49 protein-coding genes, 3 tRNA genes and 1 riboswitch (1 of these 53 running past the window's edge) are annotated in these 57,441 nt (G+C 65.4%); of the genes, 22 read left to right on the top strand and 30 right to left on the bottom strand.

What is annotated here, in order from left to right:
- The 3 genes from QYH69_RS16100 to QYH69_RS16090 form a co-directional block, all read right to left on the bottom strand.
- Positions 1-1,472, bottom strand: the 5' portion of a protein-coding gene (locus QYH69_RS16100) for an FAD-dependent monooxygenase (RefSeq protein ID WP_308832851.1). Its footprint begins 451 nt before the window's first position; 1,472 of the gene's 1,923 nt are visible here — the first part of the coding sequence; it begins with the start codon at positions 1,470-1,472; the stop codon falls past the left edge of the window.
- Between the two features lie 178 nt (positions 1,473-1,650).
- Positions 1,651-2,832, bottom strand: a complete 1,182-nt coding sequence (locus QYH69_RS16095; protein ID WP_308832850.1) for a cation diffusion facilitator family transporter — start codon at positions 2,830-2,832, stop codon at positions 1,651-1,653.
- Positions 2,829-3,188 (bottom strand): metalloregulator ArsR/SmtB family transcription factor, encoded by a 360-nt coding sequence (locus QYH69_RS16090; protein ID WP_308832849.1) that lies wholly within the window; start codon positions 3,186-3,188, stop codon positions 2,829-2,831. The genes QYH69_RS16095 and QYH69_RS16090 overlap by 4 nt, the downstream gene beginning before the upstream one ends.
- A gap of 206 nt (positions 3,189-3,394) precedes the next feature.
- On the opposite strand from QYH69_RS16090, the gene QYH69_RS16085 reads away from it, so the two are divergent.
- From QYH69_RS16085 to QYH69_RS16075, 3 genes are all read left to right on the top strand, one after another.
- Positions 3,395-5,242, top strand: coding sequence for a tetratricopeptide repeat protein (locus QYH69_RS16085; protein ID WP_308832848.1), 1,848 nt, complete (start codon positions 3,395-3,397; stop codon positions 5,240-5,242).
- A 290-nt stretch (positions 5,243-5,532) separates the two neighbouring features.
- Positions 5,533-6,099, top strand: a complete 567-nt coding sequence (locus tag QYH69_RS16080) for a GNAT family N-acetyltransferase (protein ID WP_308832847.1) — start codon at positions 5,533-5,535, stop codon at positions 6,097-6,099.
- A 181-nt stretch (positions 6,100-6,280) separates the two neighbouring features.
- Positions 6,281-7,573 (top strand): hypothetical protein, encoded by a 1,293-nt coding sequence (locus tag QYH69_RS16075; protein ID WP_308832846.1) that lies wholly within the window; start codon positions 6,281-6,283, stop codon positions 7,571-7,573.
- A gap of 143 nt (positions 7,574-7,716) precedes the next feature.
- On the opposite strand, the gene QYH69_RS16070 is transcribed toward QYH69_RS16075, so the two are convergent.
- The 3 genes from QYH69_RS16070 to QYH69_RS16060 form a co-directional block, all read right to left on the bottom strand.
- Complete coding sequence (locus QYH69_RS16070; protein ID WP_374992428.1) at positions 7,717-8,418, bottom strand: DUF2968 domain-containing protein; 702 nt, start codon at positions 8,416-8,418, stop codon at positions 7,717-7,719.
- Between the two features lie 285 nt (positions 8,419-8,703).
- Positions 8,704-10,320: a gamma-glutamyl-gamma-aminobutyrate hydrolase family protein gene (locus QYH69_RS16065; RefSeq protein WP_308832844.1), complete on the bottom strand. Its 1,617-nt coding sequence runs from the start codon at positions 10,318-10,320 to the stop codon at positions 8,704-8,706.
- Between the two features lie 183 nt (positions 10,321-10,503).
- The gene (locus QYH69_RS16060) at positions 10,504-12,261 is read right to left on the bottom strand and encodes a cation:proton antiporter (protein ID WP_308832843.1); all 1,758 of its coding nucleotides are present in this window, start codon (positions 12,259-12,261) and stop codon (positions 10,504-10,506) included.
- A gap of 169 nt (positions 12,262-12,430) precedes the next feature.
- On the opposite strand from QYH69_RS16060, the gene QYH69_RS16055 reads away from it, so the two are divergent.
- From QYH69_RS16055 to guaD, 7 genes are all read left to right on the top strand, one after another.
- The gene (locus QYH69_RS16055; protein ID WP_308832842.1) at positions 12,431-13,807 is read left to right on the top strand and encodes an amidase; all 1,377 of its coding nucleotides are present in this window, start codon (positions 12,431-12,433) and stop codon (positions 13,805-13,807) included.
- A 260-nt stretch (positions 13,808-14,067) separates the two neighbouring features.
- Positions 14,068-14,574 carry a disulfide bond formation protein B gene (locus QYH69_RS16050; protein ID WP_308832841.1) on the top strand — a complete coding sequence of 169 codons (507 nt, stop codon included), beginning with the start codon at positions 14,068-14,070 and terminating at the stop codon, positions 14,572-14,574.
- 367 nt (positions 14,575-14,941) lie between these two features.
- The gene (gene xdhA, locus QYH69_RS16045; protein ID WP_308832840.1) at positions 14,942-16,477 is read left to right on the top strand and encodes a xanthine dehydrogenase small subunit; all 1,536 of its coding nucleotides are present in this window, start codon (positions 14,942-14,944) and stop codon (positions 16,475-16,477) included.
- Positions 16,478-18,925 (top strand): xanthine dehydrogenase molybdopterin binding subunit, encoded by a 2,448-nt coding sequence (gene xdhB, locus QYH69_RS16040; RefSeq protein WP_308832839.1) that lies wholly within the window; start codon positions 16,478-16,480, stop codon positions 18,923-18,925.
- A 209-nt stretch (positions 18,926-19,134) separates the two neighbouring features.
- Positions 19,135-20,148 (top strand): xanthine dehydrogenase accessory protein XdhC, encoded by a 1,014-nt coding sequence (gene xdhC, locus QYH69_RS16035; protein WP_308832838.1) that lies wholly within the window; start codon positions 19,135-19,137, stop codon positions 20,146-20,148.
- Between the two features lie 84 nt (positions 20,149-20,232).
- Entirely contained in the window at positions 20,233-21,282 is a 1,050-nt protein-coding gene (locus QYH69_RS16030) for an adenosine deaminase (RefSeq protein ID WP_308832837.1), read from the top strand.
- A gap of 50 nt (positions 21,283-21,332) precedes the next feature.
- Complete coding sequence (guaD, locus tag QYH69_RS16025; RefSeq protein WP_308832836.1) at positions 21,333-22,670, top strand: guanine deaminase; 1,338 nt, start codon at positions 21,333-21,335, stop codon at positions 22,668-22,670.
- Between the two features lie 24 nt (positions 22,671-22,694).
- On the opposite strand, the gene QYH69_RS16020 is transcribed toward guaD, so the two are convergent.
- Positions 22,695-23,945, bottom strand: a complete 1,251-nt coding sequence (locus tag QYH69_RS16020; protein ID WP_308832835.1) for an NAD(P)/FAD-dependent oxidoreductase — start codon at positions 23,943-23,945, stop codon at positions 22,695-22,697.
- Between the two features lie 130 nt (positions 23,946-24,075).
- Between QYH69_RS16020 and QYH69_RS16015 the strand changes: the two genes are divergently transcribed.
- The gene (locus tag QYH69_RS16015; protein WP_308832834.1) at positions 24,076-24,822 is read left to right on the top strand and encodes a class I SAM-dependent methyltransferase; all 747 of its coding nucleotides are present in this window, start codon (positions 24,076-24,078) and stop codon (positions 24,820-24,822) included.
- Between the two features lie 123 nt (positions 24,823-24,945).
- On the opposite strand, the gene QYH69_RS16010 is transcribed toward QYH69_RS16015, so the two are convergent.
- From QYH69_RS16010 to QYH69_RS15920, 19 genes are all read right to left on the bottom strand, one after another.
- Positions 24,946-25,413, bottom strand: coding sequence for an excinuclease ABC subunit A (locus tag QYH69_RS16010; RefSeq protein ID WP_308832833.1), 468 nt, complete (start codon positions 25,411-25,413; stop codon positions 24,946-24,948).
- Between the two features lie 20 nt (positions 25,414-25,433).
- Positions 25,434-25,862 (bottom strand): signal peptidase, encoded by a 429-nt coding sequence (locus QYH69_RS16005; protein WP_308832832.1) that lies wholly within the window; start codon positions 25,860-25,862, stop codon positions 25,434-25,436.
- A gap of 51 nt (positions 25,863-25,913) precedes the next feature.
- Positions 25,914-27,212, bottom strand: coding sequence for a beta-ketoacyl synthase N-terminal-like domain-containing protein (locus tag QYH69_RS16000; RefSeq protein ID WP_308832831.1), 1,299 nt, complete (start codon positions 27,210-27,212; stop codon positions 25,914-25,916).
- Complete coding sequence (locus QYH69_RS15995; RefSeq protein WP_308832830.1) at positions 27,209-28,435, bottom strand: beta-ketoacyl-ACP synthase; 1,227 nt, start codon at positions 28,433-28,435, stop codon at positions 27,209-27,211. The genes QYH69_RS16000 and QYH69_RS15995 overlap by 4 nt, the downstream gene beginning before the upstream one ends.
- On the bottom strand, positions 28,435-29,160 hold the full coding sequence (locus tag QYH69_RS15990) for a 3-ketoacyl-ACP reductase FabG2 (protein ID WP_308832829.1): 726 nt from the start codon (positions 29,158-29,160) through the stop codon (positions 28,435-28,437). Before QYH69_RS15990 ends, QYH69_RS15995 begins: the two co-directional genes overlap by 1 nt.
- Positions 29,157-29,717: a hotdog family protein gene (locus QYH69_RS15985; RefSeq protein WP_308832828.1), complete on the bottom strand. Its 561-nt coding sequence runs from the start codon at positions 29,715-29,717 to the stop codon at positions 29,157-29,159. The genes QYH69_RS15990 and QYH69_RS15985 overlap by 4 nt, the downstream gene beginning before the upstream one ends.
- A gap of 29 nt (positions 29,718-29,746) precedes the next feature.
- A complete protein-coding gene (locus tag QYH69_RS15980; RefSeq protein ID WP_308832827.1) occupies positions 29,747-30,964 on the bottom strand; it encodes a beta-ketoacyl-[acyl-carrier-protein] synthase family protein in 1,218 nt (405 codons plus the stop codon).
- Complete coding sequence (locus QYH69_RS15975; RefSeq protein ID WP_308832826.1) at positions 30,961-33,492, bottom strand: MMPL family transporter; 2,532 nt, start codon at positions 33,490-33,492, stop codon at positions 30,961-30,963. Before QYH69_RS15975 ends, QYH69_RS15980 begins: the two co-directional genes overlap by 4 nt.
- Positions 33,492-34,271, bottom strand: coding sequence for an outer membrane lipoprotein carrier protein LolA (locus QYH69_RS15970; RefSeq protein ID WP_308832825.1), 780 nt, complete (start codon positions 34,269-34,271; stop codon positions 33,492-33,494). The genes QYH69_RS15975 and QYH69_RS15970 overlap by 1 nt, the downstream gene beginning before the upstream one ends.
- Entirely contained in the window at positions 34,259-34,705 is a 447-nt protein-coding gene (locus QYH69_RS15965) for an acyl-CoA thioesterase (protein WP_374992424.1), read from the bottom strand. The genes QYH69_RS15970 and QYH69_RS15965 overlap by 13 nt, the downstream gene beginning before the upstream one ends.
- Positions 34,683-36,329 (bottom strand): aromatic amino acid ammonia-lyase, encoded by a 1,647-nt coding sequence (locus QYH69_RS15960; protein ID WP_308832824.1) that lies wholly within the window; start codon positions 36,327-36,329, stop codon positions 34,683-34,685. Before QYH69_RS15960 ends, QYH69_RS15965 begins: the two co-directional genes overlap by 23 nt.
- Positions 36,316-38,208 carry a glycosyltransferase gene (locus QYH69_RS15955; protein WP_308832823.1) on the bottom strand — a complete coding sequence of 631 codons (1,893 nt, stop codon included), beginning with the start codon at positions 38,206-38,208 and terminating at the stop codon, positions 36,316-36,318. Before QYH69_RS15955 ends, QYH69_RS15960 begins: the two co-directional genes overlap by 14 nt.
- Complete coding sequence (locus QYH69_RS15950; protein ID WP_308832822.1) at positions 38,205-39,968, bottom strand: AMP-binding protein; 1,764 nt, start codon at positions 39,966-39,968, stop codon at positions 38,205-38,207. The genes QYH69_RS15955 and QYH69_RS15950 overlap by 4 nt, the downstream gene beginning before the upstream one ends.
- The gene (locus tag QYH69_RS15945) at positions 39,965-40,621 is read right to left on the bottom strand and encodes a hypothetical protein (RefSeq protein ID WP_308832821.1); all 657 of its coding nucleotides are present in this window, start codon (positions 40,619-40,621) and stop codon (positions 39,965-39,967) included. Before QYH69_RS15945 ends, QYH69_RS15950 begins: the two co-directional genes overlap by 4 nt.
- Positions 40,621-40,872 (bottom strand): acyl carrier protein, encoded by a 252-nt coding sequence (locus tag QYH69_RS15940; RefSeq protein ID WP_308832820.1) that lies wholly within the window; start codon positions 40,870-40,872, stop codon positions 40,621-40,623. Before QYH69_RS15940 ends, QYH69_RS15945 begins: the two co-directional genes overlap by 1 nt.
- A gap of 3 nt (positions 40,873-40,875) precedes the next feature.
- Positions 40,876-41,175: a phosphopantetheine-binding protein gene (locus QYH69_RS15935; protein WP_075157853.1), complete on the bottom strand. Its 300-nt coding sequence runs from the start codon at positions 41,173-41,175 to the stop codon at positions 40,876-40,878.
- On the bottom strand, positions 41,156-41,944 hold the full coding sequence (locus QYH69_RS15930; RefSeq protein ID WP_308832819.1) for a 1-acyl-sn-glycerol-3-phosphate acyltransferase: 789 nt from the start codon (positions 41,942-41,944) through the stop codon (positions 41,156-41,158). The genes QYH69_RS15935 and QYH69_RS15930 overlap by 20 nt, the downstream gene beginning before the upstream one ends.
- Positions 41,928-42,629, bottom strand: coding sequence for a beta-ketoacyl synthase chain length factor (locus QYH69_RS15925; RefSeq protein ID WP_308832882.1), 702 nt, complete (start codon positions 42,627-42,629; stop codon positions 41,928-41,930). The genes QYH69_RS15930 and QYH69_RS15925 overlap by 17 nt, the downstream gene beginning before the upstream one ends.
- Positions 42,630-42,869: 240 nt before the next feature.
- Positions 42,870-43,139, bottom strand: coding sequence for a hypothetical protein (locus QYH69_RS15920; RefSeq protein ID WP_308832818.1), 270 nt, complete (start codon positions 43,137-43,139; stop codon positions 42,870-42,872).
- A gap of 66 nt (positions 43,140-43,205) precedes the next feature.
- Positions 43,206-43,393: riboswitch (yybP-ykoY riboswitch) on the top strand.
- Positions 43,394-43,448: 55 nt separating this feature from the next.
- On the opposite strand from QYH69_RS15920, the gene QYH69_RS15915 reads away from it, so the two are divergent.
- On the top strand, positions 43,449-44,021 hold the full coding sequence (locus QYH69_RS15915) for a TMEM165/GDT1 family protein (RefSeq protein ID WP_308832817.1): 573 nt from the start codon (positions 43,449-43,451) through the stop codon (positions 44,019-44,021).
- 112 nt (positions 44,022-44,133) lie between these two features.
- Here the strand turns inward: QYH69_RS15915 and QYH69_RS15910 are convergent, their stop codons facing one another.
- A complete protein-coding gene (locus tag QYH69_RS15910; RefSeq protein WP_308832816.1) occupies positions 44,134-44,865 on the bottom strand; it encodes a DUF4136 domain-containing protein in 732 nt (243 codons plus the stop codon).
- Positions 44,866-45,179: 314 nt separating this feature from the next.
- On the opposite strand from QYH69_RS15910, the gene pepN reads away from it, so the two are divergent.
- The 7 genes from pepN (at position 45,180) to QYH69_RS15875 (ending at position 52,243) form a co-directional block, all read left to right on the top strand.
- Positions 45,180-47,897 carry an aminopeptidase N gene (gene pepN, locus QYH69_RS15905; protein WP_308832815.1) on the top strand — a complete coding sequence of 906 codons (2,718 nt, stop codon included), beginning with the start codon at positions 45,180-45,182 and terminating at the stop codon, positions 47,895-47,897.
- A gap of 170 nt (positions 47,898-48,067) precedes the next feature.
- Positions 48,068-48,349, top strand: coding sequence for a type II toxin-antitoxin system RelE/ParE family toxin (locus tag QYH69_RS15900; RefSeq protein ID WP_308832814.1), 282 nt, complete (start codon positions 48,068-48,070; stop codon positions 48,347-48,349).
- 15 nt (positions 48,350-48,364) lie between these two features.
- Positions 48,365-48,829, top strand: a complete 465-nt coding sequence (locus QYH69_RS15895; RefSeq protein WP_308832813.1) for a HigA family addiction module antitoxin — start codon at positions 48,365-48,367, stop codon at positions 48,827-48,829.
- A gap of 199 nt (positions 48,830-49,028) precedes the next feature.
- Positions 49,029-50,045, top strand: coding sequence for a class 1 fructose-bisphosphatase (locus QYH69_RS15890; RefSeq protein WP_308832812.1), 1,017 nt, complete (start codon positions 49,029-49,031; stop codon positions 50,043-50,045).
- 54 nt (positions 50,046-50,099) lie between these two features.
- Positions 50,100-50,175, top strand: a tRNA-Thr gene (locus QYH69_RS15885).
- Positions 50,176-51,353: 1,178 nt separating this feature from the next.
- Positions 51,354-51,503 carry a hypothetical protein gene (locus tag QYH69_RS15880; RefSeq protein ID WP_198039152.1) on the top strand — a complete coding sequence of 50 codons (150 nt, stop codon included), beginning with the start codon at positions 51,354-51,356 and terminating at the stop codon, positions 51,501-51,503.
- A gap of 158 nt (positions 51,504-51,661) precedes the next feature.
- Positions 51,662-52,243, top strand: a complete 582-nt coding sequence (locus QYH69_RS15875) for a chorismate mutase (protein ID WP_308832811.1) — start codon at positions 51,662-51,664, stop codon at positions 52,241-52,243.
- Here the strand turns inward: QYH69_RS15875 and QYH69_RS15870 are convergent.
- A complete protein-coding gene (locus tag QYH69_RS15870) occupies positions 52,240-53,505 on the bottom strand; it encodes an exonuclease domain-containing protein (RefSeq protein WP_308832810.1) in 1,266 nt (421 codons plus the stop codon). The two genes, QYH69_RS15875 and QYH69_RS15870, sit on opposite strands and share 4 nt — an antisense overlap.
- A gap of 335 nt (positions 53,506-53,840) precedes the next feature.
- A complete protein-coding gene (locus tag QYH69_RS15865; RefSeq protein ID WP_075158921.1) occupies positions 53,841-54,044 on the bottom strand; it encodes a cold-shock protein in 204 nt (67 codons plus the stop codon).
- A gap of 1,133 nt (positions 54,045-55,177) precedes the next feature.
- Between QYH69_RS15865 and QYH69_RS15855 the strand changes: the two genes are divergently transcribed.
- Positions 55,178-56,323, top strand: coding sequence for a porin (locus tag QYH69_RS15855; RefSeq protein ID WP_308832808.1), 1,146 nt, complete (start codon positions 55,178-55,180; stop codon positions 56,321-56,323).
- A gap of 123 nt (positions 56,324-56,446) precedes the next feature.
- On the opposite strand, the gene greB is transcribed toward QYH69_RS15855, so the two are convergent.
- Complete coding sequence (greB, locus tag QYH69_RS15850) at positions 56,447-57,019, bottom strand: transcription elongation factor GreB (protein WP_308832807.1); 573 nt, start codon at positions 57,017-57,019, stop codon at positions 56,447-56,449.
- 168 nt (positions 57,020-57,187) lie between these two features.
- Between greB and QYH69_RS15845 the strand changes: the two genes are divergently transcribed.
- Positions 57,188-57,264 (top strand) — tRNA-Arg (locus tag QYH69_RS15845).
- A 104-nt stretch (positions 57,265-57,368) separates the two neighbouring features.
- Positions 57,369-57,441: transfer RNA gene (locus QYH69_RS15840), tRNA-Arg, on the top strand.

Raw genomic sequence — 57,441 nt, 5'->3', positions numbered from 1 at the left:
CGCTCGCCGGCACGCGGTCCGCCGTCGAGCACACGTTCGAGCGTCAACGGACTGCGCCGGTACTGGATCGCAAGCTCGCTGATCTGCAAGCGCGCCGCGTCGCGCAATGGGCCGAGCGACGCGAGCACCGGCATCACGCGGTCGCGCAGCAGCTTCAGCGGCCCACGATCGGCCTCGGCCATATGCGTCATGAAGCTCGATTGCCGAAGCACTTCGCGCTCGATCGGATGACGCTCGAGGTGATACGTATCGAGCAGGCGCTCCGGCGCGCCGCCGCTCAGTACGCGCGCAATCTTCCAGCCCAGGTTGAACGCTTCCTGCATGCCGGTATTCATGCCCTGCGCGCCCGCCGGGCTATGCACGTGCGCCGAGTCGCCGGCCAGAAACACGCGGCCGACGCGAAGCTGCTCGACCATGCGGCTATTCACATGGAAGTAGCCGGACCACCTGAGATCGGTTAGCGCAAGCGGGTGATGAAGGCGCGTCGCCGCGAGCGTCCGGCATGCATCGAGTGTCGGCGCGGGCGCGGCGTGTTGCGCGTACCGTCCTGCCGGCGAACCGGATGAATCGAGCCGCGCATGCGGATGGTGCGGATCGCCGGACTGCGGTGGCGTGTGCGATTCCGTCGGTGCCGCGCCGTGCTCGGACGCATGCGACGCGGCGCCGTGCGCGGCGGCTGCTTCAAGGGACGCTGCCTGAGTTGACCCTGCCTGAGTTGACGACGCATGCGCGTCGGTCGATGCATGCGCGGTGTCCGCGGCGGCCGCGCCGTCGAGCGCGGGATGATCGGCAATCAACCGGTAGCGGCCCTTTCCCATCGGAAAAAGCGCGGCCAGCCCGTCGCCCGACGCGAAGATATGGAACTCGTCGTCGGGCCAGTCGGTATCGGCCATCAGGTCGGCAAGCAGGAAGGTCTGCTCGAACGTCCTGCCCGCGAAGTTCATCGCGAGCCGGTGGCGGATGCCGCTGTGCGCGCCGTCGGCAGCGATCATGTATGACGGATGCAGCGTCTCCGTGTGGCCGTTCGAGCGTTGCAGCGTCGCATTGATGCCGGCCGCGCCCTGCGAGAACATCGCAAGTTCGACGCCGCGTTCGATCTCGACGCCCAGCGTTGCGAGATGCGCGGTCAGGAGACGCTCGGTCACGGACTGATCGAGAAACAGCATGTACGGATAACGCGTTTGCAGCGGATCGAAATCGAGCCGTGCAAGCCGTTGCCCGTTCGAATACAGATTCGCCGCTCGCGCGCGATGACCGAGGTCGAGAAACGGCTCGATCAGCCGATGCTGTTCGAGCAGTTCGAGCGTGCGCGCCTGAATGCCGATCGCGCGCGAATGCGGATCGGGACGCGCGGCCTTGTCGATCAAACGTACCGGAATGCGCGCGCGGGCAAGGCTCATCGCCGCAGCGAGGCCCGTGGGACCCGCGCCGACGATCAGCACCGGTGGCATGTCGAACCAGGCAGCGGCCATGCAGACCTCCGGAAATCAGCATGCCGCCTAGTGTACGCCGCCGTCTTCACGCGCGACGCGTCGCTAGCGCGCAGTGCGCCGACGGTTGATCGGGACGCGAGGCACGCGTCGAGGCGAAGCCGATGTCGGGTGGCGCATGCTGCAATGCACATGTGCGCAAGCGCCATGCGACCGTGCGTCAAGCCTTTGCGCCCGGCGGATGATCGAGCGTACAACGGTGTTCGGTCGTGCCCATGTCGACCTGCAGCGTCGCGTGATGCATCTGAAAGTCGTCGCGCAGCACCGCGACGATGCCGTCGACGGCCCGGTCGCCCGGATGTCCGGCCGGCATCACGAGATGCGCGGATAGCGCATTGCCGGTGGTCGAAAGCGCCCATACGTGCAGGTCGTGCACATCGGTCACACCGGGCTGGGCGGCCAGATAGTCGCGAATGCGCTGCAGATCGACGCCGGGCGGCACCGCGTTCATCGCAAGCGACAACGAATCGCGCAGCAACCCCCACGTGCCATACACGATCACGAGGACGACGACGATGCTCATCACCGGGTCGAGCCACCTCCAGCCGGTTCCGAGAATGATGAGACCGCTAATGGCGACGGCCGCCGACACCGCCGCATCCGCAACCATGTGCATGAAGGCGCCGCGGATGTTCAGGTCTTCCTTCTGGCCGCGCATGAAGAGCCATGCGGAAAAACCATTGACGATCATCCCGACGGTCGCGACGACGAACACATCGAATCCTGCGACGGGCGCCGGATTGAACAGGCGCTCGATCGCCTCCGCGACGATCACGCCGCACGCGAACAGCAGCAGGCCCGCGTTCGCGAGCGACGCGAGGATCGACGAGCTGCCGAGGCCGAACGTATAGCGCGCGGACGGGCGGCGTTTCGCAAGCTGGATCGCGCCCCAGGCGAGCAGCAGGCCGAGCACGTCCGAAAGATTGTGGCCGGCGTCGGCGAGCAGCGCCGTCGAATGCGCAAGCACGCCGTAGATCGCCTGCACGACGACGATGGTCACGTTCAGCGCGACCGCGAGCGCGAACGCGCGGCCGTGGCCTTCGACCGGGGCGTGGTGATGGTGGCCGTGGCTATGGGAGCCGTGACCGTGGCTATGGGAGCCGCCGCCGTGGCTGTGCGAGCCGTGCGATGCGTGGCCATCGGTGCGGGAATCGCTATGGACCGGGTGGTCGTGCGAATGGCCGTCATGCGAATGGGCGTGCCCTTGGGCGGCGTCGCCGCTCGCGGCATGCTCATGCGACGTGTGATCGCATGTCCCGTCGCGGCGATGCGCGCCGCGCGCGGAGTCTTCGGGACGGTTCAGCGCCGCATCGGGCTGCCGGGAACTGGGGGCGTATTTCATTGCTCGTCCCGTGAAAGATCGGAGATCGGTTCCGCCACGTGCTCGAGCATGTCGGCGAGCATACCGCTGATATGGCGGTCCGCGGCAACGTAGAACACCTGTTTGCCCATCCGTTCGGCACGCACGACGCGCGCCGCGCGCAACAGCCGCAGATGATGGCTGACGAGCGACTGCGATAGCCCCAGCGATTCAGCGATCACCCCGACCGGGCGCGGCTCGTTTGCGCACGCGAGCACGATGCGAAGCCGCGTCGGATCGCCGAGCAGACGGAACAGGTCGGCAACCGGCACCACGCGCTCATCGGAAGAAAGCGGCGAATCGGCTGGAATGCTCGGCACAGCGGACGCGGCAGGCATGGCTCGCAAACTCAGCGAAATGTCAGGGGAAAAAGAAAAAACAGCGGAAAAGTACTAACGACGCAATCACAAATGCAATGACAAACGCAACAACATATGAACACACATTCATATGTTACATGCAACAGTATCTTCGGTCAATTGCGGTGGCGCTTTCCGAGTGTGGGAAAATGCGCCATTTGCCTGCACAAACCGCTTTACCCGTCATGCATCCAGTTTTCGACCGCGCGTTCGCGGCGCATCGTGACGGCCGCCTCGACGACGCCGAACAAGGTTACCGCGCGACGCTCGAAGTCGATCCCGTTCACGTCGACGCACTGCATCTGCTCGGCGTGCTGCGCCACCAGCAAGGACAACACGCCGAAGCCGCCGCGCTCGTCAAGCGCGCCGCCGACCTGCGCCCGCAGGATGCCGCGCTGCAACTGAATCTCGGCAACGCGCTGAAGGCGCTCGGGCAGCTCGACGACGCGATCGAGCGCTTTCGCAATGCATTGACGCTCGCGCCGTCGTTTCCAATGGCGCACTACAACCTCGGCAATGCATATGCGGCGGCCGGCCGTCACGAAGACGCAGCCGACGCGTTTCGCCGCTCGCTCGGCCTGCAGCCGAACGACCCGTCGTCGCACAACAACCTCGGCAACGCGTTGCATGCGCTGGGCCAGCACGAGGAAGCGATCGACTCGTTTCGCCGCGCACTCGAATTGCGGCCCGGCCATGCAGGCGCGCACAACAATCTCGGCATGGCGTTCAACGCGCTCGACGAAACCGAACAGGCGATCGCGCAGTTCCGCGCAGCGCTCGCCGTCGAACCGCGCTTTGTTGCCGCGCACTTCAATCTCGGCAACACGCTGCATGCGACGGGCCGCTTCGACGAGGCGGCCGCCGCGTTCGAAGCCGTGCTCGCGCTGCAGCCGCATCTGCCGCCGGCGCTATTCGGCCTCGGCAACGCGCTCGCCGCATCGGGACGCCACGCCGATGCGTTGCCGCGCTTCGAACGCGCGATCGGCTTCGACCCGAAATTCGCGCTCGCGTGGCTCGGACTCGGCACCGCGCATCAGGCGCTCGGTGCGTACGCGGCGGCACTGCGCGCCTTCGACGAAGCGCTGCGGCTGCGCCCCGATCTCGGCCTTGCGCATCTGCATCGCGCGGTCACGCATCTGACGCTCGGCAATTTCGAGCGCGGCTTGCCCGAGTACGAATGGCGGCTCGAATCGTCTACGTCGGGCGGCCCGATGCTGCCGCGCTGGCGCGGCGAGCCCGCCGATACGCGCACGCTTTTGGTCCACGCGGAACAGGGTTTCGGCGACACGCTGCAGTTCGTGCGCTTCGTCCCGCTTGCCGCCGCGCGCGCAGCGCGCGTCATACTCGAAGTGCAGCCGCAGCTCGTGCCTTTGATTGCGGCCGCCGCGCAGCAATGGGGTGTCCAGCTGATCGCCCAAGGCACGCCGCGGCCGCGCGCCGATCTGCAGATTCCGCTGCTAAGCCTGCCGCTCGCGCTCGGCACGACCTTCGACACGATTCCCGCGCGCACGCCCTACCTTGCCGCGGCGCCGGCATACCGGCGCAAATGGCGCGGTTCGCTCGGCGGACACGCGAAGCGCAAGATCGGTCTCGCGTGGTCGGGGCGCATCCAGAAGCAGGAAAACCGCGCGATGCCGCTGGCGGCGCTCGAGCCGTTATTCGCGCTCGACGGCATCGACTGGATCGTGCTTCAGCCCGAACTCGCCGAAGCGGAACGCGCGGCGCTCGCCGCACACCCGCGCGCGAAGTCGATTCACTGTTTCGGCGAGCGCATCGGCGATTTTGCCGACACCGCCGCGGTCGTCGAGCGGCTCGACGCCGTGGTCTCGGTCGATACGGCGATCGCGCATCTGACGGGTGCACTGCGCAAGCCGCTGTGGTTGATGCTGCCGTTCTCGGCGGACTGGCGCTGGTTCACGGGCGATACGCGCAGCCCGTGGTATCCGGGCGCGCAGCTCGTGCGGCAACCGCGCCCCGGCGCATGGGACGAAGTCGTCGCAGCAGTTGCGCTCGCGCTGCGCGACGACGCGTAGCGACTCCCGGCAGCGCCGGTGTGCGGTATCTGCGCCCGGCGCGCACATGCAACATGCAACCAGCGGCACGCGGCACGCGGCACGCGACATATGACACGCGGCACGCGGCGAGACGAAGCAGCAATCGGTCAATGCCTGCCCGCGCAATAGTACGCAAACCGGGCGCTCACATCGGACGTACGCGAAGCTGGCGGCGACGCAGCGCGGCCCATAGAATCGTTCTACGCACGCCCGCGCTCGCACGACCCTCGTAGTCGTATTTATTGCAAACTTCCGCCCGATCCGCTTCGATGTATTCCACCTCTTCACTTTCGTTGCGCGCGGCGAGTGCAGCCGACGCCGATCTGATCGCTTCGATTCACGCAGCCAGCTGGCAGGCGTCTCACCGCGGCTTAGTGCCCGAAGCGTTCCTCGACAGCGAAGTCGTTCGCGAACGCGCGACCTATTGGCACGCGCGGATTGCGGCGCCCGGCGCGGAGCGGCGCCTCATGCTGATCGCGGAACGCCGCGCCCAGCCGATCGCTTTCGCCTGCGTCGAACGCCAGCCGGGTTCGACGTGGGGCGCACTGCTCGACAATCTCCATGCGCTGCCCGCGCATCAACGCACCGGCGCCGGCAGCCTGCTCATGCATGCGGTCGAGGACTGGGCGCGCGAGCACGGCGAGACGCAGTTGTGCCTCTACGTGCTCGAGGGTAACGCCGCGGCGATCCGCTTCTACGAACGGCGCGGCTGGCGGCTGTCCGGCGCCGAGCCCGATCGCGTGGGCGGAGCCGACATCACGATGCTGCGGTATCTGTATCGACTCGGCGACCTCCCGCAAAGTCGCGCAATCGATAGCCCCGCGCTGCGGTTCTGATCCCCACCTGTTTTAGGACTCGTCTGATCGAGCACGCGAAGCTGCCACGGCATCATCACGCCACTCGTCGGTTTTTTTGAGACACAGTCGATCCCAGGAAAGCCGACACGCGTGTCCAGCCAGCGCTTGTCCTTCCCCGGCACGGCCACGCATCTCTTCTCAGATGGAGGCTTGCCGAGCAATGTCGACGAATATCCCTTTCACGCTGGTCGAAGGCGCAGTGGCACTGCCGCCACTGCGTCCGCTAGGCCCGCTTTCTCGAACCCTCGGACGCGAATGGGCGCTGCTGCCGCCTAACGTCAGCTTGCGTGTCGAACTGAAGGCGCTTTATGCGGCGATGTTGCGCACGTTCTGCCTGTCGTCGCAGGCGATCCGGTCGATGTGCCGATGGGAGCCGCTGAGCGCGCAGAACGACGCAAGCGACGCGGGCGACGCAGCGCTTGCGACAGCGGTCGGCGCCTTGTCGCAGCGCGACAAGGCGCCGACCGTGCATGCGTCGTCGCACGCCGCCGGCGTTGCGGGTTCGCCTGCCGCGACGGCGGGCGTAAAACCCGGCGCCCGTCCTCTCCCCTACACGCCGCGCCGCACATCGAATCTGAAAGCAGGCAGCGCGGTAGCAATCGGCGGCGCGGCCATGCTTGCGTGGATCGTGCTCGATCATCCGCATCGCGAGTATGTAAACAGCGCAGCGCCCGCAGCAATTGGAGCGGCATCGTCGCGCGCGGCGCAGCATGCCGAACCGTCGAAGACGGTTGCGATCGCGAGCGTCGATCAAGCTGGACACGCGGCATCGGCAGGCAACCCTTCAACTGATCTCAACGGCTCCGCGAACGTCGAGACGCGCGTGGTCCAGGCCGCAACTGTCACGAATCCGCAGCCGGCCGCGTCGCCGCAAGTCGTGGTCGCATCGCAGCTGCCTTCGTCCGGGCTCGCGCAGGCGGCCAGGCCGGCATTGGGCACAGCGACCGTCGCAAGCGGCGAGCGCCCGATAACGCAGAATGTCGCCGTCAAAGCAGTCACGGCGACGGCGACCACGACGTCAATCGCACCAGTCGCCATCACGTCGCCCGAAGCGGCGTCGCGCGAAGCCGCACCCGTTGCAGCGCGTCGCAGCAGTACCGCGGCGGCGACGAGCGCAACGGAGACAGTCTCGACCTGGACCGCTCGCCACGCCGCAGCGTCGGCTGAAACGACCGTGAGCCGCGCGGCATCGGCGAGCGCAAAGCCATCGGCCGCCGGCAACTATTCGCCGTTTGCGCCGTCCGTAACTGTGGATGGCGACTACGAATCGGTGACAGCGTCCGCCCGCACCTACAGCAGCGACGGTCCAGACGGCACGACCACCGCGAACATCGCAGTACAGCAGCGTACGCAAGCGATGCCGCGCAGCAATGTGGACACAAACGACACATCGTGGATGGGCCGACTGTCGCAGCGGCGCGTTACCGAAGTCCCGGAGCTGTTCTCCCAGTGAGCTTCATTCGAGGCTTCCCGCTTTTCCACTCTCGGGCGCACGCAGTAACCAACCTGTACGCGCGTTCTCGTTAGCCCCATAGCAAACAGCCCGGTACGCGACACGCACCGGGCTGTTTGCATTCCCACGCTTCGATCAGACGCTCACTCCCGCGCCGCAGGCAACCCCGCCTCGGTTTGCTGCTGCAGTTGTTGAATCTGCTGCTGCAGTTGACGCAGTTGCGCTCGCGCCTTGTCCTTCTCGTCGCGCAGCGCGAGCGCATCGCCCTGCGCCTGGCGCTGATATTCGAAGACCTTCGCCTGCTGGTCCCGCGCAATATTGAGGTCCGCCTGCAGCCGTTTCGCGCGATCTTCGGACAGGCCGATCATCCGTTCGATATACGACTTTTGTGCCTGCAGCTTTGCGCGACGGATTTCGACGTCGGCGAGTTGCTGCGTCTCGCGAGCGAAGCTGCCGTAGATTTCCTCGGCACGCGCGTCGTCCTGCAGCTTGATCACGCGCCAGAAATGCTTGTCCTGAAACAATGCGACGTAGTAGGTCAGCTCGGGTGCATAGAAAAATAGCGATGCGCCGTATCCGCCGTTGTACGTCGTGCGCAACTCGTTCAACGACGCGCCTTGTATGAGCCGCGTCAATTCGGCGACGTCGCCCTGCGTGACGGGACCGCTGGCGTAAACGGAGTTCGCACTGCCATTGACCGCGGCCTGCGCGGCCAGTGACGCCGCCGGTGACGCGCCTCGCGCCGTGAGCGGCAACAATGCGCTCTGCACGTCGATTGCGCCCGAGCTCGCCGGCTCTGCCTGCGCGGCGGCTGAGGCGCACGCCCAATCGCATTGCAGCACCATGCTGCCGGCTGCGAACAGCACGATGCGCCGAATTGATAAGGGGTACTTCTTCACTGCATGCTCCATGCGATTCCAGAAACAGTTGCGGATTATCGCGCGGATTGGCAGCGAAACGACCAGGCGAGTCGGGACTTTAAATTGAGATAAAACAATGCGTTAGGGATGCAGCCGCGACGCAACCGGACTGCCGCCGCGGCTCGACCGCCGACGCGTAACTGGAACACCGTCGGGACCCCTGTCGGCACGCCCGCGCGACCGCTCAGCGGCCGCGCGTATCGAAAACAATCAGAAGCGCGTTTCCCGCGCGACGCGCAGAAACGTATCGAGCAGCGGCGTGCAATCGAGCAGCTCGGCGCCGCCCGCGCGGTGAAACTCCGGATGCCATTGCACGCCGACCACGAATGGCGCGCGCCGGTAGCGCACCGCCTCGATGATGCCGTCTTCGGCCGATACCGCCTCGATATTGAGGTCGCGTCCCAGCACGTTGACCGCCTGGTGGTGAATCGAGTTGACGATCGCTTCGCGCCGGCCGGGAAACATATTCGCGAGCGTCGAGCCGTCGGGGAAATGCACGGCGTGCCGGTGCTGGTCGTATTGTTCGTTCACGTGCACGCCGGCTGTCGGCACGTCGGTTGCGATATCCTGGTACAGCGTGCCGCCGAACGCGACGTTGATGAGCTGGCAACCGCGGCACACGCCGAGCACGGGCTTGCCCGATTCGACGAACTCGTGCAGCAGCTCGAGCTCGTACATGTCGCGCACGCGGTCGCCGGGCCACTCGGGGCGCATCCCGGCTTCTGCGTACGATTGCGGCGACACGTCCGCGCCGCCTTGCAGCAGCAGGCCGTCGAGATTCTTCGCGTAGTCGCGCAGACGGATATTGCTCGGGTGCAGCATGCCCTGATGGCCGACGGTCGGAATCATGAAGACGAGCACGTCGCGCGACATCACCCAATGCGCGATCGATTCCTCGAGATACTGGAGCGTCTTGCCGCGCAGCCCTCGCGCGCCCGGTTCCGGGTGGAAAAGCCGCGCCGACACGCCGATACGCAGCGTGCGCTGTGTAATGCGCTGCCCCGCGCGATCGAAAATCTGCCGCGCGCGCGCAGCGAGCACGCGGCCGAATACCGACCACGCGGAATCGCTGCGCTTCAGATACGCGGGCTGGTTCGGCGGAATCGCCCCCGGCGGCGGCGGATGATAGGCGCCGAAATCAGGCGCCGCGCCGAAGCCGGGCGGCGGCGCACCGGGCGCGCCGTCTTCGCGCGCGACGCTGCTTGCGGCTGCCGCCTCGACGGCGATCTGGGCACTCGATGCGGCCGCCGCAGCCTGCACACTCGCGGCATCGGCGGCGGCAGCGGCCGCGGCGGCGTCGCGTGCCGAGGGATGCGGGGCCAGTTGTGCGCTGGTGTCGGGACTTGCCGGCGCGCTCACCGGCGAGCCTACCTGAGGACTCACTGCGGGACGACTCGCCGCGGGCTTCGCCGGTTCGGCTGCAACGGCCGACCGTTGTCCCCGCATCGGCGCCGGACGCTCGACGCTCGACGCGCTCGACGCGCTCGACGTATTGGCGGCCGCGCGGCCCTGATACATTTCCGCCGTTTGCTGCGCGTTCTCGCGATGCACATCCGCGCCCGCCCGTGGCGCCGCGCCCGTAGGCGCAGACCCGGACGCAGGCGGAGCCGCGCCGTCGGGCGTGATATTCGATGCGCTTTCGGGGGAATCGGTAGCTGCGGCTTCCTTGGCCGCCGGCGGGGTCGATGCTGCCGGAGTTGCTTCGGGCTTCGAACCGGCTTGCGGGCCCGGCTGCCCACCGGGCTTCGCTGCAGCCGACGTGGATTCAGCAGTGGCAGCGGATGGCGTGCCGGACGGTCCGGCGTTATCTGGCGTGTTTTCGCTCATGACGATGTGTCAGGCGCGCTTCGATGCGCGAACGAAATGAACATGGTTCGATTATCCGCCAGGGTTCGATGACGGGCAAACCGGCACACAATTCGTCACATCCGCTCACACTGAGGTTCACACAGCGTTACATCGCGTCACGGCGCTGCGACCCCGCATGCGCGCATCGACGTAAGCACAACGTCATGGATCGGGCCGCTCATCGAGCGTCTCGCGCAGCGCGATCTGCATCGATGCATGAATGCGCACGAACCAGCGCCAAAGCGCCGTGACGAGCAGCGCGGCGCAGACGAGCACGACGATCAGCAACCCCGTGGGCGGCAGGATCGTGCCCGACAGCGCGGCAACGAGCAGGAATACCCCGACCATCGACACCACCGGCACGAGATCCGAAATCGCATAGCGCAGCGCGCGCGTCAGAAGGCCAGCCTTGGCCGGCTGCACGCTGACTTCGGCCAGCAATAACGCGAGCGACTTCGTCTTCCGGTAGACCGCGACGAGAAACGGCATCGATATCACGAGCGCCGCGCTCCACAGCACGACGCGCTGGATCGCTTCGGCCGGCATCCAGCCCGCCAGCAGTCTGCTCGCGAACGGCGCGCCATACGAAGCGCCGAGAAAGATCGCCACGACGAGCGCCAGATTGACCGAGATCTGCAAGATGATCCGCCGCGTCAGACTGAAGACAGTGGGTTCGCCGTTCGTCGGCCCGAGGCTGCCGAGCCACTGACCATACAGTCCGAACATGTTCGCGACCGCCCTCGGCATCGCCTCGCCGACGCGCCGCGACAACGGATCGGCGGCGCGGATCAGATAGGGCGTGAAGAGCGTCGTCAGCGCCGACACGGCCACTGCGATCGGATACAGAAACGCGCTCGTCACCTTGAGCGTGAGCCCAAGCGACGCGATGATGAACGAGAACTCGCCGATCTGCGACACCGTCATGCCGACGCGCATCGCCGTGCGCCCGTCCTTGCCCGCGAGAAAGGTGCCGAGCCCGCACGACACGATCTTGCCGACGATCACTGCGACCGTGATCACCGCGATCGGCCATGCGTAGTCGACCAGCACGGCCGGATTCAGCATCAGGCCGATCGTGACGAAGAAGATCGCGGAAAATGCGTCGCGCAATGGTGCGATCAGATGTTCGATGCGATGCAGATGGCGCGACTCGGCCATGATCGCGCCGATCAGAAACGCGCCGAGCGCGATGCTGTAATCGAGCTTGACGACGAGCAGACAGAACGCGAAACAGAAGCCGAGCACCGACACCAGCAGCATCTCGTCGCTCTTCGAGCGCGCCACGTAATTGAGCGCGCGCGGTACGACGAGAATGCCGATCACGAGCGACACCGTCATGAACAGCAGCAGCTTGCCGAGCGTGACGAGCGCGACGCCCGCCGACAGCTCGCCGGTCTGCGCGATGCCCGACAGCAGCACGAGCATCGCGATGCCGAGGATGTCCTCGACGATCAGAATGCCGAACACGAGCTGCGCGAAGCGCTCGCGCTTGAGGCCGAGTTCGGAGAGCGCCTTCACGATGATCGTGGTCGACGAGATCGCGAGGATCGCGCCGAGAAAAAGCGCGTCCATCGACGACCAGCCGAATGCACGGCCGATCTCGTAGCCGATCCACAGCATCAGCACGATTTCGGAGAGCGCGGCGACGATCGCCGTCGCGCCGACGCGAAACAGCTTGCGCAGGCTGAACTCGAGCCCGAGCGAAAACATCAGGAAGACGACGCCGAGTTCCCCGAGCGTCTGAATGGTCTGCTGATCGTGAATCAGCTGAAACGGCGGCGTATAAGGCCCGATGATCACGCCGGCTGCGATATAACCGAGCACCACCGGCTGCTTCAGGCGATGGAACAGTACGGTGACGACGCCGGCCAACGCCATCACGACCGCCAGATCCTGAATGAAGCCGATGCCATGATGCATAGCCGCAACCCTTACAGAAAGTAAACTTCGAGTGGCGATGGTATCGCACAAATTATTAACCGCGCGCGGTCGTCAATCGGCCAGCGGTCGTTTTAATGGACAGGTCACAATAAGGGCCGTTTAGCCACTCCAGCCACTCCATCGCGATTCCTTCTCCGCGCTTCCAGCCATGACCACTGAATTCACGCCCTTCCCGCCGCTCGCCCAACTCGCCGCCGATCTCGCCGCCGGCCGCACGACGAGCCGCGCCCTGATCGAAACCGCGCTCGAACGTATCGCCGACCCGGCAGGCCAGGGCGCGACCGTATTCGTCGACGTCGATGCGGCAGGCGCGCGCGCCGCCGCCGATGCGCACGACCGGCTGCGCGCGGCCGGCACCGTGCTGTCGCCGCTCGCGGGCATCCCGGTCTCGATCAAGGACCTGTTCGACATCGAAGGCCAGCGCACGCGCGCCGGCTCCCGCGCGCTCGCCGATGCGCCGCCGGCGCGCGCCGACGCGGTCAGCGTCGCGCGCCTCAAGCGCGCGGGCGCGGTGCTGGTCGGCCGCACCAACATGAGCGAGTTCGCGTTTTCGGCAGTCGGCCTGAACCCGCACTTCGGCAATCCGCTGTCGCCGTACCGGCGCGACATGAAAGGCGACGAACGCGTGTCGGGCGGATCGTCGTCGGGCGCGGCGGCGTCGGTGGCGGACGGCATGGCGGCCGTCGCGCTCGGCACCGACACCGGCGGTTCGATCCGTGTGCCCGCATCGTTCTGCGGGCTGACCGGCTTCAAGCCGACCGCCGCGCGCGTACCGCGCGAGGGCGGCGTGCCGCTCTCCACCACGCTCGATTCGTTCGGCCCGATCGGCGTGTCGGTCGCATGCTGCGCGCTCGTCGACCGGATGCTCGCCGGGCTCGAACCGGTCGTTCCGGCCGCCCGGCCGCTCGAGGGCGTACGGCTCGGCGTGCTGACGAACTACGTCAACGAGGGGCTCGACGCCGAAGTCGAAGCGGCAATCGACGCCGCGCTCAAACACCTCGAAGCGGCCGGCGCGATCGTCTCGGAAGTGCGCTTCGCGGCGCTCGACCGCCTGCCCGAGATCAACCGCATCGGCTTTTCGTCGATGGAGGCGTATGCGTGGCATCGGCCGCTGCTCGAGCGGCACCGCGACGAATACGACCCGCGCGTGCTGTTCAGGATCATGAAAGGCGAGGCCGCGAGCGCGGCCGACTATCTCGACCTGCTCGCCGAACGCGCTGCGATGATCGCCGAGGCGCGGACACTGTGGCAGCGCTTCGACGCGCTCGTCGCGCCGACCACGCCGATGGTGCCGCCGCGCGTCGCCGATGCGATGCGCGACGACGAGACGTTCTTCAGCATCAACGGCCGCATTCTGCGCAACCCGAGCGCATTCAACTTTCTCGACGCATGCGCGTTGTCGCTGCCGTGCCATCCGCGCGGGTCGGCGCCGGTCGGGCTGATGCTCGCGGGCGCGCCGTACGCCGACGACGCGCTGCTCGCGCTTGGGCGCGGGGTCGAGGCGGTGTTGAAGACGATCCGCTGACGGGCCGTCGCGCGACGTGCCGCCCGCGCCGGACAAGCGGGCGGGGCGGACGTTTGCCGGTCGCCGGCCCCGCTCTCACGACGACGCCGCGATGCGAGCCCCGCCGACGGCGGCCCGCGCATGGCCGCGCATGGCCGCGCATGGCCGCGCATGGCCGTCCCGCGGATCGGCAGGCGTCACGGTGTTCGCGCTAGAATCGCGGCACCTGTCCCGGTTGCACATCAGGTTTCCTGCCGGGATCCACGCAACGCTACCGACCCATGTACAACGACAACGCCCTGCTGCGCCGCGAGCGCAATCTGTTGGTCCTGCTTGCCCTGATCTGCGTCGCGCTGGTGGGCGGCGCACTGTATCTGCAGTTCGTCGAGCATCAGGACCCGTGCCCGCTGTGCATCATCCAGCGCTATTTCTATCTGCTGATTGCGATCTTTGCATTCCTCGGCGCGCGCCTGCGCGGCTGGCGCGGCGTGCGTCTGCTCGAAGTGCTCGCGCTGCTGTCGGCCGCCGGCGGTGTCGTGACGGCCGCCCGGCACGTCTATATCCAGGCACATCCGGGCTTCAGCTGCGGGTTCGATGCGCTGCAGCCGATCGTCGATGGCTTGCCGCCCGCGCGCTGGCTGCCGTCCGTCTTCAAGGTCGCGGGCCTGTGCGAAACGCCGTATCCGCCGATCCTCGGCATTTCACTGCCCGGCTGGTCGCTGATCGGGTTCGTGCTGGCGTTCCTCGCGCTTGCCATCAGTCTGTGGCGCCACCGGCGCGCCGGGTAAAAAGTGCCCCCCGGCGCCGTCGGCCCGGGCAGTCGTCGCTTTCCGATGCGCGAACACGCCGGTGTTCGCGTAAACACCTGGCCGTGCGCCTCGCCTGCGCCGCGCGCCGCCGGCCTTTCGCATACTGGCCGTGCAGCCTTGCGCAGCGCGGCTTCCGGCGTTTCCCGCCGGTTCTGGCGCACGCTTGCGGGAACCATGACCGGGCACGCATGGCCGCACTTGAATAGCCTTCATCACCGTCGAGGAATATTTTCGAGACGAGGTGGTGCTATCTTCGCAACAAGGATGGCGATCTACGTGCGCGAGCCCGGCCAATGCGGGCCCATGCGTAACGCGCGCCCGGTCCGCAATGTCTTTCCGATTTGCCATGACAAAGCACACCATCCGCTTCTACCGCCAGGGCGCCGTGCACGAGGTGCGCGACGTGCCCCCGACACGCACGGTGCTCCAGCATCTGCGTGAGGATCTACGCTGCACCGGCACGAAAGAGGGCTGCGCCGAAGGAGACTGCGGCGCATGCACGGTCGTGATCGGCGAATGCGGTGCGCATGGCGCGCTCGAGCTGAAGGCCGTCAACGCGTGCATCCAGTTGCTGCCGACGCTCGACGGCCGCGCGCTTTTCACCGTCGAAGACCTGCGCGCCGCCGACGGCGCGCTGCACCCGGTCCAGCAGGCCCTGCTCGACTGTCACGGCTCGCAATGCGGGTTCTGCACGCCGGGCTTCGTGATGTCGATGTGGGCGCTCTACGAGAACCAGCCGGCCGATGCAGGCTTGCCGACGCGCGAGGCGATCAACGCAGCGCTCTCGGGCAACCTGTGCCGCTGCACCGGCTACCGGCCGATCGTCGAAGCGACGCAAAAGATGTTCGACTATCCGCGCGTCGCGCTCGACCGCGCCGCGCTCACGCGCGCGCTCGAGTCGATCGAACGCGACGGGACCTTCGAATACTCGGGCCCCGACGCGCGCGGCGCCGGATTCGGCACGCCGACGTTCTACGCACCGCTGAGCGTCGCTGCGTTCGCCGAACTGCGCGCGCGGCATCCGCACGCGCGCATCGTCGCGGGCAGCACCGACGTCGGCTTATGGGTGACCAAACAGTTTCGCGATCTCGGCGATCTGCTGTTCATCGGCAACGTCGCCGCGCTAAAGACGATCGAACGCGATGCGCAAACGCTGACGATCGGCGCCGCCGCGTCGCTCGAAACGGCTTATGCGGCGCTGGCCGTCGATTATCCGGAGCTCGCGGAACTGTGGGCGCGCTTCGCGTCGTTGCCGATCCGCAATGCCGGCACGCTTGGCGGCAACGTCGCGAACGGGTCGCCGATCGGCGATTCGATGCCCGCGCTGCTCGCACTCGATGCGCAGGTCGTCTTGCAGCGCGCGTCGAACATTCGAACATTACCGCTCGACGCGTTCTATACCGGTTACCAGAAAACGGCGCTCGAAGCAGGCGAATTCGTCGCGGCGATCCGCGTACCGCGCCCTGCGACCGATCTGCGCTTTCGCACCTACAAGGTGTCGAAGCGTTATGACCAGGATATTTCCGCGGTATGCGGCGCCTTCGCGCTGCACATCGCGGATGGCGTGGTCGCGCAGGCGCGCATTGCGTTCGGCGGCATGGCCGCGACGCCGCAGCGCGCGCGGCACGCCGAGGCCGCGCTGACCGGCGCCGCGTGGGACGAAGCGGCCGCGCACCGCGCGATGGATGCGCTTGCCGCCGACTACGAGCCGCTCACCGATATGCGCGCATCGAGCGGCTACCGACTCAAGGTCGCACGCCATTCGTTGTGGCGCTTCCATCTGGAAACGCGCGACGATGCACCGCTGCCGCTCGTCGACGTCAGTGCGTTCGCATACGGCGCGCAACCCGAAGCAAACGCGGCGACGAAGGAGGTTCTGTAAATGGACCAGGCCACGCGCGCCACCGCCACCGGCGAAACCGCGATCGGCGTTGCGCTGCCGCATGAATCGGCCGCGCTTCACGTCAGCGGCGAAGCGACTTACACCGACGACATTCCCGAACTGGACGGCACCTTGCACGCGGCACTGGGCCTGTCGCGCCATGCGCATGCGCGCATCGTGTCGCTCGATCTCGACGCCGTGAAGAACGCGCCCGGCGTCGTCGCCGTGTTCACCGCCGACGACATTCCCGGCGAAAACAACTGCGGCCCCGTCGTCCACGACGATCCGATCCTCGCCGACGGCGAAGTGCTGTATCTCGGCCAGCCGGTCTTCGTCGTGATCGCGACGAGCCACGACCTCGCGCGCCGCGCGGCCGCGCTCGCGAAAAGCGACGTCGTGCGCTACGAACCGCTCGAAGCGATCCTGACGGCTGCTGAAGCGAAGGCGAAAAAGCAGTTCGTGCTGCCGCCGCTGCATCTGAAGCGCGGCGCGCCCGCCGAAAAGATCGCGACCGCGCCGCACCGGCTGACAGGCACATTCGAAGTCGGCGGCCAGGAACAGTTCTATCTCGAAGGACAGATCGCGTACGCGCTGCCGAAAGAGATGGACGGCATGCACATCTACAGCTCGACGCAGCATCCGACCGAAATGCAGCTCGTGGTCGCGCATATGCTCGGCTGGCCCGCGCATAGCGTGGTCTGCGAATGCCGGCGCATGGGCGGCGGCTTCGGCGGCAAGGAATCGCAATCGGCGATTTTCGCGTGCATCGCGGCGCTCGCCGCGTATCGGCTGCGCCGCCCGGTCAAGCTGCGCGCCGACCGCGACGACGACTTCATGATCACCGGCAAGCGCCACGACGCGGTCTACGAATACGAAGCCGGTTTCGACGATCAGGGCCGCATCCTCGGCGCGCGCGTCGACATCGCGCTGCGCGCGGGCTTTTCGGCGGACCTCTCGGGCGCCGTCGCGACGCGCGCGCTGTGCCATTTCGATAACGCGTACTACCTGTCAGACGTCGAAATCGTCGCGTTGGCCTGCAGGACCAACACGCAGTCGAACACGGCGTTTCGCGGCTTTGGCGGGCCGCAAGGCGCGCTCGTGATGGAAGTGCTGCTCGACGATATCGCGCGCCGGCTCGGGCTCGATGCGCTCGACGTGCGCCGCGCGAATTTCTACGGCATCGGCGAGCGCGACGTGACGCCGTACGGACAGCGCGTCGAAGACAATATCGTGGAGCCGCTCGTCGACGAACTCGTCGCCTCGAGCGGCTATCGCGCGCGGCGCGCCGCGCTCGCCGAACTGAATGCGCGCAGCCCCGTGCTCAAGCGCGGCATCGCGCTGACGCCGGTCAAATTCGGCATTTCGTTCAATGTGCCGTTCCTCAATCAGGCCGGCGCGCTCGTGCATGTCTACAAGGACGGCTCGGTGCTCGTCAATCACGGCGGCACCGAAATGGGCCAGGGGCTCAACACGAAAGTCGCGCAGGTGGTGGCCAGCGAGTTCGGCCTGCCGCTGTCGCAGGTGCGCGTGACCGCGACCGACACGTCGAAGGTCGCGAATACGTCGGCGACTGCCGCGTCGACCGGCAGCGATATCAACGGCAAGGCCGCCGAAGATGCCGCACGCAAGATACGCGAACGACTCGCCGCAGTCGCCGCGAAACTGCTGGGCGGCGATGCGCAAAGCGTGAGGTTCGCGCGCGGCCACGTCGACGCGAACGGCGCCTCGATGCCGTTCGCGCAACTCGTCAACGCGGCGTACCTCGCACGCGTGCAGCTGTGGTCCGACGGCTTCTACGCGACGCCGAAAGTACACTGGGATGCAAAGACGCTGACCGGCCATCCGTTCTACTACTTCGCGTACGGCGCGGCGGTGTCGGAGGTGGTAATCGACACGCTGACCGGCGAATGGAAGCTGCTGCGTGCGGACCTGCTGCATGATGCGGGCCGCTCGATCAATCCCGCGATCGATATCGGCCAGATCGAAGGCGCCTTCATTCAGGGCATGGGCTGGCTCACGACCGAAGAGCTCTGGTGGAATCGCGACGGACGCCTGATGACACACGCGCCATCGACGTACAAGATTCCGGCGGTCAGCGATACGCCCGCTGCATTCAACGTGCGACTCTACCGGAACGAGAACGCGGAGCCGACGATATTCCGGTCGAAGGCGGTCGGCGAGCCACCGTTATTGCTATCGTTTTCAGTGCTGCTTGCGATTCGCGATGCGATCGCCGCGGCGGCCGGCGCCGCGCACGGCGAGACAAGCGAAGCCCCGCCGCTGCGCGCGCCCGCGACGCCCGAAGCGATCCTCGATGCGCTCGATGCAATGCATGTGGACGCAACGAACCCGGCGCGCCAGAGTCGAAACAGCGAACCGGCAGTAACGAAATCGCCCGTTGCACGAGCGGCCGCAACCGCACGAACCGGGACCGACAGCACCGTGTAATCGCGTCGTTGCGGCACGCATCGTCGCGGGTGTCTTGACCCGGCTTGCAACGCACCGATCGGAACGCCGATTGCAACGCCGATTGCAACGTCCATCGCAACGGACATTGCGGCACCCGAAGCATCATGCGCCACGCGCCGCGAGCGTGCAGCGCACCGATCAACCGGGCCGCGGCCACACCGCCGCGGCCTCGCATGGAGAACAGCCGAATGCATGCGTGGCTAACCGACCTGCAACACCTGCTCGCGCATGGCGACGCCGTCGTGCTCGTCACGGTCGCACGCGCCGAAGGCTCGGCGCCGCGCGAAGCCGGCACGAAGATGATCGTCACGCGCGAAGCGGCAAGACACACGATCGGCGGCGGGCATCTCGAATGGAAGGCGATCGAGACCGCGCGCCAGGTGCTGCGCGACGGCATGCGCACGCCGCATACACGCCGCCTCGAACGCTTCGCGCTCGGCCCGAGCCTCGGGCAATGCTGCGGCGGCGCGGTCGTGCTCGCGTTCGAGCGGCTCGACGTCGGCGATCTCGGCTGGGTCACGTCGCTTGCGAAACGGATCGCGGCGGGCCAGTCGACGGTGCGCAGCGTGTCGTTCGGCCCCGCGCGCGATGCAGTCATGCTGTCGGACCCGGAGCCTGGCGTCGAAAGTGCCGATTGCCTGCTGTGGGACGGCGCGGGCTTCGACGACAGCGGCGCGCTGCTGACCGAAACCATCGCCCCGCGCGACTTCGCAGTCGTGCTGTTCGGCGCCGGCCACGTCGGCGCCGCGCTCGTGCGCGTGCTCGGCACGCTGCCGTGCCACGTGCGCTGGGTCGACGAACGCGACGCGCAATTCCCGCCGCCCGGCACGCTGCAGGCCGACAACGTGACGATCGACGCGAACGACGCCCCCGACGAAGCCGTCGATCATGCCGCGCCGAACACGTACTTCATCGTGATGACGCACGACCATCAGCGCGATCTCGCGCTCGCCGAGCGCATTTTGCGGCGCGGCGACTTCGCGTTCTTCGGCATGATCGGCTCGCATTCGAAGCGCAAGCAGTTCGAACACCGGCTCGCCGCGCGCGGACTCGATCCGGCGCGCATTGCACGCATGCAGTGCCCGCTCGGCGTGGAAGGCATCGACGACAAGTCGCCGGAGACCATCGCGATTTCGGCCGCGGCGCAGGTGCTGCGCGCGGTCGAAGCGAACGCACACGCCGCGTCCGCGCAGACTGCCTGACCGGCACCCGGCACCCGGCACGGCACAAAGCACGGCAGCGAAGCACGGCATCAAACCAACCAGAAACCCACGAAGGGCCGCCCCATGACCACAACCACCGCCCCACGCACAGCGCTCGCCGAAAAGGTTGCGCGCGCACCGAAAGCCGAATTGCACATCCATATCGAAGGATCGCTCGAGCCCGAACTGATTTTCCGGCTCGCGCAGCGCAACGGCGTGAAGCTCGCTTACGAATCGATCGATGCGTTGCGCGCCGCGTACGCCTTCACCGACCTGCAGTCGTTTCTCGACATCTACTACGCCGGCGCGAGCGTGCTGCTCGAAGAAGAAGACTTCTACGATATGACGATGGCCTATGTCGAGCGCGCGCTCGCCGATCATGTCGTGCACGCCGAGATTTTTTTCGACCCGCAGACGCACACCGAACGCGGCGTGCCGATCGCGACCGTCGTGGCCGGCATCGAACGCGCGCTCGCAAACGCCGAACGCCGCGGCATGTCGAGCAAGCTGATTCTGTGCTTCCTGCGGCACCTGTCCGAAGACGAGGCGCTCGCCACCTTCGACGCCGCGCTGCCGCTGTTCGATCAGTACGCGCACCGGCTCATCGGCGTCGGACTCGATTCTTCCGAGCGCGGCCATCCGCCGTCGAAATTCGAGCGCGTGTTCGCGAAGGCTCGCGCCAAAGGACTCAAGCTCGTCGCGCATGCGGGCGAAGAAGGACCGCCGTCGTACATCTACGAAGCGCTCGATCTGTTGAAGGTCGATCGCGTCGATCACGGCGTGCGCTCCATCGAAGACCCGGCGCTCGTCGCGCGCCTTGCGGATGCGCGCGTCGCGCTGACGGTGTGCCCGCTGTCGAACCTCAAGCTCTGCGTCTTCGACGATCTGACGAAGCACACGCTCAAGGATCTGCTCGATCACGGCGTCGCCGTGACCGTGAATTCGGACGACCCCGCTTACTTCGGCGGCTATGTGAACGAGAACTACCGCGCGACGATCGAGGCACTCAAGCTCACCGACGACGAGGTCTATACGATCATCCGCAACGGCTTCGACGCATCGTTCGTCACGCCGGGCGAGCGCGACGCGCTGATCGCGCAACTCGATGCGCACTGGCACGCGGCCGCGAACTGAACGCGCCGCATGGCATCGATCCCACAATACAGACGGAGACAAGTCCTGTCATGACTCAATCGGCTTTTCGCGCACAACTGCTGACGTTCAACGGCGATCCCGCGCACTCGCCCAATGCAGCGGTCTTCGATGAAGACGGCCTGCTGATCGTCGAAGACGGCCACGTGGTCGCGGCGGGCGCATATGCGGCGACGGCGCCGCAACTCGCGCCCGGCACGCCCGTGCAAGAGATGCGCGACAAGCTGATCGTGCCGGGCTTTATCGACACGCACATTCACTATCCGCAAACGGACATGATCGCGTCGCCGGCGCCGGGGCTGCTGCCGTGGCTCGACAGCTACACCTTTCCGACCGAGCGCGGTTTCGAAGACCCGGCGGTCGCACGCGATACCGCGCGCTTTTTCGTCGACGAACTGCTCGCGTGCGGCACCACGACCGCGCTCGTCTACTGCACGGTGCACAAGGAGTCGGCCGACGCGCTCTTTGAGGAAAGCCATGCGCGCAATCTGCGGATGGCGGCCGGCAAGGTGCTGATGGACCGCCACTGCCCCGAGTTTTTGCGCGACACCGCGCAAACGGGCTACGACGACAGCGCGGAACTGATCGGCCGCTGGCATAACAAGGGGCGCCAGATGTACGCGCTCACGCCGCGTTTCGCGCCGACCTCGACCGACGAACAGATGCGCGCGTGCGGCGAACTCGCGCGCCGGCATCCGGACGTGTTCATTCAAAGCCACGTCGCGGAGAACACCGACGAAGTGAAGTGGGTCGCCGAGCTGTTTCCCGGGCATCGCAGTTATCTCGACGTCTACGACCACTACGGGCTGCTGCGTCGTCGCGCGGTATACGGCCACTGCATCCACCTCGACGAAGCGGACCGCAAACGGATGGCCGAAACCGGCGCGATCGCGGCGCACTGCCCGACTTCGAACCTGTTCCTCGGCAGCGGCCTGTTCGATTTCGCGCAGGCCGACGCCACCGGCATGCCGCTTACGCTTGCGACCGACGTCGGCGGCGGCACCTCGTTTTCGATGCTGCAAACGATGAACGAAGCGCACAAGGTTGCCGCCCTGTCGGGCTACTACCTGAGCGCCACGCGCATGTTCTGGCTCGCGACCGCCGGCGCCGCAGAAGCGCTCGATCTCGCCGGCCAGGTCGGCACGCTCAAGCCGCGCACCGAAGCGGACTTCGTCGTGCTCGACCCGCAAGCGACGCCGCTGCTCGCGCGCCGCACGTCGCGCAGCAACACGCTGGAAGAACTGCTGTTCGCGTTCGCGCTGCTCGGCGACGATCGCGCGGTGGCCGAGACCTATGCGGCGGGGCAACGCGTGCATCGGCGCGGCACCCCACGCGAGCATCCAGTGAGGAAAACGAAGATCGCCGCGTAAGCGTCGCGCCGCAGCGCGGTGGCGCTAGCTCGCCATCGCGAGCACCGTCTGATGCAAGGTATAGAGACGCCGCACCGGGTCGGCGACGTACGGGTTCGATTCGTCCCACGCATATCCGGCCAGCACGGCGCTGATCATGCGGCGGATCGACGGCGTCTGGTCTTCATAAAAGACGATGTCCTGCAGTTCGCCCGTATACCAGCGTTCGACGAATGCACGGAACGTATCGATGCCTTTGCGCAACGGCCGGTCGTAAGCATCGTGCCAGTCGACCGTTGCGCCGTTCAGTTGCCGCACGAGCGTATGAACCGCGAGATGCGCCGAGCGCATCGCGATCGTCACGCCCGATGAGAACACCGGGTCGAGGAACTCGCCCGCGTTGCCGAGCAGCGCATAGCCAGGACCGTGCAGGCGTTCGACATTCGCCGCATAGCCGCCGATGCGGCGCACCGGCATCAGGAACGGCGCATCGCCGATCAACGCGGCGAGCGTCGGTTCCGCGCGCACGAGCGCGCGCAACCGCGCGTCGCGCTCCGCTTCCGGCACATCGAGAAAACTCGCCTCGGCTACACAGCCAACCGAGACACGTGCGCCCGCGAGCGGAATCATCCAGTACCACACATTGCGATGCTCGGGATGCACGGCGACGACAATCTTGTTGCGGTCGTATGTGCCGGGCGGATTCAGATCGCGTGCGTGCGTGAAGATCGCAGCGCGCGTCGGCATACGCGTCGGCGCTTCGAGATTCAGAAGACGCGGCAGGACACGCCCGAAACCGCTTGCGTCGAGCACGAAGCGCGCGGATACGCGATAGGCATGGCCAGCTTCATCGCTGACCTCGAGCGCCGGTGCATCGCCGGTCTGCATGGCCAGCACGGTATGGCCGAAACGCACGTCGGCGCCCTGCCCGATCGCGCAGCGGATCAGAATATCGTCGAAGGTCGCGCGTTCGACCTGATAGGTCGTGCCCCAGCCAGCCGTATGCTTGTCGCGGAAATCGAACGCCGAGACGCGTTGGCCACGCACGAACTGCGCGCCGTTCTTGAACTGGAAGCCGGCTTCGACCACGGCTTGCAGCATGCCCGCCTCTTCGAGATACGCCATGCTTTGCGGCAGCAGGCTTTCGCCGATCGAAAAGCGCGGGAAGTGCTCGCGCTCGAGCACGAGCACCGCATGACCCGCACGCCGCAGCAACGCAGCGGCGAGCGCCCCTGAAGGACCGGCGCCGATGATTGCGACGTCGGTGACGACTTCGTTTGTATTCCCGATATTCATCGTTTTTCTCTGTTCGTCAAATTTTCGCTGCGTTCACAACGATCTGCCGCGGCGCCCGGCCGGCGCCGCGATTACAATGACGCGCACTCGCACAATCAAACCTGCTTTCAGACCGACCACGGGGAACCCAATGTTGTCGACCGACACTTCCAGCGTGCAGTACGTGCCCGAATCGGCGTTCGGCGTCTGGTTTCTGCGTACCCATACGTGGGAACACCATGTGCTGCGCGTTGCCATCAACGACCTGAAACGGCTGATCGACACACCGTTGCCCGAGCATCCGGTCATCGTCGATGCGGGCTGCGGACAGGGCATCTCGTTTCGTCTGCTCGCGCAAACGTTTCATCCGTCACGCATACTCGGCGTCGATTTCCACGAGCCGTCGCTCGAGCTCGCGGCGGCGGCTGCGCACGCGTGCCGCAACCGCCATCCCGCGACGCATATCGAACTGCTGCACGGCGACTGCGCGGCGCTGCCGGCGCCCAACGAAAGCGCCGACATCGTGTTCTGTCATCAGACCTTCCATCACCTCGTCGAGCAGGAACGCGCGCTCGCCGAATTCCACCGCGTGCTGAAGCCCGGCGGCGTGCTGCTGTTCGCCGAATCGACCGATGCATACATCAAATCGTGGGTGATCCGCCTGCTGTTTCGTCATCCGATGCATGTACAGAAAAGCGCGAATGGCTACCTCGACATGATCCGCAACGGCGGCTTCGCGTTCGCCGAACGCAACGTGTCGCTGCCTTATCTGTGGTGGAGCCGCGCGAAGGATTTCGGACTCTTCGAGCGGCTCGGGCTGCATCGCCCGCGGCCCGGCAAGCGCAGGGAAACGCTTGTCAACGTCGCGGCGGTGAAGCGCGCCGATCAGGATCGCTGATCAAGACCGCGTATCAAGACCGCTTGCCAAGTCCACCTGACAGGCCACCTTGCGGCAGCTCGACGAGACTCGACGAAGCGCGACGAGCGCATCATGCACGGCGGCATGCCCCGGCCGCCCGCGTTACTTCCTGAGCGTCACGACATCGCCTTTCAGCGCGACGCCCGCTACGACCGCACCTGCGCCGCAAGTGAAATCGGTCGCGCTCTCGTGCAGCTCGTTCTTGTAGTTGCTCTTGATATTGATCACCGCATTGCCGCCTTCCTTGCGCGCGCGTTCCTGCAACTCGAGCACCGCCGAGAGGAATACGTGCTGACACGCGGCCTCATCGCTCTTGCCGAACGCGTTGGTCTTCTTGTTGGTCGCGAATTCGCCGATCGTCTTCACCACCGACGGATGGCGCTGGCCCGCGAAGTACAGCGCAACGTCGTCGCCGACCTTGCCCGGTTCGCTTTTCAACGCCGCATCGATCGAAAAGGTTTCGACCGAATCGCGCGCGTACGCCTGCGACGTCGCGCCCGCGGCGCAGACGCCGGTCACTGCGACAACAACCAGTGCATGTTTCAGCTGTTTTTTCAGTTCGTGTTGCATGCCATTCTCCCGGTTGGGTTTCACTTCGAATCGAGCACGGCCACATCGCCGCGCACGTTGATGGATGCCGCGCTCGTGCTTAGACCGCACGTGTACGCGGTATCGGATTCGGTTTCGGTGCTGTGAAAACGCGTCGTGATATTGATCACCGCGTTCGCCTGATGATCGTGCGCGTAGGCGCGCAGCTTCTGCAGCGCCTCGGCGAGCGCCTGATCGCACGACTGCGCGCGGTCGTCGCTGCGGCGGGCGATGCGCGCGGACTGCGTGCGCTCGCCAAGCGTGCGTTTCACTTGCGGATGCGGCTGTTTGCCGAAATAAAGCGCGACGTCGTTGCCCGGTGCGCCGCGGTCCGTTACCGGTGGCAGAGGCAACGATTCGATATGCGTTGCACAGCCGGCTTGCGTGAAGGTGACGACAGCCAGCACCCCGATCATGCTTTTGACTTTCATTGTTGTTGACCTCGTTCTATAAAAAATCAGCTGCTTCGCAGCATTGTTCTTTCAAGCCGCTTTCCATGCGTCGAATACGAGGCTCGCGCAACTGCCGCCGAACCCGAACGACACCGACATCACACGGCCGAGCACTGCGTCGCACGTGGCGCGCACGAGCGGCATGCCTTCGACGCAAGGATCCGCGTGATCGATCGGCGCGCTGCCTGCGATAAACCGGTCGCGCATCATCAGCAACGCGTAAATCGCTTCGTGCACGCCGCAGGCGCCAAGCGGATGCCCGGTGAATCCCTTCGTCGACGAAAACGGCGGTACGTCCTCGCCCCACACGTCCCGCAGCGCGCGCAGTTCCTCGAGGTCGCCCGACGGCGTCGACGGCCCGTGCGTGTTCACGTAGTCAGGCACACCGATCGGACCCGCGGCCCCGGTGTCCGCATCGGCATCGGCATCGGCCAGTGCGCTTCGCATCGCACGCGCGATGCCATGCGCGTGCGGCGTCACCATCCCCGCGCCGTCCGTGCATTGCCCAAAGCCGCTCAGCTCGGCATAAACGCGCGCGCCGCGCGCCAACGCGTGATCGAGCGATTCGAGCACGAGCACGCCGGCGCCCGACGCGATCACAAAACCGTCGCGTGCGATATCGTACGGGCGCGAGGCACGCTCGGGCGCATCGTTCGAGCGGCGCGACAGCGCATGCATCGCGTCGAACATCAGCGTCATGTTGTCGTGCAGGCATTCGCTGCCCCCGGCGAGCACGATGTCCTGCGCGCCGCTGCGAATCAGCTGCAGCGCCTGCCCGATCGCAAGCGCCGATGTCGTGCACGCCGACGACGGCGAATACGTGACGCCTTCGACGCCGAACACCTGCGCGACGTTCGCGGATGCGGTGCTGCTCATCGCCTGCGGCACCGTGTACGGCGGCACCTTGTCGACGCCGCGTGCGTGCGCGACCGACAGCGCCGCGTCGTACGCCGACATCGTGCCGACACCGGAGCCGATCACGGCGCCCGCGCGCGGCGAACGCAGCGCATGCGCCGGCAATGCCGCGTCGTCGAGCGCCTTCTTCGCCGCATGGCACGCGAAACGCGCGGTATCGCCCATGAAGCGCTCGAGTTTGCGATCGAACGGCGGCTCGTGCCCGACACTCGCCACGCCGGCCACCTGGCTCGCGAAGCCACGCTCGCGCCACGCATCGACGCGCACGATGCCGCTCGTGCCGCCGCGCAACGCAGCGGACACGCATTCGAGCGTATTGCCGAGACACGACACGATGCCCATGCCGGTCACGACGACGCGCGCCGGGCGGCGTGCGCGTGCGCGTGCGGGCCGGCGTTCGTCCGCAGCGCTCATCGAACGCGCCTGAAGATCAGCGACGTATTGATGCCGCCGAATGCGAAGTTGTTGCTCATCACGTATTCGGCATCGATCTCGCGGCCTTCGCCCGTGATGTAGTCGAGCGGCGCGCAGGCCGGATCGACCTCGGTCAGGTTCAGCGTCGGCGCGAACCAGTTGCGGTTCATCATTTCGATCGTCCACCATGCCTCGAGCGCGCCGCACGCGCCGAGCGTGTGGCCGACGTAGCTTTTCAACGAGCTGATCGGCATGCGCTCGCCGAATATCTGCGCGGTGGCCGCGCTTTCGGCGATGTCGCCGCGATCGGTCGCGGTGCCATGTGCGTTCACGTAGGCGATCGCGTCGCGCGGCAATTGCGCGTCATCGAGTGCGAGCTGCATCGCGCGCGCCATCGTCGGCGCGCTCGGCTGCGTCATATGCGCGCCGTCCGAATTGCAGCCGAAGCCGGCCAGTTCCGCATAGATGCGCGCGCCGCGTGCGCGTGCATGTTCGTATTCCTCGAGCACGAGCGTCGCCGCGCCTTCGCCGACCACGAGCCCGTCGCGCGCCGCGTCGAACGGGCGCGGCGTCAGATGCGCTTCGTCGTTGCGCGTGCTGGTCGCATAGAGCGTATCGAACACGGCCACGGCCGGCCCCGACAGCTCTTCCGCGCCGCCCGCGAGCATCAGCGTGGCCTTGCCGGTCGCAATCGTCTCGTACGCATAGCCGATTGCCTGGCTGCCCGACACGCACGCGGAAGAGGTCGGCACGATGCGCCCTTTCAGATCCCAGAACAGGCTCACGTTGACAGCCGTCGTATGCGGCATCATCTGCACGTAGCTGTTCGACGTGACGTTCGTCATCGCGCCGGTTTCGAGCATCGTGCCGAACGCGCGTATCGGCTCGACCGAGCCCGACGACGAGCCGTATGCGACGCCCATGCGGCCGTCGGCAATCGACGCATCGTCGGCGAGGCCCGCGTCGGCAAGCGCGAGCTCGCTCGCACGCACCGCATAGAGCGACACCGGCCCCATCGCGCGCGTCTTCTTGCGCGGGTAATGGGCAGGCGTGGCGAAGCCGGGCAGCGGGCACGCGAGACGCGTATGCAGCGACTCGAAGCGGTCCCACGCGGCAATCCGCTGCACGGCGCTGCGGCCGCGTCGCAACGCTGCTTCGATGTCGTCCCAGCGGCTGCCGAATGCGGTCACGCCGCTCATGCCGGTAATGACGACGCGCTTCATCAGATCATCCCGCCGTTGACGCCGATCACCTGGCGCGTCACATACGAAGCCGCATCCGACATCAGGAAACTGACCACCGCCGCCACCTCGGCGGGCTGGCCGACACGGTTCATCGGCACGGTCTTGAGCGCATGCTCGACCGGCACCTCGTCGAGCATGCCGGTTTCGATGAGCCCCGGCGCGACGCAGTTGACCGTGATGGCGCGCGACGCGAGCTCGACCGCGAGCGCCTTCGTCGCGCCGATCAGGCCGGCCTTTGCCGCGCTGTAGTTGACCTGACCGCGATTGCCCATCACGCCGGACACCGACGCGATCGTGACGACGCGGCCGCCCTGCTTCGCGCGCACCATCGGCATCGTCAGCGGATGCACGACGTTGTAGAACGCGTCGAGCCCGGTTTCGATCACGATGTCCCAGTCTTCGTCGGTAAGCGCCGGGAATGCGGCATCGCGCGTCACGCCCGCGCTGCAAACGATGCCGTAATACGCGCCGTGCGCGGCCACATCCGCTTCGAGCACTTCGCGGCACGCCGCGCGCTCGCGCACATCGAATTGCAGCACGCGCGCGGACCCGCCCTGCGCGGCGATGCCGGCCGTCACCGCTTCCGCTTCGCTGCGGCCGGTGCGGCATCCGACGGTGACCGCGAAACCGTCCGCGGCCAGTTGATACGCAATGGCGCGGCCGATGCCGCGGCTTGCGCCGGTAATGAGAACGCGCCGGCTCATGATCCGGAAACCCCTTCGATGAATGACTGGAAATCGGTCGGCTGGAACACCTTGATCACGGCCTGCGCGCAACGCGTGCCGTCGTGTTCGATCGTGCATTCGTATGCGCCGTGTCCTTCGGTGCTGCGCAGCACTTCCTTGACGTCGATGATGAGTTGCGCGCCGCGCGCGAAGGCCGGCACGCACGCTTCGTAGCTGCGCGAGCCGAGCAGCACGCCGGGCCGCGCGCGGCCGCCCGCGCGCATCGCGAGCAGCGAGACGTGCGCGGCGATCGCCTGCGCCATCAGCTCGATGCCGATCCACGCGGGCATCGCGCCGGTGGCATCGGCATACCACGCATCGGCGCGCACGGTCGCGCGCGCGCTCAGCGCGTCATCGCTGCATGCGCTCACGCGGTCGACGAGCAGCATCGTGCCGCGATGCGGCAGGATTGCCTCGATCGGCTCGAAGATTTCCGCTTCGCGATCCGCGCGGGCCGGCGCCGCCAGCGCTGCGCTCGCTTCGCTTTTTGCCGCGCCTGCTGCTTCGCCTACCGTTTCGTTGATTGCTTCGCTCATGGCTTGTTCATCGCCTTTCGTCATCCCGTTCAATCCGCGAGAATCAGGCTGCAATTGCTGCCGCCGAACGCAAACGAATTGCTCATCACGTAGCGTGTGCCGGCGCCGCGCGGCAGATACCGCTCGCTTTCGACGAGGTCGAGCCGCGGCAACGCGGGATCGGCCTGTCCGTCCCAGCAGTGGCGCGGCAAGGCCATGTGTTCGCGCGCGAGCGTGAGCCACGCGAAGCCTAGTTCGGTCGCGCCGGCCGCGCCGAGCTGATGGCCCGTGTATGGCTTCGTGCCGCTTGCCGCGACGCCGTCGGCGAACACGCGCGCCATCAGGTGCGATTCCATTTCGTCGTTCTTGCGCGTTGCCGTGGCATGCAGGTTCACATAACCGATCGCGGACGGCGCGAGCCCCGCGTCGTCGAGCGCCGCGCGCAGCGCGAGTTCGCCGCCCACGCCTCGCGGGTCCGGCGCCGAGATGTGATGCGCGTCGCTCGATTCGCCGCAGCCGACGAGCGCGACCGGCCCTTCGTCGCGGCTCATCAGAAATACGGCGGCGCCTTCGCCTATGTTGATGCCGCAACGATTGACGCTCATCGGGTTCGTGCGCGTCGCGCTCGTCGATTCGAGCGACGCGAAACCTTGCACGGTCAGCTCGCACAGCGAATCGACGCCGCCGGCCACGACGGCATCGCATAGCTGCAGTCGCAGCAGCCGCCGCGCGGAGGCGAACGCTTTCGCGCTCGACGTACAGGCGGTCGACACGGTGAACGCGGGGCCGTCGACGCCGAGCACGGCGGCGGCGAACGGCCCCGGAGCGCCGATTTCCATCTGCCGGTAGTCGAAGCCCGCGGGTATCGCGCCTGTCTGAGCCCGATGCGCAAACGCCGCCTCGGCTGCGCCGATGCCCGATGTGCTCGTGCCGAGCACGACACCGATACGGTCGGCGCCGTACCGCTCGCGTGCCGCTTCGACGTGCGGTGCGATCTGGGCGAGCGCGGCGAGCAGCAAGCGGTTGTTGCGGCAGTCGTAGGGCTCGAGCGGCGCCGGCGGCGCGCTCTCGAGCGCAGCGGTCACGCGGCCGACAAATGCGTTGCCAATCCTGGTCGCAAGCGTGGTCATGCCCGGCGCGTGCCCGGCGGCGAGTGCGGCCACGATCGTGTCGGGACGATCGCCGAGCGCGTTGATCATGCCGAGCGCGTGCAGATAAACCGGTTGCTTCGATATGTGCATCTTTTGAGTGGACAGCAACGCGCTCATGCGGCCCTCCGCGAATCCGGCGGCATGCCGATCGGCGCGAGCGCCACTGCGAGCGCGATACCGAGCGCGAGCGTCATGCCGAAGCTGTGCAGCGCCGGCATCGCGCTGGCGCCGAGCATGCCGAACGACAGCAGCGTGGTGGCGGCGGACAGCAGCACGCCGGTCCACACCGCGCCGAGATCGGCGCCTGCGCGCATGCAACCCTCGCGCAGAAACACCGCATAGTTCGAGCCGACGCCGAGCACGAGCATCAACGCGAGGCAGTTGAACAGATTGAGCGGGGTACGCGCGTAGCCGAAGGCGGCGAGCGTCAGCGCGATCGCGAGCAGCACCGGCATCGTCACGGCGATGCCGCCACGCGGACCGTACCGGAACATCGACAGCGCTAGCACGAGCACGAGCGCGCCGGCGAGCCACAGCGCGCTATCGACGCGATACGCGCCGAACAGCTTCGATACGCTTGCCGCCTTGTCGACGAATACGACACCGGGCAGCGCATGCGCTACGGCGACGAGCGCATGCAGATTGCCGGCGTTCACGCGTTGCGGAATCACGAGCGCCGCGTAGCCGCGCGCTCCGGTATCGGCCGCGTCGAGCCACAGATGACGGAACGGCCGCGACCATGGCGCGCCAAGCCAGCGGTCGATGGTGAGCGGCACCGCGCTCGCCGGCGTTTGCCAGACCGCCAGCCATGCGTCGGCGACGTCGTCGCGAAAGCCCGCGCTCACGAGCGTCGTGCGCAACGCGGCGCGGTCGTCGAATACGCGCTTCGCGAGCAGCGCATGATCGGCCGCCTGGCGCCTGGCGGACGGCACGAACGACGTCACCGACTGCCAGCCCTCCACCGACGATGCGCCGCTCAGCGCATCGAGCCGCGCGCCGAGCGCTTCCGCGCGCTGCAACGCGACTTCGGGCGTTTCCCCTCGCACGACGAAGAACTGCGCGGTGTTGTCGATGCCGATCGCGGCGCGAATTGCGTTTTCCTGTATCGCCAGCGACGGATCGCGATTGATCAGCAGATGAATGTCGTCGTCGCTCGACAGCCGCAGCCAGCCCGGTGCTGCGGCCAACAGCAGCAGCGCCGCCGCGATCCACGCGCGGCGGCCATCGAGCAGTGCGTGCCAATGCGTCAGCAGCCGCCCCGCCGCGTCGAACAGTGCGCGCGAGTGCCGGCGCCGTTCGTGCGACGCGCCGCCCGGGTGGCTTGCGTGGCTCCCTCGAATCGTGTGGCCCGATCGGTCGGCGTGCCGCTGCTGCATGCGCGGCATCAACTCGGGCAACAGCATCAGCACCGACGCGAACGCCGTGCAAATGCCGACGATCGCGAAACATGCGATCTGCCGCAGCGCCGGAAACGGCACGCACGCGAGAATCGCATAGCCGAGCAGACTCGTTGTCAGCGCAACGGTCAGCGCCGGGCGTACCGCGCGCGCGGCGCGCTGCGCATCGGAGCGCGCGCGCTGCGTGGCCGCGCCACGGCCATCGCGATCGCGATCGCGATCGCGCGCGCCGCCAAGCGCGACGACGAAGTACTGAATCGAATAGTCGACCGCCTCGCCGATCAGGCTCGCACCGAACACGAGCGTGACGAGATGCAGCTTGCCGAACAGCAGCATCGTTGCAGCGAGCGCGCAGACGATGCCAAGCGCGGTCGACAGGAAAGCGAGCACGAGAAAGCGCGGCGAACGGAACACCCAAAGCATCAGCAACGCGATGCCGCACGCCGATGTCGCGCCGATCAGATGCACCTCGCGCTCGGCCGCGGCCCGCGCCGCCTGCGCATAGAACACGGCGCCGGTGCGAGCCAGCGCCACGTCGGGAAAGTGCGCCTTCAGCAGCGTCTCGCCGCGTGAACTCGCTTGCAACACGGCCTGTTCGAGCGGCGCGTCGTAGGCCGAGCCCGGCAGTGTCGCGACGACGAGCACGCTCGTCGCGGCGCCGCGATGCGCAACCAGCAGCCCATCTTCGATGCCGAGGTTCGACGTCGCGAGCGGCAAGGCGGCGAGCCAATGCTCGAGCCAGCCAAACGGGTCGTCTGCGAGCGGCGTCGTGAATGCGCCGTGCACCGGGTTGTACAGGCGCCGCAGCAGCGCGTCGTGCAGCGACATCGACGCATCGCCGAGCGCGGCGCGGTCCGCGGACGTCAGCAAGCCGAAGCGGTAAGGCAGATAGAGGCCGCTGATCTGCGAAAGGTCGAACGGCGGCAGTTGCGCGGTCACCGTGCGGAACGCGCCGCTCGCCGAGAGCGTCGCCGCGAGCGCTTTGGCCGCCGCTTTCGCGTGGTCGCCGTCGTTGCCGGTCACGACATATACGGTGCGGTCGCCGAGCGCGGCCGCGAGCGTATCGACCGCTTTCTCGGCGACCGGATCGGCTTCGGTCTGCGGCAGCAGTTCGAGCAGATTCGTTTGCAAAGGCGACGGGCCCGTGAAACGCCACGCGCAATACAGCACCGCGATCAGCGCGAGCACCAGCCAGACGGCCCGGATGCTCCAGCGCTGCCGCGCAAGCCGTCGCAGCGTGAGTTCCATTACGACGACGCTCCAAAGAGCGCGCGCTCGGCCGGCGTCGGTGCATCGACGGCGCTGCTGCGCGTGAAGTCGATCTGCGTCACGTCGCCGTTTGCGAGCGTGATGCGCACCTGCTGCAGATACGCGCCGCCGCTCATCTGCAGGTTTCTGATCGCCTGCGCGAGCTGCGGCTGGTTCGGCTTCAGCAGCATGCGCCATTGCTGCGGCGTGCCGCGTGCGTCGACGTCGAACTGCGCATAAAGCGCCGAGAGATCGCCGCCGAACATCGCGCGCATCATCCGCGACACCTGGGCGACGCCCTGCGCGCCGCCACCCGTGCGCGGCATGCCCGTGGTCTTCACATGCTGACCATCCGCGTTCACTTCGCTGACGCCGGCATCGTCGATCACGTAGGTCGTTTTGTACGGTGTGTCGATATGCCAGATCACGCCGCGCGCGCGGAAAAACAGCAGCGAGCCCGTGCTCACGAGCGGCTCGCGCATCGCGGCGAGCGTCTGCGTTTGCGTGAACTGCGCACGCACGCCGTTCATATGGCCGAGTCCGGATGCAATCGACGCGACAAGCCCCGGATTGCCTGCGCTCGCCGCAGCCGCGCCCGAAGCCGCGCTGGAAGTCGCGCCTGAGGCCCCATTTGCCGCCGGCGTCGCCGCCACCGCATCCACGCAGCGCAGTAGAAGACCCGCAGCGCCTACCGACAAAGTCAGCGCCGCAACGACCGCCACGGTCCCGGTCGCCAGCGCGCACACGCGCCGAAATCGTTGTGCGTTCAAGCTTTCCATACGCGCTCCAGTTTCTCGAATACGACCGGCGGCGACTCGAACTGCAGTTCCTGCGATGCGGCGTCGACGGCGACCTGAATCGTGTAGCCCTTCGTCAGCCGCGTGCCGGACGCGCGATCGACGATCGTGTAGCCGATCTTCAGACGGTTCCGATACTCGAGCAGCTCGGCGCGCACTTCGAGCTGCTGCCCGTAGGTCGCCGGCCGCACATACTTCAGATGCGCCTCGACGATCGGCCACAGATAGCCGGATGCCTGCATCTCGCGGTAGTCGTAGTCGAACGCACGCAACAGCGCCGCGCGGCCGATCTCGAAGTACTTCAGATAGTTGCCGTGCCAGCACACGTTCATGGCATCGACGTCGTGAAACGGCACTTCGACGAAACCGCTCGCCGCCAGCACCGGCACACCATTAGCGAGCTCGTGCATCTGCATCGCTGCCCTCCTCGCGAAACACGCCGACGAACGCATCGACGAGCACGCCCTGCGCGATCTGCGCGGTCAGCGCGCGCAGATCCGTTTCGAGCGCGCGGTCTTCGTCGACGAACGGCGACTGCGCGTTGACGCGCTGCGCGAAGCCGGCGAGCGGCGCGGGCACGAGGGTCCCGGCCGCATCGCGTACACGCAGCCGCAAGGCCTGCACCGCTGCGAGCGTATGCGCGGCCGCGACCTGCTCGGTCAGTTCGATCACGCGCAGGCAATCGCGCGCGGCAATCGTGCCCATGCTGACCTTGTCCTGATTGTGCGATTCGGTCGAACGCGAAAACACGCTTGCCGGCATCGTCAGCTTCAGCGCCTCCGCCGTCCACGCCGACGACGATATCTGCACCGCCTTGAAGCCGTGATTGATCGGCGCGCGCGCGGACGTCGCGCCGGACAGATTGCGCGGCAAACCGTTGTTGAACTTCTCGTCGACGAGCAGCGCGAGCTGGCGGTCCATCAGGTCCGCGAGATTCGCGATCGCCGTCTTCAGCGAATCCATCGCGAACGCGATATGGCCGCCGTAGAAGTTGCCGCCGTGCAGCACACGCTCGCTGTCGGGATCGACGAGCGGATTGTCGTTTGCGCTGTTCAGTTCGTTCTCGACGTCGCGCCGCACCCACGACAGCGCGTCGCGCGCCACGCCGATCACATGCGGCGCGCAGCGGATCGAGTAGCGGTCCTGCAGACGGTGGCCCGGCGTATCGTCGCGGCCCGCGAGGTCGGCACGAATCCACGCCGCCGCTTCAGCCTGCCCCGCGTGCGGCTTCGCGTCGAAAATCAGCGCGTCGAAATGCGCGGCGCGGCCGTCGAGCGCGACCGTCGACAGCGCGGTCAGGCGCGTCGCGATACGCGTCAGATGATCGGCACGCGCGAACGCGAGGCACGCGAGGCCCGTCATCACCGCCGTGCCGTTCATCAGCGCGAGCCCTTCCTTCGGCGCGAGCGCGAGCGGCGCGCGGTCGAGCTCGGCCCACACGCCGCGCGCCTCGCGCAGCGCGCCGTGAAACATGACCTCGCGTTCGCCGACGAGCGCGGCCGCGACATACGACAGCGGCGTCAGGTCGCCGCTCGCGCCGACCGAACCCTCCGACGGAATGCGCGGCAGGATCCGGTGATTGATCAGATCGGCGAGGCGCTCGAGCAGAACCGGCCGCACACCCGACAGGCCGTACGCGAGCGAATTGAGCCGCGCCGCGATCACCGCGAGCGTTTGCGCATCGTCGAGATACGCGCCCATGCCGCAGCCGTGATAGCGCGTCAGTTGCAGCGGCAACGCGGCGACGAGATCCATCGGCACGTCGACGACACAGGCTTCGCCGTAACCGGTATTGACGCCGTAGACGGTCGCCCCTGCCGCCAGATGCCGGCGCAGGAATTCGGCGCCGCGTTCGATACGCGCGCGCCACGCCGGGTCCGCGCTCAACGCAACCGGCACGCGCCGCTGCGCGATCGCCACGACGTCTTCGATCGCGATGCGCCGGCCGCCGATCACAACCGGCTGTTGCGCGGCGCCCTCGTTGATGGTTGCGTGCGCATCGATTGTGCGCGCGTCGCCGCTCAGGTCATGCTCGGCCATTTGCTCCCCCATTGCTTCGCGTCGACGCGCGCACGAAGCGATCCTGTGCGGGCTGCGTCTTCACCGGACGCGCCCAGAAATCGTAGAAGTTGAACCACTGGTACGGCGCCTTGCGGCAGTAGTATTCGAGCCGCGCTGCATAGCGTTGCGCCCATGCGGCCAGATGCGCGAGCCGCTCGCCGCGCGGCAGTTCGATGCGTTCGGCGAACGGCTCGAAGTAGACGCGGTAACCCGCGCGTGCTTCTTTCAGGCAGAAGAACAGGTAGACCGGGCAGCCGAGCGCATGCGCGAGCACATACGGCCCTTGCGCGAACGGCGCGGTCGCGCCGAGGAACTGTGCGTCGATCGTGCGCCCCGATTCGCTCGCCGGCACACGGTCGCCGACAATCACGAGCAACTCGCCGGCATCGATGCGCTCCTGCATCATCATCGACGTCTGCGGCCCGAAGTCGCTGACTTCGACGAGACGCTGCGCGAACTGGCGGTTCGCGCCGGCGAGCACGTGGTTGAAGCGCCGCGCATGCTCGGTATAGACAATCGCGGTGATCTTCACGTAAGCGCCGCGTATCGCCAGCGCGCGCATCATTTCGAGGTTGCCGAGATGCGCGCCGATCACGAGCGCGCCACGGCCGCTCGCGGCAAGCGCTTCGAATGCCGAAGGGTCGTCGAATGCAATTGCGTCGACGTTGACACGGCCGGACCATGCGGCAAGTTTATGCAGGCCCGCCTGCGCGAAAGCGTGCATTTGCCGGTACGCGCTGAGCCAGCCGGGACGCGGTATCGGCACTGTCCGAATGCGCTCGCAGTCGCGCGTTGCCTCGCCTGCTTTTCCGGTGTGCGTTGCATCGTCCGCGTCGCTTTGCGCCGCATTCGCAAGGCGCGCGAAGTAGACGCGCGATGCGTTGCGTGCGGCGCGGCCGGTCAGCAGGAAGTACGCGACGATCGGGTGCAGCCACCAGCCCGTCACGCGCAACCCGAACAGCCGGCAACTGAGCGCGAGGGTCTGCATGCCGAGACGGCTGCCGCGCTCCGCGATGCGCGACCAGTGATGCGGGTTCGCGGGCGGTGCCGAGGAGGCGGCGGCGTTCGGGGCCTCGTTTGGCGCTCTACCCTGCACGATCGGCGTGCCCGCTTCGCGCGGCATGAGCTTGTGCGCGAGCAGCATCGGCAGACGCCACAACATCCCGCATACGAGGCGCGTGTGGCTGCGCGAAATGCGCACGTTGTCCCAGAACACGTCGAAATGCGACACGCCGTCGTGCGCATACGTGACCTGCGTCGCAAGCGTGCGGAACGCGACACGCCGCCAATACAACCGCACGAGAATCTCGATGTCGAAGTCCATGCGTTCCGGCAACGCCACTTCGTCGATGAGCGCGCACGCGGCCGCGAGCGGATAGATCCGGAAGCCGCACATCGAATCCCCGATCGTCAGCGACAGCGTTTCGATCCACACCCACACATGCGTCAGATAGCGGCCGTACAACCGCGCCTTCGGGACACTTGCATCGTAGACCGGCCGGCCGATCACGACGGCCGCCGGTGCGGCGCGCGCGGCTTCGATAAAGCGCGGCACGTCGGCTGCATCGTGCTGCCCGTCCGCGTCGATCTGCAACGCGTGCGTGTAGCCGGCGGCACGCGCGGCGCGCAAACCGTCCATCACGGCCGCGCCCTTGCCGCCGTTCATTGCCCGGCGCAGCAGCGTCAGTTGCGGCGCGTACCGATCATGCAGCGCATCGAGCACCTCGCGCGTCGCGGCGTCGCTGCCGTCGTCGACGAGAAAAATCGGCAGCCCGTGCACCGCGAGCTTCGCGAGTGTCGCGCCAATCGCCTCCTTGTGGTTGTAGATCGGCACCACGATGCAGGCGGCGAAATTCACGCGACCTCCCGATAGACGATCACGCCCGACGCGCAATCGCGGTCGCCGAGCCGGTATGCGAACTGCACGCGGCGCCGCGGCGCGTCGTGCGAGAGCGTCAGCGCGAGCAGCGCGCCGGGCCGCACGGGCGCCATGAATTTGAGCCGGTCGACCGATGCGAGCCCCCGAATGCCGGGCACGTGTTCGGACGCGAGGCGGATTGCCCAGTCGAGCTGCACGACGCCCGGCAAAATCGGCACGCCGGGAAAGTGGCCGTCGAAATGGATCAGCGACGGCGGGACACGCAGTTCGTAATGCAGATCGTTGCCGTCGCATGCTTCCGCGAGCACTTCGACGCCTTCGGCGCGCGGCGCGAACGCTCGCGCGAGCGCGGCGGCCGGCAGTTTGCCGCGCGCGTCGTAGGGCAGCGCGATCCTGAAGCGCCAGCGGCGCGGCAACGCGACCGTGTCGAAATACGTTGCGAGATGACGATGCAGCGTTCTGGCGAGCGCGATGCGTCCGCTCGCGCGCAGCATCGCATTGCCCGCGTCGGTTAATGCCACCACAGCGCCGATGCGGTCGCGCGACGCGCCCGCGAGCGGCACCGTCGCGGCCTGCGCCACATACGGGTGCAGCGTGAGGCGCGCTTCGAGTTCAGGCAACGACACACGCTTGCCGTCGAGCTTCACGATGCGGTCGAGCCGGCCATGCAGCGTGAAACGGCCGTCCGTATCGAATGAGACCGCGTCGTCGGTACGGTGCCAGTCGTCGTGGCCAAGATGCGGCGAACGCAGTTCGAGCGCGCCGTCGGCGCCGCGCCGCGTTTCGATGCCGATCAGCGGCTGCCACGCGGACGACGCGCTCTGGCAGCGCCACGCGATGCCGCCGGTCTCGGTACTGCCGTAGACTTCCACCGGCGATGCGCCGCCGGGTGCGCACGCGTACTCGCGCGCAGCCTCTTGCGCGAGCGGCCCGCCCGACGAAAAGAACGCGCGCGGCACGGGGGCGAGCGCCGCGAAGCCCGGCAAGGCGGGCCAGCGCGACAACTGCGCGGGCGAGGAAACGACAACCGTCGCACCGTATGCATCGATGCGCGCCTGCAGTTGCCGCGGCTCGTTGACCGCGGTTCGATCGAACGCGCGGCCGGCCGCAAGCGGCCACAGCACGCGAAACAGCAAACCGTAGATATGCCGATGCGGTACGCTCGCGACGACCGTCGCATCGGCCGCGAGGTCGCCCCATTGGCTTTCGAGCGTGCGTACTTCGGCATCGAATTGCGCGAGCGTTTTACGAATCGGTTTTGGCGCGCCGCTACTGCCCGACGTGTAGAGCGTGAGCGGCGCGTGCGCGTCGATCGCGGCGAATCGGGCGGCGATTTCAGAAGAGGACGCAAGACCGGACGTCGATGCCGAAGTCTCGCGCTCGAGCGCCCGCACATCGGCGTCGGTCAGCGTCGCCTCGTATGCGTCGGCAAGCTCGGCCAGATAGGCCGGCGTCGGGTTCGCGGGAATGATAGGCTCCTTGCCGCAGGCAAGGATGGCAAAGAGCGCACAGGCAAAGTCGTAAGTATCGTCGATGCACAGCGCGCAGCGCGTGCCATGCTGTCCGTCGACGTGCACCGCAATCGCGCCGACGCGCGCGCGAAAGGCGGCATCGTCGATCGTCGAGATGGCGCGTTGTGCGCCGTCCTGAACGGCACCCTGTACGTCGCCTCGTACGTCGCGGCAAATGGGCGTGTGCGCCGCACGCAAGCCGCGCAGCAAGTCGTGCAGCGCGATCATGCGGCCTCCTGGGGTGCCGGCGGCGCCGAACGCGCAACGCGCGGCAACACGACGACGTAACGCCACACGATCTCGCCGACGAACAGCAAGCCAATCAATCCATACGCGATCGCACCGTTATAGAGCGACCACGCATCGCGCGGCCAGCAGAGCGCCGTATAGAGCGAAAACGCGCCATTGAGCACGAAGAATGCGCACCACACCTGAGTGACATGGCGCGTATAGCGCACTGCCGGCTCGCTCAGATCGGGCTTGCGCAGCCGTGCGAATTTCTCGACCATCGACGGTCCGCGCACGAGCGTCGTGCCGAATGCGATCAGCAAGCCGAGGTTCACGAGACCGGGATAGAGACGCAGCAGCAGTTCGCTGTTCGTCGCGACGATCACCGCGGAGCCGCAGCCCAGCAACGCAGCCACGCTCCATTCGACGGCCGAAATGCGCTTGAGCGTCGCCGTGAGCGCGCCGCGGCGCGCGATCTGCTGCACGCAAAGCAGGCCGAACAGCGCGCAGCCGACGTAGCGTGGCGCACGCGAGTGCCACGCGAACAGGATCACGACCGGATAAGCGAGTTTCGCCGCGACGTTCACCACGCGCGCCGTCAAGCGGCGCGCGGCGCCCGTGGCAGCTGCGGCATGCGGCGGATCCTGCTGCATCAGCCCTGCGCCGCGAGCAGCGACTCGACGGCAACGATCACATCGCCCACTGTGCGCACCGATTTGAATTCTTCCGGCTTGATGCGGCGGCCCGTCATTTCCTGCAGCTTGATCGCGAGATCGACGGCGTCGATGCTGTCGAGATCGAGGTCCTCGAACAGATGCGCCTCGGGCGTCACGCGTTCGGGATCGATGGCGAAGTTCTCCTTGAAGATCGCGCGGATGCGCGCGAGGATTTCTGCGTCGGTCACGTCCTATTCCCCCTTCTTTATTGTGCTGTCGGCGGCATCCGCCGGTTCGCGCTGGCTTGCCACCAGCGCCGCGAGCGTGCTGATCGAACGGAAGTGCTCGCGTGTGCTTTCATCGTTGGCGGCAATCGTGAGCTGGTAATGCTTGCGCAGCACGATGCCGATCTCGAGTGCGTCGATCGAGTCGAGCCCGACGCCGTCGGTCGCGAACAGCGGCGCGTCGTCGTCGATATCGGCCGGCGTCAGATCTTCCAGATCGAGCGCCTCGATCAGAAGCTGTTTGATCTCAAGCTTTAAAGAATCCATAGTCGAACAGATGCTGGGTAATGTGGGCTTCGATTGCGCTCGTCATGCGGCGTGCCGCGAGCGCGGGCGGCATATCGGGCGCGGTGAAGACATCGATGCCGATCGGCGCGAGCACGTTCACGCGCATATGAAACGGACGCGGCGGCACGTCGTACCAGCGCATGCCTTTCGTGAATGCCGGCGGATCGCAATCCATCAGCACCGGCAGGATCGGTGCGCGCGTGCCCAGGGCCATGTGCGCGAAGCCGCGCGAGAACGCATGCAACCGGTTCGGCGCGGGGCTGCGCGTGCCTTCGGGAAAGATGATCATCGTGTAGCCGTCGGCGAGCTGCCGCGCGCCCGCTTCGACGAGCTCGACCGGGTCCGCGTTGCTCACATACGAGGCCGCGCGCACGATGCCCCAGAAACACGGGTTGCCCCAATGCGTGCTCTTCACGACGCAGCATGCGCGTGGCGTGAGCGACAACAGCACCATCACGTCGAGCCACGTCGGGTGATTGGCGACGACGATCGCCGGCCGGCGTGCGCGCAACGCGTCGACGCCGGCCACGTCGAGCTTCATGACGCCCACGATACGCAGCACCCGGACCAGCGCGCGAAAGAACACGTGAATCAGCGCGGCCACTGCGCGCTGGCGCACCGCGCGATGCGGCCACAGCGACGCGAGCGGAAACGCGAGCAGCGAAAACGCGAGCCCGCAGATGCCGAACGCGACGAAGCTCATGCCAGTGGCAACGAGCCGCCAGTAGTAATCAAGCCTCGCCGTCATGCCAGTTCCACTCCCATCTCGCGGAGCCGTTTTGCCACCGCGATGCGGCGCGTCCCTCGAGACACTGCAAGAGCGCCTCGCTTTGTGTAGCGAACGCGACGGTGCCCGGGTCGCCTGCGCATCTGCCTTCGCCCGACGTCGAGCATTCGAGGCGGCCGATTGCCGTCGACGCATCGAGCAGCACAGCGAGCGCGCCGCCCTTCACTTCGTGTTCGACCGTGCCGTATACGGCATCCGCTGGCTCGTCCGCATAGACCATCAATACGGGCGCCGACGGATCCGCCGCGTATTGCGCATGCGCTTCGAAAAGTGCGTAGCCGAGCGTGGCGGCGCCCGCCGACACCGCGCCCGCCGCGCTCCGGTCGCCGCGCGCGATGCCGAACAGGCCCGTCATCGCATTCAGTACCGACAGGCTGAACGACGTCGGCGAAACGGGCTCGCCCGCTGTCATCGCGTGCAGAATGTCCGTGGTCCGTCGCAATTCGCCATGCCGCGACGCAAACAGCACGCGCACGGCTTCGCGATCCGCGGCGCAGTCGTGCGCAACTTTCAGCGCAACGCGCGACAGACCGCTCAGACGCCGCCGCACGATCGGCTCGATAAAGCCGAGGTCGGGTGCTTTGGCTGCGTTGACAGGCCAGGAAGACCAGCGAGCGACCGGAACGGTCCACTGCAGATTGGGCATATCGGTGTACGCGCATACGGGGTGGGCCGGTGCGTAGAAAGGAGGCTTCGCGCGCTGCATGACGCGCAAGCGCACCCTTCTTCGCGGGCATTCGCTAATCAGGGGTCCAGTATTTTCCTGTTTAGCGAGTTATAACGGCACCGGCCGCTGTTTATTGAGTACGGGGCGCCAAGCCCTTCGAACCTGCTCCCTGCCGCGGCGTCCGCGACCGCCGAATGATACGCAACATTTTTGGATAAATCAGCCCAAAACCGGGATCCACCGGTATTCGTCTCTCACACGCGACGCGTAGAGCCCGCGGCACTTGCGCCGGCGGCGATTTTCTCGCAGTTTTCTGGCGTAGTTTTTTGGTGCAGTTTTTCGGTACGCCAGGTGGCGTTCGGGCAATTTTTCAGCGGCGCAGCTAAATTCAATACGCATCGAAATCGCATGAACCTGCGCATTCAGGATTCCGATACGCTTGCCCGAACCGACGCGCCAGAACCGCCCGTTTTGCAATGAAATAGGCAAATGGACTCGATCGGCGAAAAAAGTAACGACAAAACGAGCAGGACACGCAAGGACGCGTGATATAATCCGCCGCTCATTGGGGAGTAGCCGCCCAGCTCGATGTCATGCGCCATGCTTTCAATCCGGTTTCAGGAAAGCGCGCACCGCACATCGTTCGCGGGGGTGTCTGTCAACAAACTTGGCCTGTACGGCCATGGCAGACGCAGCCTTTGGCCTGGCGAGACCGATGATCCATAGCGTGCCGTGACAGGGCCCGGCGCGATATGGGTCGTCGCTCGCTCACATCCGGCCCGGGGAAATCAATAAAACGTGGATCAGGCTTTTCTCATCTCGACCGGTGCGGTCGCACTTGCCGAAATCGGCGACAAGACACAACTCCTCTCGCTCGTTCTTGCAGCGCGCTATCGCAAGCCGATGCCGATCATCCTCGGCGTGCTCGCTGCGACCCTGATCAATCATGCCGGCGCCGGCGCGCTCGGTGCATGGTTAGGCTCGCTCGTCACGCCAACGGTCATGCGCTGGGCGCTTGCGGCGTCGTTTATCGGCATGGGGTTGTGGATTCTCGTGCCCGACAAGCTCGACGAAGACGAAGCGAAAACGAACCGCACGCATCTCGGCGTATTCGGCGCGACAGTCGTCACGTTTTTTCTCGCGGAGATGGGCGATAAGACACAGCTCGCTACGGTTGCGCTCGCCGCGCGCTTTCATGATTTTTTCGGCGTCGTCGCGGGCACGACGCTCGGGATGATGCTCGCGAACGTGCCGGCGATCCTGCTCGGCGACCGCTTCGCGCACAGACTGCCGACGAAACTCGTGCATGGGATTGCCGCGGTGATGTTCGTCGTGCTTGGCGCGCTTGCGCTGTGCGGCGTGGGGATTTGAGCGGCAGCCGGTGCGCCGGGGGGTAGCCCGCCCGCGGCAGCGCTTGCCGCAGCCGATGCCCTGACTTCAACGAGCGTTGCTGCGAGCTTTCGCAGCAACGCCGCTTCGACCTTTACTGCACCGTCTTTGCACCCGAAGCCGGCACGACAGGCGCCGCAGCGCCCGCCGCGACTTCGTTCGGCGCGCCGCCCTGCCCATTGACCGGCAGCTTCACGGTTCGCACCACGCCATTGCCGAGCGGGAAATCGGCCATCGCACTGCGCGCCAGATACGGCATCGCATACACGAGCGACGGTTCGTCGCCGGAACTGCGCGCGGTCACGTTATAGACTTCCTTGCCGCTCAGACGATCGGTGATACGAATGCCGAGCGTCTGCGTAAACACCGGATAGCTTTGCGTCACATAGCCGCCGCCATAAGGCCCCCACGGCCCCCACGGGCCCCATGGCCCGCCGCCCCAGCCATACGGACGACTCCAGTAGTACGGACCCGGCCACGGATCGTAGTAATAAGCCGGCGCCGAAGACACCGCCATATCCGAACGTGTACCGTATGCAATGGCAACGAGGTAATGTGCCTTGTCCAGATCGACCTGGCTGAACGCATGTGTCGCCAGTTCGTTCGCGACCACCTGTTCGTACGTCGAGTCTTCGATGCTGTTCGCTTGCGAAGCGGTGCGCTGGAATGCGTAGGTGCGCGTCGCGTCGCTGCCGCCGTCCCAGTTCGAAAACGCGGTGACCTGCGTCGTCACATACGACGTGCAGCCCGCCAGTAGCATCGCCATTGCGGCGAACATCAGCCCGGCGTGGCGTACCCACGGATGGGTCCTTCGATCGAGCTTCATCGTATTTCCTTTGTTTCGCTGTCGTCGCCCGCGCGCGCCGCGCAGGCGGCCCTGATAATACGCTGACCCTGCCATCGCACCAAAAGTTCGAGCGTCGCAGGCCACGCGCATGGCCCGTTCGTGCGGTGCCGACCATCTTGCGCAAGCTGCCGCGCAAGCGAAACACGAGCTGCCCGGAACGGGATGGAACGCCCGCGCCGGACGGCGGGCGCCCCGGCTGTCCCCCGGGGTCTTGCTTTGCTTTTAAAATGATCCGACCAGCCCGGTTCGCGCACCACGCGAGCCGGCTTCGAGACTCTCATTTTCTTCCGACCATGGCCGATACCGTTACGCCCCCCGTCATCCGCCGCGCCGACTACACGGCGCCTGCCTTCCTCATCGATACCGTCGCGCTCGAATTCGATCTCGTGCCCGAACGTACGACCGTCAGGAACACGATGCGTGTGCGCCGCAATCCGGACGCCACGCATGCCACGCACCTCGAACTGATGGGCGAACAGCTCGACTTCGTCAGTGCCGCCGTCGACGGCAAGCCGCATGCCGCGGTGCGGGTGCATGAACACGGCCTCACCGTCGAAAACGTGCCCGATGCATTCGAACTGACGCTCGTCGGCACCTGCAATCCGGCGGAAAACACGACGCTCTCGGGGCTCTATGTATCGAGCGGCAACTTCTTCACGCAATGCGAGGCGGAAGGGTTTCGCCGCATCACGTGGTTTCTCGACCGCCCCGATGTCATGGCCACCTACACGGTCACGCTGCGGGCCGACAAGCAGGCGTACCCGGTGCTGCTGTCGAACGGCAATCTGCTCGAACAGGGCGATCTGCCGGACGGCCGGCACTTCGCGCGCTGGGAAGATCCGTTCAGGAAACCGAGTTATCTGTTCGCGCTCGTAGCCGGCAAGCTCGTCGCGCTCGAGGAGCGCGTCACGTCCGGTTCGGGCAAGGAAAAACTGCTGCAGGTCTGGGTCGAACCGCACGATCTCGACAAGACGCGGCACGCGATGGACTCGCTGATCCATTCGATTCGCTGGGACGAACGGCGCTTCGGGCTCGAACTCGATCTCGACCGCTTCATGATCGTCGCGGTCAGCGACTTCAACATGGGCGCGATGGAAAACAAAGGCCTCAACATCTTCAATACGAAGTACGTACTCGCGAACCCGGAAACGGCGACCGATACCGACTTCGCGAACATCGAAGCAGTGGTCGGCCATGAGTATTTCCACAACTGGACCGGCAACCGCGTGACCTGCCGCGACTGGTTCCAGCTAAGCCTCAAAGAAGGTCTGACCGTGTTTCGCGACCAGGAATTTTCGGCCGATATGGCGGCCGGCGCTCACCGGCAAACCGCAGAGAACGGCGGCGACGAAGCTGCGCGCGCGACCAAGCGCATCGAAGACGTGCGCGTGCTGCGGCAGATGCAGTTCGCCGAGGACGCGGGCCCGATGGCGCATCCGGTGCGCCCCGAGAGCTACGTCGAAATCAACAACTTCTACACGATGACGGTCTATGAGAAAGGCTCGGAAGTCGTGCGGATGTATCAGACGCTATTCGGCCGCGACGGCTTCCGGCGCGGCATGGACCTGTATTTCGAGCGTCACGATGGTCATGCGGTTACGTGCGACGATTTCCGCATGGCGATGGCCGATGCGAATGGCCGCGACCTCGCGCAATTCGAGCGCTGGTACAGCCAGGCCGGCACACCGCGGGTGACGGTGTCCACCGGCTACGATGCCGCGCAACGCCGTTATCGCGTCACACTGAGACAGGGCTATGGCGAGAGTTCTCCGGCCGCGCGCGAAACGCAGAAAGGCCCGCTGCTGATTCCATTCGCGATCGGTCTGATCGGCGCGGACGGCAAAGATCTGCCGCTGCGTCTCGAAGGCGAAGCGCAGGCTCCCGCCGCAACCACGCGCGTGCTCGAATTCACCGAAAGCGAGCAGACCTTCACGTTCGTCGACGTCGCCGAAAAGCCGCTGCCGTCGCTGCTGCGCAATTTCTCGGCACCGGTCATCGTCGAATACGACTACAGCGGCGACGAACTCGCCTTCCTGCTCGCGCACGACAGCGATCCGTTCAACCGCTGGGAAGCCGGACAACGGCTCGCGACGCGCGAACTGCTGACGCTCGCCGATCACGCGGCAAACGGCACGCCGCTGCAACTCGACGATGCAGTCGTCACGGCATTTGCGCGCGTGCTGAACGACGAAACGCTGTCGCCGGCGTTCCGCGAACTCGCGCTGATGCTGCCATCGGAGGCCTACCTGGCCGAGCAGATGGGCGAATCGAACCCGGCGGCGGTGCACCGCGCGCGCCAGTTCGTCCGGCAGCGCCTCGCGAATGCGCTCAGGGGCGACTGGCTCGCGATCTACGAACGGCATCAGACGCCGGGCGCCTATCAGGCCACGCCGGAAGATTCGGGCCACCGCGGCCTGAAGAATCTCGCGCTCGCGTATCTCGCCGAACTCGACGATCCGAGCGACGCGGTGCGGCTTGCATCGGCGCAGTATGCGTCGGCCAACAACATGACCGATCGCGCCGCCGCGCTATCCGCGCTGCTGACTGCCGCGGCCGCTTCCGGCAACGGCGAGGCGCAGCATGCGCTCGACGACTTCTATCGCCGTTTCGAAAAGGAGCCGCTCGTCATCGACAAGTGGTTCGCCCTGCAGGCGACGCAGCGCGGCACACCGCAGCGGCCCGTCATCGATATCGTGCGCAAGCTCATGACGCATCCCGCGTTCAACCTGAAGAACCCGAATCGCGCGCGCTCGCTGATCTTCAGTTTCTGCGGCGCGAACCCCGCGCAATTCCATGCGGAAGACGGCTCTGGTTACGCGTTCTGGGCCGAGCAGGTGATCGCGCTCGACGCGCTCAATCCGCAAGTCGCGGCGCGCCTCGCGCGCACACTCGAATTGTGGCGCCGTTTCACGCCCGCATTGCGCGAGCAGATGCGCGGCGCGCTCGAAAAGGTTGCCGCACAGGTCAAGTCGCGCGACGTGCGCGAGATTGTCGAGAAGGCGCTCGGCTGACACAGCCCGTTCCCGTTCTGTAGTACGAAGCCGGCACACGTTGCCGGCTTTTTTGTTTGCGCAGCGCGACCGCTGGCCGTTCGGACGACTGTTCAGCGTCGCGTGACGCCGTCAAAGTAAACGCACTCGAACAACACTTTACATTTAACGCAGTGCGTTATACGATACCTATGATTTCATCATTTGGCGACAAGGCAACGGCGCTTGCTTTCGCGGGCGGATTCGCCCGTACGCTGCCTGTCCATATTCAGTCGCTCGCGCATCGCAAACTGCACATGCTCGACGCGGCAACCTCGCCCTCCGACCTGCTCGTGCCGCCCGGCAATCGGCTCGAAGCGTTGCAGGGCGAACGCAGCGGTCAGTGGAGCATCCGCATCATCGAGCAATGGCGAATCTGCTTTTACTTCGCCGAAGGCGAAGCGCTGAACGTCGAAATTGTGGACTGCCACTGATTCAAGGGAGGCTGTATGGTCATCAAACGTTCCGAACTCGCGAGCACGGATTTTTCGGATATCGCGACCGGCGAGCGGATCACCGCGGTCCACCCCGGTGAAGTGCTGCGCGCGGAGTTTCTCGATCCGCGCGGTATGTCGGTAAACGCACTCGCGCTTGCGCTGCGTGTACCGGCGCCGCGCATCAACGATGTCGTGCGCGGCAAGCGCGCGGTCTCACCGGAAACGGCCTTGCGTCTCGCGCGTTATTTCGGCACCAGCGCGCTCTTCTGGATGAACCTGCAGATCGCGTACGACCTGCGCGTCACCACGGCGCAGTCCGGCGCGCAAATCGAGCGCGAAGTCGAGCCGCTGCCGCCGCGCGAACGCCCGAAGCCGCCGAAAACGCAGTCCGCCAATGCGCGCGCCGCCACGCTCGCGGCGAGTGCGGCGCGACGCGTCGCCAATGGCGTCGCTGGCGCGGCTTCGCGTAAGGGCTGACTGCGCAAGACACCCTGCAAGCGCGTTCGCCATCACATCGGTGACCGCATTCTTCGACCGCATCTGCAACGACACCTGCAACGACACCTGCAACCGTATCTGCAACCTCAGCGCCACGGCTTTCACATTTTCTTTATGCGGAATCTGGCAGGCGAGCAGGTAAAATCGATGCATTCCTGAGCCTTCCCGGAGCACTGCAATGTCACTGCCACGCCGCACCACTCTCACGAAGTACCTGATCGAGCAGCAGCGCGAGTACAACAATCTTCCCGCGGATCTGCGTCTTTTGATCGAAGTCGTTGCACGCGCGTGCAAGGCCATCAGCTATCACGTCAGCAAAGGCGCGCTCGGCGATGCGCTCGGCACCGCAGGCAGCGAAAACGTGCAAGGCGAAGTGCAGAAAAAGCTCGACATCCTGTCGAACGAAATTCTGCTCGAGGCAAACGAATGGGGCGGCAATCTCGCCGGCATGGCCTCCGAGGAAATGGAGCAGTTTTTCCCCATTCCGGCCAACTACCCGCGCGGGGAATACCTGCTCGTGTTCGATCCGCTCGACGGTTCGTCGAATATCGACGTGAACGTGTCGATCGGCACGATCTTCTCGGTGCTGCGCTGCCCCGACGGCCAGCAGCCGACCGAGGCGTCATTCCTGCAGCCGGGCACGCAGCAGGTCGCGGCCGGCTATGCCGTGTACGGTCCGCAAACGGTGCTCGTACTGACCACCGGCAATGGCGTGAACTGCTTTACGCTCGATCGCGAACTGGGGTCGTGGGTGCTCACGCAAAGCGACATGCGCATCCCCGTCGATACGCGCGAATATGCGATCAACGCATCGAATTCGCGTCACTGGCACGAGCCGGTGCAGCAATATGTCAACGAATTGAATGCCGGCAAGGAAGGCCCGCGCCAGGCGGACTTCAATATGCGCTGGATCGCCTCGATGGTTGCAGACGTGCATCGCATTCTGAGCCGCGGGGGAATTTTCATGTATCCGGCCGACAAGCGCACGCCCGACCGGCCCGGCAAACTGCGGCTCATGTACGAGGCCAATCCGATGTCGTTTATCGTTGAACAGGCGGGCGGCGCGGCGACGAACGGCGAACAGCGCATCCTCGACATTACGCCGGGACATCTGCATGAGCGCGTCGCGGTGTTCCTTGGCTCGAAGAACGAAGTCGACCGCGTTACCCGTTACCACCTCGAAAGAAAAAAATAAGTGCGGGGCTTGCCAAGCCGATAAAGAAGTCCCTATAATCGCGGTTCTCCTGATGCCGGAATAGCTCAGACGGTAGAGCAGCGCATTCGTAATGCGAAGGTCGGGGGTTCGATTCCTCTTTCCGGCACCAACAAGAAACAAGTGTAGTTGCAAGCATTTAGCCCGGTCATTTGGCCGGGCTTTTTGCTTTCTGAATGCGCTGCTTCTCGTGGTACTCCTGGATTCGGCGCCATTCATCCAGCACACGAGGCGCCAGCAATCCGCCAAGCGATTGTCGTGCGCCACGCAAGTCGATCAGCACCGTGCACGGCAACTCGCCACTCCAGCCTCGATTCGAGAGCGCGGCGCGACTTCTCCGGTATCGCCTGCGCATTCGCATATTGCGCGACCTGCGGCGGCAACTGCGTCAGCCGCCAGCTTGCGCGAGAGGGTCCGCATTGCCGCCAAGTCGATCCATCGCAATCATCTTCACACGAACGTCACGATGCTTCTGTTTGCTGCCGTCCAACGTCACATGGCCGGTACATTCGGCGCGACCTGCCAATAACACGGTGAACGCGCATCGCGTGAACCGGGCAGATTCGACAGCAGCAGGGCTTCTGCGGAGACAGACCTGCGAGTTTGCGGCACGTTGAAGCCGTGCGCCAAAAAAGCGGAATGGCGGTCTCCGCTGAAGCGTTTACGTATCGGAAGGTTTGGTGCGCACCGCAGCGCCTTTTCAGTCGTGGCGACGATGTGCGCCGCTCCGACCGCAACCGGTCGCGCGCGACACCGCCGCCTGCATTTGCATCGAAGGCGGGAGGAAATCCGGGTGGCTGCCACTGTCTGTACGGCCGTCAACGAACTGTCCGAATTTGTCGTTATGGTGGTAAGAGACGTTGCGCTGCAAGGCGGGAAACGACGGCCGCTTCAGATCAACTTTTGAAGTGGGGCGCGAGGCTGGCGTTGCGCGCATCACCGACGACCGGTGTTGCAGCACGTCGCGTACTACCGCGAGCCATACCACGCCGATCCAGCGAGTCGAACGTTTCATCGCTACCTGGCAGAAGTAAGCGCGCAGATAGCAAGGACATGAAATCGGAGTATGTGAAGCGGACAGGCCTGAAGTTGAACTGGACCTGAAGTGGTCTCGAAGTGGTCCCGAGGAAGTATTAAGGACAATCGATAAATTCTATTCAGGCAACTTCAATCGCGGAGCCAGTGTGCCGTTAAAGCAACAACAAAGTACCGAAACGCTGGTTTTCCCATCAACCGCACTGGTAGCAAACGGGGACTGAGGCAGATAATCGATTTGTAAAGGAGAAAGTCATGGACACGAAACCGCCGAAGATTCCGACCCCTGACAAGGTGTTGAGTCCGGATCCGGAACCCGCAGGCGTCGAATTTCTCGGGGCGGAATTGCCGGAGCACGTGCGAGCGTTTTTCGACGAACAACGCAAGTCGTGCGAACCGAAGTAACGGGGAACGGGGACATCGCAACGGCTGATAGCGCGCCGAAGCTCCCGCGAGGAAGGCCGCGCGCCGTTGATATCGCTCGACTACTTGCAAGCAGGCGCTGGCAAGCGGCCGCGTGGCGGATGGCCACGTCCGGCGCCGCGCGCGGCAGACTCCGCCTGATGTGTGTAATCGCATCCGCACTTGCGGTCGGATTCGCTCTTGCGCTCGCGCCAGCCACAGCCCGCGCCGATTCCGACGACACTTCGCTCACGAACCTGATCTCGCTCGTCTCGCAGCGGCTTGCACTGGCCGAACCCATCGCCCACTGGAAGTGGATCAATCACCGGCCGATTGCCGATGCGCGCCGCGAAGCCGCACTGCTCGCCGATGTCGCGAAGCGCGCACAGGCGGCAGGCGTCGACCCCGAGTTCGCACACGAATTCTTCCAGGACCAGATCGATGCCAGCAAGGACATTCAGAACGCGCTCTTCGAGCAATGGCGCAAGCTGCGGCCGCCCGAAGGTCCGGCGCCCGACCTTGCAACGCGCACGCGACCGCAACTGGACCGGCTCACGCAATCGATGATCGCCGCGCTCGGACGTGTGCAAGCGCTTCGCGCCGCGCCCGATTGCCCGACGCGGGTCGCGCAGGGTGTTGCCAACTGGAAGTCGCTTACGCGTTATGACGCGGCGCAGACGGAGGCGCTCAACCGGGCGCTCGGACACGTCTGCGAGTCGGGCGGGGTCGGCGCAACGGGCTAGCTCGCGTTTGCGGCAGCGGACGCGGGCTCGCTGGCCGGCGTTTCGACCGGCGGCTCGATGATCAGCGGCGCGCACCAATCGGGCGGCTGCGACATCTGCAACGACGGCGGCAACTCGACCGGCATCACGCGCAAACCACGCGCAAGATGGGTCTGCAGGATCCGATACGTCGACAGTTCGAACCCGCGCGGCGCGCCTTCCTTGCCCTGCGCGAGCAGCGCATGCGCTTGCGTTGCCGATTGCACATGCCCCAGATAACACCAGCGGTCGACGACATGAAACGCGGACTCCGCTTCGCCAGCGTGTTTGCCGCCCCCGCCGCGCTCTTCAAACACGATCGCGCCGTCGAACGGCCACGGCGCATCGCCCGGATCGCTTCTCGACGTCCGCAGCGAACGATTGTGGCTCGGGCGCAGCGCGGCGATCCATTGCGCTTCGGCGAGCAGCGCACCGAGCTCGCCGCCCGTCGCGCGCCAGTCGACGCGTCGCACGAGTTGCGCAAGCCGCATATCCTTCGACGAGCGCCGCTCACCCGTCAGATGCGCGCGAATCCGTTGACGGACCCGGACGCTTCGTCCCACGAACAGCGGGACGTCGTTTTCTCCGTAGAACATATAGATACCGCACCCCGCGGGCGCCGCATCGAGCGAATCTTCGGTGAGATCGCCGACGAGCCGGTAGCGCCGCATCGTGCGGTCGATCTGTGCTCGCAGCGCGTCGAGCGGCACGAGGCCGGGCAGGCGCTGCCAGAACTGCCAGAGCAGATCCGCGTCGGCAAGCGCGCGGTGCCTGTCCGACGGCACGAGCGCGTGCCGCTCGACGAGCGCGTCGAGCCCGTGGCGCTTCTCGGCCGGGAAGAGCGCGCGCGACAGACGTACCGTGCACAGCACATCGGGGTTGAACGCGAACCCGACGCGCTCGAATTCGCGGTGCAGAAAACCGCGATCGAAGCTTGCGTTGTGCGCGACAAAGAGCTTGCCGTCGAGCCGCGCAAAGAGTTCGGGTGCAATCGCATCGAACGTCGGCGCGCCGCGCACCATTGCGTCGGTGATGCCGGTTAGCTGCTGGATGAACGGCGGAATCGGCTGCTGCGGATCGACCAGCGTGCTCCAGCGCGATGTGCCATGCGGCCCGACTTCGACGACGCCCACTTCGGTAATTCGATGCACACCGGCCGAGCCGCCGGTCGTTTCGAGATCGACAAACGCGATCGGAACATCGAGCGCGGCCGGCGCCGGCGCCGCGAGGAACGCTTCAGACATGAATGGGAACAGGTTCGGGTGCGATAAAGTCAGGCCAAGTATGCATCATCGGGCGCAAAGCCTGCCTGAAAGTTTCGCGTATGCAGGCTCGCTACCGCAGCCGCTCAGCCGTACAACAATCGATCGCGCATACTTTGAGACAGATCGGTTTATACGCGATAATTCTGAATCGCCGATTTATTGATTTGAGATAAGTCTGATAATCATTGATGCATTCGGGCCAATCAATCAAGCCCTTTCGAATTGGATATCATCAGATATTTTTGACCACACAAACGAAAAAGCCCTCGCCAAATGCGAGGGCTTGCGTCAGGCGTCGTGATTCTACGATACGATTACAGCGGCTGGATGTTCGCAGCCTGCTTGCCCTTCGGGCCGGTCTTTACGTCGAAAGAGACACGCTGGTTCTCTTTGAGCGACTTGAACCCCTCCGCGCGGATTTCGGAGAAATGAGCGAAGAGATCATCGCCACCCGCATCAGAAGTGATAAAGCCAAAGCCCTTAGCATCGTTGAACCATTTGACGACACCGGTTTCCATATCCATTTCCTCGAATTTGTTTTGAGACGAGACAGTTCATTACACCGAACCGAACTGATTCGATATCGGCTTGGCATTTATACGTGCTAATGCAGTGAATCGTCAAGCAGTGGTTTACCAGCGTCCGATTATCGTTCGACGAATGCGCGTCGCATTCGTGCGTTTCTATTAAATACAGGAATAAGTAGCAGCCTCGTTTTTACCGCTGCCAGATTAAGGCAGGGAATTTCTGCCGATATGTAACAAAACGTGAATATTCGTAAGTGTTTTTACGGGTTGTTAGGCGGTGGGGCGCATTACATGATGGTTCACAGCAGTGGATTCAGGGAGGTTGCCATGCTGCTATCCGTTATGCGCCGCTTCGCGGCCTGTTTCACCACCCCGCTCACTGATCAATCCGAGAAATTCGCGACTGGTAGCCGACCCGCAGCGGCGCCTCCGGCGTTGCCCTTCGATCCTGTCTGGCACGGCGATCATTGGCAGAACCTGCTGTCTTCCCCGATGGACGCGCGACATTACGTCATGGAAGATTGGAGCGTCGCATCCGGGCCCGAATGGACGTCCGCCGCTATCACGAGACGTGCATAGCGGAATAACCGGCTTCCAGATGGTAGGCGTGCGCACGGCGAAAAAAAGCGCGACGGTAAAGTCGCGCCTGACAAAGTTTGGAGATCTTTTTCGTCAACGAAAAAGTCTGCTTCGGAAAGCAGAAAATTCAGTATAGCGCCCACTTTTAACCGGGATTAGCGGCGTGGTCCGCAAACATTCATTTCTGGTTCGGCAATAATCAGATCTTTGCCGGAATTTTTGTTGTTTTTCCGCATCATCCGCCGTAGCAATTACACAACGCGATGTCGCGAGTACACGCCCCAGGGTCATCCCGAATGCGTGTAAGCCCTTTGCCAGTAAGGCTGCGCAGGCCACCACCGATCATTTCCCATCCCGTAATACATTATTGCAGAAACTGGAACGGTCACGCGGCGACGAGCATCTCTACACTTTGGCTACCGGAAAACGAACGCGCCTTGGTCAGCGCGTTTTTGCGCGAACTCCGCCTCTCGCAGCGCCTCGCGTGAACCGTTTTCTCAAAAGCCTGGGTTTCCAAAGCCCATCCTGTTCTCGGAGTTACAAAGATGAAAAAGACACTCATGGTCGCCGCCCTGACGGGCGTGTTTGCTACTGCGGCTCACGCGCAGAGCAGCGTTACGCTGTACGGCTTGATCGACGCCGGCATCACCTATACCAACAACCAGCGGGGCCACAGCAACGTGCAGGAAACGTCGGGCTCGATCAACGGCAGCCGTTGGGGCCTGCGCGGCGCTGAGGACCTCGGTGGCGGCCTGAAGGCAATCTTCACGTTGGAAAGCGGCTTCGGCATCAACGACGGCACGCTTAAGCAGAATAGCCGCCTGTTCGGTCGTCAAGCGTTCGTTGGTCTCGCGAGCGACCAGTTCGGCGCCGTTACCCTCGGCCGTCAATACGACAGCATGGTCGACTTCGTCGCCCCGCTGGCGCTGACCGGTACGCAGTATGGCGGCACGCAGTTCGCCCACCCGTTCGATAACGACAACCTGAACAACTCGTTCCGTGTGAACAACTCGGTCAAGTTCACGAGCGTGAACTACGCGGGCTTCAAGTTCGGCGCGTTGTACGGCTTCTCGAACCAGGCTGACGGCTTCGCGAACAACCGTGCATACAGCGCGGGCGCGTCGTATAGCTTCGCCGGCTTCAACATCGGCGCTGGCTACCTGCAACTGAACAACAACGCTGGCGCAACGTCGACGACGGCGGCTGCATTCAACACCAGCGGCGCGGTCAACGGCGACAACACGTTCTTCGCAACGCGTCAGCAGACGTGGGGCGCGGGCGCGAACTACACGCTCGGACCGGCAACGTTCGGCCTCGTCTACACGCAGACCAACCTGACGAACCTCACGGGCTTCGGTTCGGGCGGCGGCAGCCAGAGCCTCGGCGCTCCGGACAGCGCGCACTTCCAGAACTTTGAAGCCAACGCACGTTACGCTCTGACGCCGGCATTGAGCATCGCCGGTTCGTACACGTACACGAAGACGAGCCTCGCAGCGACGAACCCTCACTTCAACCAGGTCAACCTGCAAACGGACTATGCGCTGTCGAAGCGTACGGACGTGTATCTGCAGGCTGAATACGTGACGACCAACGACAACTCCGTCGTTCGCCCGATCATCAACGGCCTGAGCGCGCCGTCGGCGACGAGCAACCAGGTTGCTGTGACCGGTGGTATCCGTCACCGCTTCTAAGACAAGCGATCAAGAAAAGAGCAGTATCCGCAGTATTGAAGGCGCCGCTTGCGGCGCCTTTTTTTATTGTCGCGCGCTCCATCGTTGCGTGCTAGCTTGTCCGCCTGTCCGTTGGCGGGAGATTTACGCCGCCTCCTCGTCCGCAGACGGATAGCGCACGTCGAGCACATCGATCGACTCCGGGCCCGCTGGCGTATGCAACGTCACCTGGTCGCCGATCTTCGCCTTCAATAAAGCACGCGCAATCGGCGAAATCCAGCTGACGTGTCCGTGGTCCAGATCGACCTCGTCGATACCGACAATTTTCACCGTGTGCGATTCACCGTCGCCGGTCGCATATTCGACGGTCGCGCCAAAGAACACCTGGTCGGTATTCTCCTGCCTGCTGCTGTTGACCACTTCCGCAAGATCGAGGCGTTTGGTCAGGAAGCGGATGCGCCGGTCGATTTCCCTCAGGCGCCGCTTGCCATAGATATAGTCGCCGTTTTCCGAGCGGTCGCCGTTCGACGCCGCCCACGACACGAGCTTCACGACTTCGGGCCGTTCTTCATCGATCAGATGCAGCAACTCCGTGCGCAGCCTGCGATGGCCTGCCGGCGTGATGTAGTTCTTCGCTCCCGCAGGAACGTCCGGTTGTGCGACGTCGAGATCGTCGTCGTTGTCGTCGCTCGATTCTTTGACAAAAGCCTTGTTCATGATGATCTGCCAATACTGACTGGCTCTGCAGCCAAAACGAGAACATTGATTGATGCGAGGCCATCAGCGGATGCCCCGATACCAAGCCTACATGATCGCAGCAACCGGACAAATCGCGGAATGCCGCTTCCCTTTTCTGCCAGCTTTGCTATAATTCCGTTTCTGCGTGCGGCTGTAGCTCAGTTGGATAGAGTACTTGGCTACGAACCAAGGGGTCGTGGGTTCGAATCCTGCCAGCCGCGCCACCTATTCAAGGGCCTTCTTCCGGGAAGGCCCTTTCATTTGATCCGGCAGCACGACAACCGGGTCAATGCATTGACTCAACAATGTAAGCAGTACCGTCTTGCGTGCGGCTGTAGCTCAGTTGGATAGAGTACTTGGCTACGAACCAAGGGGTCGTGGGTTCGAATCCTGCCAGCCGC

The organism is Paraburkholderia sp. SARCC-3016, assembly GCF_031119615.1.
Taxonomy (GTDB): Bacteria; Pseudomonadota; Gammaproteobacteria; order Burkholderiales; family Burkholderiaceae; genus Paraburkholderia.
The sequence above is the reverse complement of the archived record's forward strand: the minus strand, read 5'-3'. Positions and strand labels throughout refer to the sequence as shown.

What these genes read in the sequence shown, in the direction of transcription:
- QYH69_RS16095 (WP_308832850.1), bottom strand. Translation starts at nt 2,832, where the DNA reads ATGAAATACGCCCCCAGTTCCCGGCAGCCCGATGCGGCGCTGAACCGT.
- QYH69_RS16090 (WP_308832849.1), bottom strand. Translation starts at nt 3,188, where the DNA reads ATGCCTGCCGCGTCCGCTGTGCCGAGCATTCCAGCCGATTCGCCGCTT.
- QYH69_RS16085 (WP_308832848.1), top strand. Translation starts at nt 3,395, where the DNA reads ATGCATCCAGTTTTCGACCGCGCGTTCGCGGCGCATCGTGACGGCCGC.
- QYH69_RS16080 (WP_308832847.1), top strand. Translation starts at nt 5,533, where the DNA reads ATGTATTCCACCTCTTCACTTTCGTTGCGCGCGGCGAGTGCAGCCGAC.
- QYH69_RS16075 (WP_308832846.1), top strand. Translation starts at nt 6,281, where the DNA reads ATGTCGACGAATATCCCTTTCACGCTGGTCGAAGGCGCAGTGGCACTG.
- QYH69_RS16070 (WP_374992428.1), bottom strand. Translation starts at nt 8,418, where the DNA reads ATGGTGCTGCAATGCGATTGGGCGTGCGCCTCAGCCGCCGCGCAGGCA.
- QYH69_RS16065 (WP_308832844.1), bottom strand. Translation starts at nt 10,320, where the DNA reads ATGAGCGAAAACACGCCAGATAACGCCGGACCGTCCGGCACGCCATCC.
- QYH69_RS16060 (WP_308832843.1), bottom strand. Translation starts at nt 12,261, where the DNA reads ATGCATCATGGCATCGGCTTCATTCAGGATCTGGCGGTCGTGATGGCG.
- QYH69_RS16055 (WP_308832842.1), top strand. Translation starts at nt 12,431, where the DNA reads ATGACCACTGAATTCACGCCCTTCCCGCCGCTCGCCCAACTCGCCGCC.
- QYH69_RS16050 (WP_308832841.1), top strand. Translation starts at nt 14,068, where the DNA reads ATGTACAACGACAACGCCCTGCTGCGCCGCGAGCGCAATCTGTTGGTC.
- xdhA (WP_308832840.1), top strand. Translation starts at nt 14,942, where the DNA reads ATGACAAAGCACACCATCCGCTTCTACCGCCAGGGCGCCGTGCACGAG.
- xdhB (WP_308832839.1), top strand. Translation starts at nt 16,478, where the DNA reads ATGGACCAGGCCACGCGCGCCACCGCCACCGGCGAAACCGCGATCGGC.
- xdhC (WP_308832838.1), top strand. Translation starts at nt 19,135, where the DNA reads ATGCATGCGTGGCTAACCGACCTGCAACACCTGCTCGCGCATGGCGAC.
- QYH69_RS16030 (WP_308832837.1), top strand. Translation starts at nt 20,233, where the DNA reads ATGACCACAACCACCGCCCCACGCACAGCGCTCGCCGAAAAGGTTGCG.
- guaD (WP_308832836.1), top strand. Translation starts at nt 21,333, where the DNA reads ATGACTCAATCGGCTTTTCGCGCACAACTGCTGACGTTCAACGGCGAT.
- QYH69_RS16020 (WP_308832835.1), bottom strand. Translation starts at nt 23,945, where the DNA reads ATGAATATCGGGAATACAAACGAAGTCGTCACCGACGTCGCAATCATC.
- QYH69_RS16015 (WP_308832834.1), top strand. Translation starts at nt 24,076, where the DNA reads ATGTTGTCGACCGACACTTCCAGCGTGCAGTACGTGCCCGAATCGGCG.
- QYH69_RS16010 (WP_308832833.1), bottom strand. Translation starts at nt 25,413, where the DNA reads ATGCAACACGAACTGAAAAAACAGCTGAAACATGCACTGGTTGTTGTC.
- QYH69_RS16005 (WP_308832832.1), bottom strand. Translation starts at nt 25,862, where the DNA reads ATGAAAGTCAAAAGCATGATCGGGGTGCTGGCTGTCGTCACCTTCACG.
- QYH69_RS16000 (WP_308832831.1), bottom strand. Translation starts at nt 27,212, where the DNA reads ATGAGCGCTGCGGACGAACGCCGGCCCGCACGCGCACGCGCACGCCGC.
- QYH69_RS15995 (WP_308832830.1), bottom strand. Translation starts at nt 28,435, where the DNA reads ATGAAGCGCGTCGTCATTACCGGCATGAGCGGCGTGACCGCATTCGGC.
- QYH69_RS15990 (WP_308832829.1), bottom strand. Translation starts at nt 29,160, where the DNA reads ATGAGCCGGCGCGTTCTCATTACCGGCGCAAGCCGCGGCATCGGCCGC.
- QYH69_RS15985 (WP_308832828.1), bottom strand. Translation starts at nt 29,717, where the DNA reads ATGAGCGAAGCAATCAACGAAACGGTAGGCGAAGCAGCAGGCGCGGCA.
- QYH69_RS15980 (WP_308832827.1), bottom strand. Translation starts at nt 30,964, where the DNA reads ATGAGCGCGTTGCTGTCCACTCAAAAGATGCACATATCGAAGCAACCG.
- QYH69_RS15975 (WP_308832826.1), bottom strand. Translation starts at nt 33,492, where the DNA reads ATGGAACTCACGCTGCGACGGCTTGCGCGGCAGCGCTGGAGCATCCGG.
- QYH69_RS15970 (WP_308832825.1), bottom strand. Translation starts at nt 34,271, where the DNA reads ATGGAAAGCTTGAACGCACAACGATTTCGGCGCGTGTGCGCGCTGGCG.
- QYH69_RS15965 (WP_374992424.1), bottom strand. Translation starts at nt 34,705, where the DNA reads ATGCAGATGCACGAGCTCGCTAATGGTGTGCCGGTGCTGGCGGCGAGC.
- QYH69_RS15960 (WP_308832824.1), bottom strand. Translation starts at nt 36,329, where the DNA reads ATGGCCGAGCATGACCTGAGCGGCGACGCGCGCACAATCGATGCGCAC.
- QYH69_RS15950 (WP_308832822.1), bottom strand. Translation starts at nt 39,968, where the DNA reads ATGATCGCGCTGCACGACTTGCTGCGCGGCTTGCGTGCGGCGCACACG.
- QYH69_RS15945 (WP_308832821.1), bottom strand. Translation starts at nt 40,621, where the DNA reads ATGCAGCAGGATCCGCCGCATGCCGCAGCTGCCACGGGCGCCGCGCGC.
- QYH69_RS15935 (WP_075157853.1), bottom strand. Translation starts at nt 41,175, where the DNA reads ATGGATTCTTTAAAGCTTGAGATCAAACAGCTTCTGATCGAGGCGCTC.
- QYH69_RS15930 (WP_308832819.1), bottom strand. Translation starts at nt 41,944, where the DNA reads ATGACGGCGAGGCTTGATTACTACTGGCGGCTCGTTGCCACTGGCATG.
- QYH69_RS15925 (WP_308832882.1), bottom strand. Translation starts at nt 42,629, where the DNA reads ATGCCCAATCTGCAGTGGACCGTTCCGGTCGCTCGCTGGTCTTCCTGG.
- QYH69_RS15910 (WP_308832816.1), bottom strand. Translation starts at nt 44,865, where the DNA reads ATGAAGCTCGATCGAAGGACCCATCCGTGGGTACGCCACGCCGGGCTG.
- pepN (WP_308832815.1), top strand. Translation starts at nt 45,180, where the DNA reads ATGGCCGATACCGTTACGCCCCCCGTCATCCGCCGCGCCGACTACACG.
- QYH69_RS15900 (WP_308832814.1), top strand. Translation starts at nt 48,068, where the DNA reads ATGATTTCATCATTTGGCGACAAGGCAACGGCGCTTGCTTTCGCGGGC.
- QYH69_RS15895 (WP_308832813.1), top strand. Translation starts at nt 48,365, where the DNA reads ATGGTCATCAAACGTTCCGAACTCGCGAGCACGGATTTTTCGGATATC.
- QYH69_RS15890 (WP_308832812.1), top strand. Translation starts at nt 49,029, where the DNA reads ATGTCACTGCCACGCCGCACCACTCTCACGAAGTACCTGATCGAGCAG.
- QYH69_RS15880 (WP_198039152.1), top strand. Translation starts at nt 51,354, where the DNA reads ATGGACACGAAACCGCCGAAGATTCCGACCCCTGACAAGGTGTTGAGT.
- QYH69_RS15875 (WP_308832811.1), top strand. Translation starts at nt 51,662, where the DNA reads ATGTGTGTAATCGCATCCGCACTTGCGGTCGGATTCGCTCTTGCGCTC.
- QYH69_RS15870 (WP_308832810.1), bottom strand. Translation starts at nt 53,505, where the DNA reads ATGTCTGAAGCGTTCCTCGCGGCGCCGGCGCCGGCCGCGCTCGATGTT.
- QYH69_RS15865 (WP_075158921.1), bottom strand. Translation starts at nt 54,044, where the DNA reads ATGGAAACCGGTGTCGTCAAATGGTTCAACGATGCTAAGGGCTTTGGC.
- QYH69_RS15855 (WP_308832808.1), top strand. Translation starts at nt 55,178, where the DNA reads ATGAAAAAGACACTCATGGTCGCCGCCCTGACGGGCGTGTTTGCTACT.
- greB (WP_308832807.1), bottom strand. Translation starts at nt 57,019, where the DNA reads ATGAACAAGGCTTTTGTCAAAGAATCGAGCGACGACAACGACGACGAT.